The 57,671-nt window shown below is 68.3% G+C and carries 44 protein-coding genes and 2 tRNA genes (2 of these 46 only partly in view); 16 read left to right on the top strand and 30 right to left on the bottom strand.

Features of this window, described 5'->3' with window-relative positions; translation table 11 throughout:
* Together aceF and aceE are read right to left on the bottom strand one after the other, a co-directional pair.
* Nucleotides 1–335, bottom strand: partial view of a dihydrolipoyllysine-residue acetyltransferase gene (aceF, locus tag VXM69_RS31055; RefSeq protein WP_367189736.1) — the start only. Its footprint begins 1,318 nt before the window's first position; 335 of the gene's 1,653 nt are visible here — the first part of the coding sequence; its start codon is at nt 333–335; its stop codon lies off the left edge, out of view.
* Between the two features lie 67 nt (nt 336–402).
* Entirely contained in the window at nt 403–3,099 is a 2,697-nt protein-coding gene (aceE, locus tag VXM69_RS31060) for a pyruvate dehydrogenase (acetyl-transferring), homodimeric type (protein ID WP_034188951.1), read from the bottom strand.
* Between the two features lie 273 nt (nt 3,100–3,372).
* Here aceE and fixL point away from each other — a divergent pair, with 273 nt between their 5' ends.
* The 4 genes from fixL to VXM69_RS31080 all read left to right on the top strand — a co-directional run bounded on the left by fixL (nt 3,373) and on the right by VXM69_RS31080 (nt 9,996).
* Complete coding sequence (fixL, locus tag VXM69_RS31065) at nt 3,373–5,889, top strand: oxygen sensor histidine kinase FixL (RefSeq protein WP_034188952.1); 2,517 nt, start codon at nt 3,373–3,375, stop codon at nt 5,887–5,889.
* Nucleotides 5,886–6,524: an oxygen response regulator transcription factor FixJ gene (fixJ, locus tag VXM69_RS31070; protein WP_006493245.1), complete on the top strand. Its 639-nt coding sequence runs from the start codon at nt 5,886–5,888 to the stop codon at nt 6,522–6,524. The genes fixL and fixJ overlap by 4 nt, the downstream gene beginning before the upstream one ends.
* Nucleotides 6,525–6,766: 242 nt before the next feature.
* Complete coding sequence (gene folD, locus VXM69_RS31075) at nt 6,767–7,627, top strand: bifunctional methylenetetrahydrofolate dehydrogenase/methenyltetrahydrofolate cyclohydrolase FolD (RefSeq protein ID WP_034188953.1); 861 nt, start codon at nt 6,767–6,769, stop codon at nt 7,625–7,627.
* Nucleotides 7,628–7,908: 281 nt separating this feature from the next.
* Nucleotides 7,909–9,996, top strand: a complete 2,088-nt coding sequence (locus VXM69_RS31080) for a M3 family metallopeptidase (RefSeq protein ID WP_069707183.1) — start codon at nt 7,909–7,911, stop codon at nt 9,994–9,996.
* A gap of 58 nt (nt 9,997–10,054) precedes the next feature.
* On the opposite strand, the gene dinB is transcribed toward VXM69_RS31080, so the two are convergent.
* Entirely contained in the window at nt 10,055–11,218 is a 1,164-nt protein-coding gene (dinB, locus tag VXM69_RS31085; RefSeq protein ID WP_034188955.1) for a DNA polymerase IV, read from the bottom strand.
* A gap of 137 nt (nt 11,219–11,355) precedes the next feature.
* Here dinB and VXM69_RS31090 point away from each other — a divergent pair, with 137 nt between their 5' ends.
* Nucleotides 11,356–12,048, top strand: coding sequence for an aspartate/glutamate racemase family protein (locus VXM69_RS31090; RefSeq protein ID WP_034188956.1), 693 nt, complete (start codon nt 11,356–11,358; stop codon nt 12,046–12,048).
* Between the two features lie 116 nt (nt 12,049–12,164).
* On the opposite strand, the gene VXM69_RS31095 is transcribed toward VXM69_RS31090, so the two are convergent.
* Nucleotides 12,165–12,241: transfer RNA gene (locus VXM69_RS31095), tRNA-Met, on the bottom strand.
* 183 nt (nt 12,242–12,424) lie between these two features.
* On the opposite strand from VXM69_RS31095, the gene xth reads away from it, so the two are divergent.
* Entirely contained in the window at nt 12,425–13,201 is a 777-nt protein-coding gene (xth, locus tag VXM69_RS31100; RefSeq protein WP_226252893.1) for an exodeoxyribonuclease III, read from the top strand.
* Nucleotides 13,202–13,222: 21 nt separating this feature from the next.
* Here xth and VXM69_RS31105 read toward each other — a convergent pair whose 3' ends face one another.
* From VXM69_RS31105 to glnA, 4 genes are all read right to left on the bottom strand, one after another.
* The gene (locus VXM69_RS31105) at nt 13,223–15,331 is read right to left on the bottom strand and encodes a prolyl oligopeptidase family protein (RefSeq protein WP_367189737.1); all 2,109 of its coding nucleotides are present in this window, start codon (nt 15,329–15,331) and stop codon (nt 13,223–13,225) included.
* An 89-nt stretch (nt 15,332–15,420) separates the two neighbouring features.
* The gene (gene ntrC, locus VXM69_RS31110; protein WP_034188959.1) at nt 15,421–16,929 is read right to left on the bottom strand and encodes a nitrogen regulation protein NR(I); all 1,509 of its coding nucleotides are present in this window, start codon (nt 16,927–16,929) and stop codon (nt 15,421–15,423) included.
* 46 nt (nt 16,930–16,975) lie between these two features.
* Nucleotides 16,976–18,118: a nitrogen regulation protein NR(II) gene (gene glnL / locus VXM69_RS31115; RefSeq protein WP_034188960.1), complete on the bottom strand. Its 1,143-nt coding sequence runs from the start codon at nt 18,116–18,118 to the stop codon at nt 16,976–16,978.
* Between the two features lie 161 nt (nt 18,119–18,279).
* Entirely contained in the window at nt 18,280–19,695 is a 1,416-nt protein-coding gene (gene glnA / locus VXM69_RS31120; protein WP_017331833.1) for a type I glutamate--ammonia ligase, read from the bottom strand.
* A 404-nt stretch (nt 19,696–20,099) separates the two neighbouring features.
* Here glnA and VXM69_RS31125 point away from each other — a divergent pair, with 404 nt between their 5' ends.
* On the top strand, nt 20,100–20,564 hold the full coding sequence (locus VXM69_RS31125) for a rhodanese-like domain-containing protein (RefSeq protein WP_006478364.1): 465 nt from the start codon (nt 20,100–20,102) through the stop codon (nt 20,562–20,564).
* Nucleotides 20,565–20,675: 111 nt separating this feature from the next.
* Here the strand turns inward: VXM69_RS31125 and VXM69_RS31130 are convergent, their stop codons facing one another.
* From VXM69_RS31130 to hrpA, 5 genes are all read right to left on the bottom strand, one after another.
* Nucleotides 20,676–21,491, bottom strand: a complete 816-nt coding sequence (locus VXM69_RS31130; RefSeq protein WP_049034902.1) for a molybdopterin-binding protein — start codon at nt 21,489–21,491, stop codon at nt 20,676–20,678.
* Complete coding sequence (locus VXM69_RS31135) at nt 21,488–22,315, bottom strand: EI24 domain-containing protein (protein ID WP_034188962.1); 828 nt, start codon at nt 22,313–22,315, stop codon at nt 21,488–21,490. The genes VXM69_RS31130 and VXM69_RS31135 overlap by 4 nt, the downstream gene beginning before the upstream one ends.
* Before the next feature lie 111 nt (nt 22,316–22,426).
* Complete coding sequence (locus tag VXM69_RS31140; protein WP_034188963.1) at nt 22,427–23,401, bottom strand: sterol desaturase family protein; 975 nt, start codon at nt 23,399–23,401, stop codon at nt 22,427–22,429.
* Nucleotides 23,402–23,417: 16 nt separating this feature from the next.
* Complete coding sequence (locus VXM69_RS31145; protein WP_034188964.1) at nt 23,418–24,407, bottom strand: beta-propeller fold lactonase family protein; 990 nt, start codon at nt 24,405–24,407, stop codon at nt 23,418–23,420.
* A 180-nt stretch (nt 24,408–24,587) separates the two neighbouring features.
* A complete protein-coding gene (gene hrpA, locus VXM69_RS31150) occupies nt 24,588–28,793 on the bottom strand; it encodes an ATP-dependent RNA helicase HrpA (protein WP_367189738.1) in 4,206 nt (1,401 codons plus the stop codon).
* A 23-nt stretch (nt 28,794–28,816) separates the two neighbouring features.
* On the opposite strand from hrpA, the gene argA reads away from it, so the two are divergent.
* Together argA and VXM69_RS31160 are read left to right on the top strand one after the other, a co-directional pair.
* Nucleotides 28,817–30,196, top strand: coding sequence for an amino-acid N-acetyltransferase (argA, locus tag VXM69_RS31155; RefSeq protein ID WP_034188966.1), 1,380 nt, complete (start codon nt 28,817–28,819; stop codon nt 30,194–30,196).
* Nucleotides 30,197–30,246: 50 nt separating this feature from the next.
* Nucleotides 30,247–30,522: an oxidative damage protection protein gene (locus VXM69_RS31160; RefSeq protein ID WP_006478357.1), complete on the top strand. Its 276-nt coding sequence runs from the start codon at nt 30,247–30,249 to the stop codon at nt 30,520–30,522.
* A 106-nt stretch (nt 30,523–30,628) separates the two neighbouring features.
* Here VXM69_RS31160 and VXM69_RS31165 read toward each other — a convergent pair whose 3' ends face one another.
* The 3 genes from VXM69_RS31165 to VXM69_RS31175 form a co-directional block, all read right to left on the bottom strand.
* Nucleotides 30,629–32,041, bottom strand: coding sequence for an MFS transporter (locus VXM69_RS31165; RefSeq protein WP_200089546.1), 1,413 nt, complete (start codon nt 32,039–32,041; stop codon nt 30,629–30,631).
* Between the two features lie 88 nt (nt 32,042–32,129).
* Nucleotides 32,130–33,365: a CaiB/BaiF CoA transferase family protein gene (locus tag VXM69_RS31170; RefSeq protein WP_367189740.1), complete on the bottom strand. Its 1,236-nt coding sequence runs from the start codon at nt 33,363–33,365 to the stop codon at nt 32,130–32,132.
* Nucleotides 33,362–35,113, bottom strand: a complete 1,752-nt coding sequence (locus VXM69_RS31175) for an acyl-CoA dehydrogenase family protein (RefSeq protein WP_069706955.1) — start codon at nt 35,111–35,113, stop codon at nt 33,362–33,364. The genes VXM69_RS31170 and VXM69_RS31175 overlap by 4 nt, the downstream gene beginning before the upstream one ends.
* Nucleotides 35,114–35,287: 174 nt before the next feature.
* On the opposite strand from VXM69_RS31175, the gene VXM69_RS31180 reads away from it, so the two are divergent.
* From VXM69_RS31180 to cysC, 3 genes are all read left to right on the top strand, one after another.
* Nucleotides 35,288–36,190 (top strand): LysR family transcriptional regulator, encoded by a 903-nt coding sequence (locus tag VXM69_RS31180; RefSeq protein ID WP_069706954.1) that lies wholly within the window; start codon nt 35,288–35,290, stop codon nt 36,188–36,190.
* A 96-nt stretch (nt 36,191–36,286) separates the two neighbouring features.
* Nucleotides 36,287–36,361 (top strand) — tRNA-Val (locus VXM69_RS31185).
* Nucleotides 36,362–36,640: 279 nt separating this feature from the next.
* A complete protein-coding gene (gene cysC / locus VXM69_RS31190; RefSeq protein WP_367189741.1) occupies nt 36,641–37,180 on the top strand; it encodes an adenylyl-sulfate kinase in 540 nt (179 codons plus the stop codon).
* A 24-nt stretch (nt 37,181–37,204) separates the two neighbouring features.
* On the opposite strand, the gene VXM69_RS31195 is transcribed toward cysC, so the two are convergent.
* The 10 genes from VXM69_RS31195 to hutH form a co-directional block, all read right to left on the bottom strand.
* Nucleotides 37,205–38,593, bottom strand: coding sequence for an aspartate aminotransferase family protein (locus VXM69_RS31195; RefSeq protein ID WP_367189742.1), 1,389 nt, complete (start codon nt 38,591–38,593; stop codon nt 37,205–37,207).
* Nucleotides 38,594–38,621: 28 nt separating this feature from the next.
* On the bottom strand, nt 38,622–39,959 hold the full coding sequence (locus tag VXM69_RS31200) for a glutamine synthetase family protein (protein ID WP_034190391.1): 1,338 nt from the start codon (nt 39,957–39,959) through the stop codon (nt 38,622–38,624).
* Nucleotides 39,960–39,971: 12 nt separating this feature from the next.
* The gene (locus tag VXM69_RS31205; RefSeq protein WP_367189743.1) at nt 39,972–40,778 is read right to left on the bottom strand and encodes a gamma-glutamyl-gamma-aminobutyrate hydrolase family protein; all 807 of its coding nucleotides are present in this window, start codon (nt 40,776–40,778) and stop codon (nt 39,972–39,974) included.
* A gap of 751 nt (nt 40,779–41,529) precedes the next feature.
* A complete protein-coding gene (gene hutG / locus VXM69_RS31210; RefSeq protein WP_034190389.1) occupies nt 41,530–42,327 on the bottom strand; it encodes an N-formylglutamate deformylase in 798 nt (265 codons plus the stop codon).
* A gap of 54 nt (nt 42,328–42,381) precedes the next feature.
* Nucleotides 42,382–43,758 (bottom strand): formimidoylglutamate deiminase, encoded by a 1,377-nt coding sequence (locus VXM69_RS31215; RefSeq protein WP_124610087.1) that lies wholly within the window; start codon nt 43,756–43,758, stop codon nt 42,382–42,384.
* A 63-nt stretch (nt 43,759–43,821) separates the two neighbouring features.
* On the bottom strand, nt 43,822–45,045 hold the full coding sequence (gene hutI / locus VXM69_RS31220; protein WP_367189744.1) for an imidazolonepropionase: 1,224 nt from the start codon (nt 45,043–45,045) through the stop codon (nt 43,822–43,824).
* Nucleotides 45,046–45,049: 4 nt separating this feature from the next.
* Nucleotides 45,050–45,661 carry a HutD family protein gene (locus VXM69_RS31225; RefSeq protein WP_049030528.1) on the bottom strand — a complete coding sequence of 204 codons (612 nt, stop codon included), beginning with the start codon at nt 45,659–45,661 and terminating at the stop codon, nt 45,050–45,052.
* 2 nt (nt 45,662–45,663) lie between these two features.
* Nucleotides 45,664–47,352 (bottom strand): urocanate hydratase, encoded by a 1,689-nt coding sequence (hutU, locus tag VXM69_RS31230; RefSeq protein ID WP_034190385.1) that lies wholly within the window; start codon nt 47,350–47,352, stop codon nt 45,664–45,666.
* 39 nt (nt 47,353–47,391) lie between these two features.
* On the bottom strand, nt 47,392–48,087 hold the full coding sequence (gene hutC, locus VXM69_RS31235) for a histidine utilization repressor (protein WP_034190384.1): 696 nt from the start codon (nt 48,085–48,087) through the stop codon (nt 47,392–47,394).
* Between the two features lie 4 nt (nt 48,088–48,091).
* Nucleotides 48,092–49,615, bottom strand: a complete 1,524-nt coding sequence (gene hutH, locus VXM69_RS31240; protein ID WP_034190383.1) for a histidine ammonia-lyase — start codon at nt 49,613–49,615, stop codon at nt 48,092–48,094.
* A gap of 214 nt (nt 49,616–49,829) precedes the next feature.
* On the opposite strand from hutH, the gene VXM69_RS31245 reads away from it, so the two are divergent.
* The gene (locus VXM69_RS31245) at nt 49,830–50,750 is read left to right on the top strand and encodes a glutamate/aspartate ABC transporter substrate-binding protein (protein WP_367189745.1); all 921 of its coding nucleotides are present in this window, start codon (nt 49,830–49,832) and stop codon (nt 50,748–50,750) included.
* A 21-nt stretch (nt 50,751–50,771) separates the two neighbouring features.
* Here VXM69_RS31245 and VXM69_RS31250 read toward each other — a convergent pair whose 3' ends face one another.
* Together VXM69_RS31250 and VXM69_RS31255 are read right to left on the bottom strand one after the other, a co-directional pair.
* The gene (locus VXM69_RS31250) at nt 50,772–51,527 is read right to left on the bottom strand and encodes a 4'-phosphopantetheinyl transferase superfamily protein (protein WP_367189746.1); all 756 of its coding nucleotides are present in this window, start codon (nt 51,525–51,527) and stop codon (nt 50,772–50,774) included.
* A 122-nt stretch (nt 51,528–51,649) separates the two neighbouring features.
* Nucleotides 51,650–52,690: an alpha/beta fold hydrolase gene (locus VXM69_RS31255; protein ID WP_034190380.1), complete on the bottom strand. Its 1,041-nt coding sequence runs from the start codon at nt 52,688–52,690 to the stop codon at nt 51,650–51,652.
* A 199-nt stretch (nt 52,691–52,889) separates the two neighbouring features.
* Between VXM69_RS31255 and VXM69_RS31260 the strand changes: the two genes are divergently transcribed.
* From VXM69_RS31260 to VXM69_RS31270, 3 genes are all read left to right on the top strand, one after another.
* Nucleotides 52,890–53,834, top strand: coding sequence for a LysR substrate-binding domain-containing protein (locus VXM69_RS31260; protein WP_059560166.1), 945 nt, complete (start codon nt 52,890–52,892; stop codon nt 53,832–53,834).
* A 156-nt stretch (nt 53,835–53,990) separates the two neighbouring features.
* Nucleotides 53,991–55,223: an MFS transporter gene (locus VXM69_RS31265; protein ID WP_367189747.1), complete on the top strand. Its 1,233-nt coding sequence runs from the start codon at nt 53,991–53,993 to the stop codon at nt 55,221–55,223.
* A complete protein-coding gene (locus VXM69_RS31270) occupies nt 55,214–55,336 on the top strand; it encodes a hypothetical protein (RefSeq protein ID WP_034190377.1) in 123 nt (40 codons plus the stop codon). Before VXM69_RS31265 ends, VXM69_RS31270 begins: the two co-directional genes overlap by 10 nt.
* Nucleotides 55,337–55,366: 30 nt before the next feature.
* Here the strand turns inward: VXM69_RS31270 and VXM69_RS31275 are convergent, their stop codons facing one another.
* A complete protein-coding gene (locus tag VXM69_RS31275) occupies nt 55,367–56,845 on the bottom strand; it encodes a deoxyribodipyrimidine photo-lyase (RefSeq protein WP_367189748.1) in 1,479 nt (492 codons plus the stop codon).
* Nucleotides 56,846–57,144: 299 nt separating this feature from the next.
* On the bottom strand, nt 57,145–57,671 hold the 3' portion of the coding sequence (locus VXM69_RS31280; RefSeq protein ID WP_367189749.1) for an acetyltransferase. Its footprint extends 454 nt past the window's final position; the window shows 527 of its 981 coding nt (coding positions 455–981); its start codon lies beyond the right edge, outside the window — the gene reads right to left on this strand; its stop codon occupies nt 57,145–57,147.

The following is a 57,671-nucleotide window of genomic DNA, read 5'->3' on the forward strand; positions in this document are numbered from 1 at the left end:
GGTGCGGCCGCCGGTGCAGCCGCGGCCGGGGCCGGCGCTGCCGCCGGAGCGGGCGCTGCGGCCGGTGCAGTCGCGCCGTTGGCCTGCGCCGCGCCGGCGCCTTCGAGCAGGATGATCAGCGAGCCTTCCGACACGGAATCGCCCACCTTGACCTTGATTTCCTTCACGACGCCGCCCACCGGGCTCGGCACGTCCATCGTCGCCTTGTCGGACTCGAGCGTGACGAGCGACTGCTCGGGCTCGACCGTATCGCCGACCTTCACGCCGATCTCGATCACCGGCACGTCCTTGTAATCGCCGATATCCGGCACCTTCACTTCGATCGCTTGACTCATCTGTTTCTGTCTCCATGGCCGCGCGCGCTCCTCGCGGGAGCGACGCGGGCATTACACGGCGTGTGCGTTAAACGGTCATCGGGTTGGGCTTGGACGGATCGAGGTTGTACTTGGCAATCGCGTCCGCGACCACCTTGCGCTCGATCGTGCCTTCGTCGGCCAGCGCGTTGAGCGCGGCGACGGTGACCCAGTGACGGTCGACTTCGAAGAAGTGACGCAGCTTCTCGCGGGTATCCGAGCGGCCGAAGCCGTCCGTGCCCAGCACGACGAAGCGGCGATCGATCTGGCCGCGGATCTGGTCGACCAGCGCACGGACGTAGTCGGTCGATGCGATGACCGGGCCCTGCGTGTCCTTCAGGCACTTCTGCACGTGCGACAGGCGACGCTCTTCGGTCGGATGGAGCAGGTTCCAGCGTTCGACCTGGTGGCCTTCGCGCGCGAGCTCGGTGAAGCTCGGCACGCTCCACAGGTCGGCGGCGACGCCCCAGTCGTTCTTCAGCAGGTCGGCGGCGGCGATCACTTCGTTGAAGATCGTGCCCGCGCCGAGCAGCTGGACGCGCGGCGCCTTCTTGTCGGCGTCGGCCTTCCTGAACGCGTACATGCCCTTGATGATGTCGGCCGCCACGTGGTCGCCCTGCGGAATCGCCGGGTGCTCGTAGTTCTCGTTCATCACCGTGATGTAGTAGTACACGTCTTCCTGGTCCTGCACCATGCGGCGCAGGCCGTCCTGGACGATCACGGCGAGTTCATAGCCGAACGTCGGGTCGTAGCTCACGCAGTTCGGCACCGATGCCGCCCACAGGAGCGAGTGGCCGTCTTCGTGCTGCAGGCCTTCGCCGTTCAGCGTCGTGCGGCCCGCCGTGCCGCCGAGCAGGAAGCCGCGCGAACGCATGTCGCCCGCGGCCCATGCGAGGTCGCCGATCCGCTGGAAGCCGAACATCGAATAGAAGATGTAGAACGGCACCATGATCTCGCCGTGCGTCGAGTACGACGTCGCCGCCGCGATCCAGTCGCACATGCCGCCCGCTTCGTTGATGCCTTCCTGCAGGATCTGGCCGGTTTCCGATTCCTTGTAGAACATCAGCTGGTCGGAATCTTCCGGCACGTACTTCTGGCCTTCCTGGTTCCAGATGCCGATCTGGCGGAACAGGCCTTCCATGCCGAACGTACGCGATTCGTCCGGGACGATCGGCACCACGCGCTTGCCCAGCGCCTTGTCCTTCAGCAGGATGTTCAGGATCCGCACGAACGCCATCGTCGTCGAGATCTCGCGGCCTTCGCCCGTGCCCTTCAGCAGCGGCTCGAACGCGTCGAGCGCCGGCACCGGCAGCGACGTCGCCTTCTCGCGGCGATGCGGCAGGTAGCCGCCGAGGTCCATGCGCTTCTGGCGCATGTATTCGAGTTCCTTCGAACCTTCCTCGAACTTGAGGTACGGCACGTCGGCGATCTGCTCGTCGGTGATCGGCAGACGGAACTGGTCACGGAACTTCTTCAGTTGCTCGACCGGCAGCTTCTTCTGCTGGTGCGTGATGTTCATCGCCTGGCCCGACTCGCCCATCCCGTAGCCCTTGATGGTCTTCGCGAGGATGACGGTCGGCGCGCCCTTCGTGTTCGACGCTTCGTGGAACGCCGCGTAGATCTTGTGCGGATCGTGGCCGCCGCGGTTCAGCGCCCAGATGTCGTCGTCCGACCAGTCGGCGACGAGCGCCTTCAGTTCAGGCGTGTTGAAGAAGTGCTCGCGAACGAACGCGCCCGACTCCGACTTGTACGTCTGGTATTCGCCGTCGACGACTTCCATCATGCGCCGCATCAGCGCGCCCGACTTGTCGCGCGCGAACAGCGCATCCCAGCGGCTGCCCCAGATGACCTTGATCACGTTCCAGCCGGCGCCGCGGAATTCCGATTCGAGTTCCTGGATGATCTTGCCGTTGCCGCGCACCGGGCCGTCGAGACGCTGCAGGTTGCAGTTGATCACGAACACGAGGTTGTCGAGCTTCTCGCGGCTCGCCATCCCGATCGCGCCGAGCGATTCCGGTTCGTCCGTCTCGCCGTCGCCGAGGAACGCCCACACCTTGCGGCCTTCCGTCTTCGCGATGCCGCGCGCCTGCAGGTACTTCATGAAGCGCGCCTGGTAGATCGCCATGATCGGGCCGAGACCCATCGACACGGTCGGGAATTGCCAGAAGTCCGGCATCAGCCACGGGTGCGGGTACGACGAGATGCCCTGGCCGTCGACTTCCTGGCGGAAGTTGTCGAGCTGCTCCTCCTTCAGGCGGCCGAGCAGGAACGCGCGCGAGTACACGCCCGGCGACGAGTGACCCTGCACGAACACGAGATCGCCGCCGTGCTGGTCGGACGCCGCGTGCCAGAAGTGGTTGTAGCCGACGTCGTAGAGCGTCGCGGCCGATGCGAACGAGGCGATGTGGCCGCCGACGTTCGTGTCCTTGCCGGCACGCAGCACCATCGCCAGCGCGTTCCAGCGCGTGTACGAACGGATGCGGTGCTCGATGTCCTGGTCGCCCGGGATCTTCGCCTGGGCTTCGACCGGGATCGTGTTGATGTACGGGGTGTTGGCGGAGAACGGCAGGTGCTCGCCGTGCATGCGGGCGAACTCGATCTGTTTTTCGATCAGGTAATGCGCGCGGCCGGTGCCCACGGAGGAGATCACGCCATCGAGCGACTCCAGCCACTCGATGGTTTCTTGCGGGTCGTCGTCACGATCGGCGGCGACATATTTCATCACTTCGTTCGGTACAGCGGACATTCTCGTCTCCTGGGTCCTGGAATGTGAGGATCGCTCTCATGCAGACGACGCGACGCGGCCGGCTGCGGGCAAGCTCCAGCGGATTGTAATGAGCGTGCGCGGGCCTGCGCAATAAAATTTTCGAATTGTGAGATCTTTTCTCGCAATGCGAAATATTGCTGCGCCGCACCCATGCTTCGGGGCGCGGCGGCACGCCACGGCGGAACAAATCCGTTTCCGTTCAACATATCCGGTACCGGTTTTCCATGTATTGCGCTGCGCTACAATCCTGCCATGTTGACCGATCGGCTTTTCGCACGCTCGGCGCGACCGTCGGGCCCGCCGGCGGAGTCGCAGCCGTCCCGTTGGCACCACGGACCGTGGTGGTCCAATTCCTATTTGCTGACGCCGCTGCTGTCGATCCTGGTATTTCTCGTGGTGATGAGCCTCATCCTGTGGAGCCTCAATCGCCGCGAACAGCAGCAGCAGGAAGACACACTGTTCCGTAACGTCGCCTGGGCGCAGCAACAGATCCGCCTGTCGATGACGGGCGCGCAGGAACAGCTGCAGGCGCTGTCGCGCGATCTCGCGTCGGGCCGCCTCGACCAGAACGCATTCCAGATGGCCGTCGCGGACGTGATGCAGACGCATCCGGAAATCCTCTACCTGAACTGGTACACCGCGCCCGGCGTGCAGCGCTGGCCGACCGTGCATCCGCCGCTGCTCGGCCAGCGGCTCGCGAAGCCGGGCGACGCGCAGATGCAGGACGCCGTGCGCGGCGCGTACGACGAAGCGCGCAGCACGCGCCGCCAGGCCTATTCGCCGCTGATCTACGACGACTTCGGCAACGGCTTCATCACGCTGCAGACGCCCGTGATGCGCGGCGACCGCGAATATCTCGGCTCGATCGCCGCGGTGTTCTCGGTCGAGGGCATCCTGAAGCACGACATCCCGCAGGAACTGTCGTCGAAGTACAAGATCTCGATCACCGACGCGAACAACCGCGAGCTGTCGTCCACGTCGACGCGCCCGCGCCTGCCGCGCGACTCGCACTACGACCTGCCGCTCGATCCGCCCGGCCAGGGGCTGACGGTGCGCGTGTACGCATTCCCGCAGCTCACGAACCTGACCAACAACACGCTCGTGTGGCTCGTCGCCGGCCTGTCGTGCTTCGTGCTGTGGAGTCTCTGGAGCCTGTGGAAGCACACGCGCCAGCGCTTCGAGGCGCAGCAGGCGCTGTACGCGGAAGCGTTCTTCCGCCGCGCGATGGAAAACTCGGTGCTGATCGGCATGCGCGTGCTCGACATGCACGGCCGCATCACGCACGTGAACCCCGCGTTCTGCCGGATGACGGGCTGGGACGAAACCGACCTCGTCGGCAAGGTCGCGCCGTTCCCGTACTGGCCGCGCGACGCCTACCCGGAAATGCAGCGCCAGCTCGACATGACGCTGCGCGGCAAGGCGCCGAGCTCGGGCTTCGAGCTGCGCGTGCGGCGCAAGAACGGCACGCTGTTCCATGCGCGCCTGTACGTGTCGCCGCTGATCGACAGTTCGGGCCGCCAGACCGGCTGGATGTCGTCGATGACCGACATCACCGAACCGAAGCGCGCGCGCGAGGAACTCGCGGCCGCGCACGAACGCTTCACGACGGTGCTCGAAAGCCTCGACGCCGCGGTGTCGGTGCTCGCCGCCGACGAAGCCGAGCTGCTGTTCGCGAACCGCTACTACCGCCACCTGTTCGGCATCCGCCCGGACGGCCATCTGGAACTGTCGGGCGGCGGCTTCGACCGCGCGCAGGCATCGTCCGACTCGATCGACATGGTCGACGCGTTCGCGGGCCTGCCGGCCGCCGCGCTGACGAGCAGCACCGCCGATGCGCAGGAGGTGTACGTCGAAAGCATCCAGAAATGGTTCGAGGTGCGCCGCCAGTACATCCAGTGGGTCGACGGCCACCTCGCGCAGATGCAGATCGCGACCGACATCACGACCCGCAAGAAGGCGCAGGAACTCGCGCACCAGCAGGAAGAAAAGCTGCAGTTCACGAGCCGATTGATGACGATGGGTGAAATGGCGTCGTCGATTGCTCACGAATTGAACCAGCCGCTCGCCGCGATCAACAACTACTGCTCGGGCACGCTCGCGCTCGTCAAGAGCGGCCGCGGCACGCCCGAGACGCTGCAGCCCGCGCTGGAAAAGACCGCGCAGCAGGCACTGCGTGCCGGGATGATCGTCAAGCGGATCCGCGAATTCGTGAAGCGCAGCGAGCCGAAGCGCCAGCCGGCCCGGGTCGCGGACATCGTCGCCGACGCGGTCGGGCTCGCCGAAATCGAGGCCAGGAAGCGCAGGATCCGGATCGTCACGGAAATCCTCGCAAGAATGCCTATTATTTATGTCGACCCCGTGCTGATCGAGCAGGTGTTGATGAACCTGATGAAGAACGCGGCCGAGGCGATGGCCGACGTGAAGCCGGCCTCGGCGGACGGCGTGATCCGCGTCGTCGCCGACATCGACGCGGGTTTCGTCGACATCCGCGTGATCGACCAGGGTCCGGGCGTCGACGAAGCGACCGCCGAGCGCCTGTTCGAACCGTTTTACAGCACCAAGTCCGATGGCATGGGCATGGGGCTGAACATCTGCCGTTCGATCATCGAATCGCATCGGGGGCGTCTGTGGGTGGTCAACAACGTCGAGCCGGATGGCCGCATTTCCGGCGCGACGTTCCACTGCAGCCTGCCCATTGGGGAACCCGCTGATCTCGGCCAAGGGGGGCGCGAGGCATCGGCATCACATACCGTTACGGGAGAACTATGAATAGCCCTGTCACCACCACTCAGGAAACCGTCTTTGTCGTCGACGACGACGAGGCCGTACGGGACTCGCTGCGCTGGCTGCTGGAGGCGAACGGCTATCGCGTGCAATGCTTCTCGAGCGCCGAGCAGTTCCTCGATGCCTACCAGCCGGCGCAGCAGGCCGGCCAGATCGCGTGCCTGATCCTCGACGTGCGGATGTCGGGCATGAGCGGCCTCGAGCTGCAGGAGCGCCTGATCGCCGACAACGCCGCGCTGCCGATCATCTTCGTCACGGGTCACGGCGACGTGCCGATGGCCGTGTCGACGATGAAAAAGGGTGCGATGGACTTTATCGAGAAACCGTTCGACGAAGCCGAGCTGCGCAAGCTCGTCGAGCGGATGCTCGACAAGGCCCGAAGCGAAAGCAAGAGCGTCCAGGAACAGCGTGCCGCGAGCGAGCGCCTGTCGAAGCTGACCGCGCGCGAGCAGCAGGTGCTCGAACGCATCATCGCGGGCCGCCTGAACAAGCAGATCGCCGACGATCTCGGCATCAGCATCAAGACGGTCGAAGCGCATCGCGCGAACATCATGGAAAAGCTCAACGTCAACACGGTGGCCGACCTGCTGCGCCTCGCGCTGTCGAAGAAGCAGGCCTGAGCGTCTTCAGCGGCCGCGGCGGCGCTGCCCGCCCGGCCCGCCACCGGCGCTTGCCGCCCCGCGCGATGCGGCCCACTCGCGCGGCGGCGGCCTTTCCTCCCGGCACACGCGCGCCGCGACCATGACGCTTCCCGTTGATTCGCTGTCGGACGGCAGCAAGCGAACGGTATAATTGCGTGCTTTGCTGCGGCGCTTCCGGCGCCGTACGCCCGCATTCCAACTTCCCGGCAGGACCCACCACCATGACAGCCCTCCTCATCGACGGCAACGCCCTTTCGAAGACCTTGCGCGCCCAGGCCGCCGAACGCGCCGCCGCCCTGACCGCTCGCGGCCACCAGCCCGGTCTCGCGGTGATCCTCGTCGGCGAAAACCCGGCGAGCGAAGTCTACGTGCGCAACAAGATCAAGGCGTGCGAGGACAATGGTTTCTTCTCGCTGAAGGATGCCTACCCGGCCACGCTGTCGGAAGCCGACCTGCTCGCGCGCATCGACGAGCTGAACCGCGACCCGAAGATCCACGGCATCCTCGTGCAGCTGCCGCTGCCCGCGCATATCGACAGCCACAAGGTGATCGAGGCGATCGCGCCGGAGAAGGATGTCGACGGCTTTCACGTCGCGAACGCCGGCGCGCTGATGACCGGCAAGCCGCTGTTCCGCCCGTGCACGCCGTACGGCGTGATGAAGATGTTCGAGGCGCACGGCATCGCGCTGCAGGGCGCGAATGCGGTCGTGATCGGCCGTTCGAACATCGTCGGCAAGCCGATGGCGATGATGCTGCTCGACGCCGGCGCGACCGTGACGATCTGCCACAGCAAGACGCGCGACCTCGCCGCGCACACGCGGCAGGCCGACATCGTGGTCGCCGCGGTCGGCAAGCGCAACATCCTGACCGCCGACATGGTGAAGCCGGGCGCGACGGTGATCGACGTCGGCATGAACCGCGACGATGCGGGCAAGCTGTGCGGCGACGTCGATTTCGCGGGCGTGAAGGAAGTGGCCGGCTACATCACGCCGGTGCCGGGCGGCGTTGGCCCGATGACCATCACGATGCTGCTGGTCAACACGATCGAATCCGCCGAACGCGCCGCTGCCGCCGCGGCCTGACGCATCCCCGTTCAGCCGGCGCGCCTGCGTGCGCCGGCGTCTCGCCGGCCGCGTCGATACGGCCGCACCGCGCCCGGCCGCAAGCCGCCGGACGCCCGTCCCCGGATGCCCGCCGTCGGATGCGCGCGGCCACGCATCCGACCCTGCGTCAATCGCGCCATTAGAAACTAACGATTGGAAAGCGCACGATGCGCCCCAATAATGTCGGTATCGGGCGCCGTCGCGCCCAGCCGCCGTTACCCTTTTCATCCCGGTTCATCCGGCAACAGACAGGGAGTCTTATGTCCGCCAGCGCCAACACCAATCCGCTCCTCGACTTCTCCGGCCTGCCCCGTTTCGGCGAAATCCGCCCGGAACACGTGACGCCCGCCCTCGATACGCTGCTCGACGCCGCCAGCCGCGCGGTCGAAACCGCGAGCGCGCAGGAGACGCCGTCGACCTGGGCCGCCGTCGTCGAGACGGTCGAGCAGGCCACGGAGCCGCTCGGCCGCGCATGGGGCATCGTCGGCCATCTGAACGCGGTCGCCGACACGCCGGAGCTGCGCGCCGCCTACGGCGAAAACCTGCCGCGCGTGACCGAGTTCTGGTCGAGCGTCGGCCAGAATCTCGCGCTGTACGAAAAGTACAAGGCAATTGCCGCGAGCGCCGAATACGCGACGCTGTCCGCCGAACGCAAGAAGATCCTCGATAACGCGCTGCGCGATTTCCGCCTGTCGGGCGCCGAGCTGCCGGAGGATCAGAAGCCGCGCTTCGCGGAACTGCAGGAGCAGCAGGCCGCGCTGTCGAAGGCCTTCTCCGACCACGTGCTCGACGCGACCAACGCGTACGCGTATGTCGTCGAGGACGAAGCCGAACTGGCCGGCTTGCCCGGCGATGCGATCGAGGCCGCCCGCGAAGCCGCGCAGAAGGACGGCAAGGCAGGCTGGAAATTCACGCTGCACTTCCCGTCGTACTTCCCGGTGCTGCAGTACGCCGAGAACCGCGCGCTGCGCGAGACGCTCTACCGCGCCTATGCGACGCGCGCGTCGGAACTCGGGCCGCAGTACGGCGGCGGCAAGGCCGAATGGGACAACACGGCGATCGTCGCCGACGAGCTGAAGCTGCGCCGCGAAGAGGCGCAGATGCTCGGCTACCGCAATTTCGCCGAAGTGTCGCTCGCGCCGAAGATGGCCGAATCGCCGCAACAGGTCATCGCCTTCCTCGAGGATCTCGCGACGCGCGCGCGTCCGCACGCGGACAAGGACTGGGACGAGCTGCGCACGTTCGCCGCGAAGGAACTCGGCCTCGCCGAACTCGCGCCGTGGGACGTCGCGTACGCGGCCGAGAAGCTGCGCCAGCAGCGCTACGCGTTCTCGGAAAACGAGGTCAAGCAGTACTTCCCGGAACCGGCCGCGCTCAAGGGCCTGTTCACCGTCACCGAAACGCTGTTCGGCGTGCGGATCAAGCCGGATGAAGCGCCGGTGTGGCACAAGGACGTGCGCTTCTTCCGCGTCGAGAACCGCGACGGCTCGCTCGTCGCGCAGTTCTATCTCGACCTGTACGCGCGCGAAGGCAAGCGCGGCGGCGCATGGATGGACGACGCGCGTTCGCGTGCGAAGCGCGGCAGCGACGTGCAGACGCCGGTCGCGTATCTCACCTGCAACTTCTCGGCGCCGATCGGCGGCAAGCCCGCGTGCTTCACGCACGACGAAGTCATCACGCTGTTCCACGAGTTCGGCCACGGGCTGCACCACATGCTCACGCGCGTCGACGAACTCGGCGTGTCGGGCATCAACGGCGTCGAATGGGATGCGGTCGAGCTGCCGTCGCAGTTCATGGAAAACTTCTGCTGGGAATGGGACGTGCTGTCGTCGATGTCGTCGCACGTCGATACGGGCGCCGCGCTGCCGCGCGAGCTGTTCGACAAGATGATCGCCGCGAAGAATTTCCAGAGCGGGCTCGGCACGCTGCGCCAGATCGTGTTCTCGATGTTCGACATGCTGCTGCACGTCGACTTCGACCCGGCCGGCGCCACCGGCGTGACCGCGTTCGCGCGCGAGATCAACGAGCGCTACCACGTGATCCCGCAGGCGGCCTTCTCGCGCTGGCCGAACACGTTCAGCCACATCTTCGCGGGCGGCTACGCGGCCGGCTATTACAGCTACAAGTGGGCCGAGGTGCTGTCGGCCGACGCGTACGCGGCGTTCGAGGAAGCGGCCGCCCAGAGCGGCAGCGTGCTCGACGCGGCCACCGGCACGCGCTATCGCCGCGAGATCCTCGAGGTCGGCGGCAGCCGCCCGGCGATGGATTCGTTCAAGGCGTTCCGCGGCCGCGAGCCGGAAATCGATGCGCTGCTGCGCCACAACGGGATGGCCGCGCCCGCGCACTGAGCGCGCCGCCCGACCCTTCCGGCTGCATCGACAGGCACCGCCACGGCGGTGCCTTTTTTCATGGCGCGGGCGCTTCGTCGTCGAACAGCGAGAACTGCCCGTGACGCTCGGCCGTGTCCTCGTCGATGCGCACGCCGACGCCGAGCAGCCGTACGGCCTGCGCGCGCCGCTGCAGCCCCTTCGCGAGCAGCGTGACGGCCGTCTCCGCATGCGTTGCGTCGGCCACGCATTCGACCGTCGTGCGCTGGAAATCGGCGAAGCGGATCTTCACGTACAGCTTGCGGATCGACCGCGCGGCGCCAGCGCGCGCGATCCGCGCGTCGAGCTGCACGACGAGGCGGCGAATCTCATCCGCGCATTGCTCGAGCGTCGTCAGGTCGGTCACGTAGGTCGTCTCGACGCTGACCGACTTGCGCTCCTGGTCGGCCTGCACGGGCCGCTCGTCGATGCCGCGCGACAGTTCGTACAGCCGCCGCCCGAATGCGCCGAACTCGCGATGCAGGTCGATCAGCGGCCAGTCGCGCAACTGCGCGCAGGTCTGGATGCCGAGCCGGTCGAGCCGCGTGGCCGTCACCTTGCCGACGCCGTGCAGCTTGCGCACCGGCAGCGCCGCGACGAACGCGTCGATCTCGTGCGGCCGCACGACGAACAGGCCGTCCGGCTTGTTCCAGTCCGACGCGATCTTCGCGATGAACTTGTTCGGCGCGACGCCGGCCGACACGGTCACGCCGACCGTGTCGAACACGCGCTGGCGGATCTCGCGCGCGATCAGCGTCGCACTGCCCTGGCACCGCTCGGACCCGCTGACGTCGAGGTACGCCTCGTCGAGCGACAGCGGCTCGACGTCGGGCGTGTAGTCGCGATAGATCGCCATGATCTGCCGCGACGCCGCGCGGTATTTGTCCATCGCGGACGGCAGGATCAGCAGGTCCGGGCACTTGCGCATCGCGAGTGCCGACGACATCGCCGAATGCACGCCATAGCGCCGCGCCTCGTAGTTGCAGGTCGCGATCACGCCGCGCTGGTCGGGTCGGCCGCCGACCGCGAGCGGCCGGTTGCGCAGCGACGGATCGTCGCGCATCTCGACCGACGCGTAGAAACAGTCGCAGTCGCAGTGAATGATCTTGCGCATGCGCGGCAGCGCGTCGCCCGGTGGCGGCACGTGCGGATCGGCAGGCGGGATGGTGGTCGGGTTCACGGTGCCGATACTGTACAAAAACACAGTGCCGGTTTCAACTGTCGCGTGCGGCCGCGCCCGGCTGCGCCGTACCGGCCCGCTTTGCGCGGATCGTACCGGCCGCGCGCCGGCAGCGACGCCTATACTCGTCTGCCGCGACACACCAAACGAGAAGGTGACGGATGAAGACGATCGGATTGATCGGCGGCATGAGCTGGGAATCGTCGGCCGAGTACTACCGGATGATCAACCGGCATTCGAAGGCGCTGCATGGCGGCCACCACAACGCGAAAAGCGTGCTGGTCACGGTCGACTTCGCGGAAATCGAAGCGCTGCAGCGCACGCACGACTGGGCGGCGCTCGGCGAACGGATGGCCGACGCGGCGCGCCAGCTCGAAGCGGCCGGCGCCGATCTCGTCGTGCTGACGACCAATACGATGCATCGCGTGCACGACGCGATCGAAGCCGCGGTGAAGCTGCCGTTCCTGCACATTGCCGATCCGACCGGCAGCGCGCTGCGCGACGCGGGCGTCGAGCGCGTCGCGCTGCTCGGCACGCGCTACACGATGGAGTTGCCGTTCTATGCGGAGCGGCTGCGCGACAAATTCGGGATGGACGTGCTCGTGCCGGACGAACGCGGGCGCGACGACGTGCACCGGATCATCTACGACGAGCTGTGCCACGGTATCGTCGCGGCGGAATCGCGCGCGACCTACGTGTCGATCATCGAGGCACTGGCGCGGCGCGGCGCGCAGGCCGTGATTCTCGGCTGCACGGAAATCACGCTGCTGATCGGCGCGGACGATTCGCCGCTGCCGGTGTTCGACACGACCGCGCTGCATGCGAAGGCGGCCGTGGAGTGGGCGGCGCGGTAACCACGACAACCGCGCCGGCGATATCGCACGCGGAAAACAAAAAACCCGGCACGGGGCCGGGTTCCTGTCGACGAAGCGCGCATCGGTCACTTGCGCTGCACATCGTCTGGTGTGCTTGGTTGCGGGGGTAGGATTTGAACCTACGACCTTCGGGTTATGAGCCCGACGAGCTGCCAGACTGCTCCACCCCGCGTCAGAGAAATAAATTATAGGGTGATGAAGTACTCACGTCAACACTTTTGTCACAAATTCTTCTCTCGTCTTCCAGACGGCGTGGCCTGCGCCCTGCTCCGCGTCGCGTTTCGCGCGCGTTCGCCCCGCATGCTCGCGGTAAGATGGCGGCCTTCGCATTCACGCCGCACACATACTCCCGTTCATGAAAATCGCCACCTGGAACGTCAACTCGCTCAACGTCCGCAAGCAGCATGTGCTCGACTGGCTCGCGCAAAGCGGCACCGACGTACTGTGCCTGCAGGAACTGAAGCTGCCTGACGAGAAATTCCCGCGCGCCGATCTCGAGGCGATCGGCTATCGCAGCTGGTTCACGGGCCAGAAGACCTACAACGGCGTCGCGATCCTCGCGCGCGCGTCGCTCGCCGTCGACGAATCGGACATCGTGCGCAACATCCCCGGCTTCGACGATCCGCAGCAGCGCGTGGTCGCCGCGACGATCGACGGCGTGCGCATCGTGTCCGCCTACTTCCCGAACGGCCAGGCGCCCGACTCCGACAAGTTCGTCTACAAGATGCAATGGCTCGACGCGCTGCAGGCGTGGCTGCGCACCGAGCTGCAGCGCTACCCGAAGCTCGCGCTGCTCGGCGACTACAACATCGCGCCGGAAGACCGCGACGTGCACGATCCCGCGAAATGGGAAGGTCAGAACCTCGTGTCGCCGCAGGAGCGCGCGCACTTCGCGCAACTGATCGAGCTCGGCTTCGTCGATGCGTTCCGCCGCTTCGAGCAGCCCGAGAAAACCTTCACGTGGTGGGACTACCGGATGATGGCGTTCCGCCGCAACGCCGGGCTGCGCATCGACCACATCCTGCTGTCGCCGGCGCTCGCGGAAACCTGCACGTCGTGCGAGGTCGATCGTACGCCGCGCACGTGGGAACAACCGTCCGACCACACGCCCGTCGTCGCGGTCGTCGGCTGATCGTCCCATCCGCCCGCGCGCTCAGTGCCGCGCGGGCGCCGGCCCGAGATGGGCCCACAGGAAGCCGAACTCGGCCGCATCGGCCTCCGCACGCTCCAGATCGTCGGCGCTGCCGTGGCCGCCGTCGGTGTTCTCCCAATACCACACCCGTTCGTGACCGAGCGCCTGCATGCGCGCGGCCATCTTGCGCGCATGCGCGGGATGCACGCGGTCGTCGCGCGTCGACGTCGTCAGCAGCAGCGGCGGATACGTGACGCCTTCGCGCACGCGGTGATACGGCGAATACGCGGCCAGCGCCGCGCCCTCGCGCGGATCGTCGGGGTCGCCGTATTCGTCGAGCCATGCGGCGCCCGCGTGCAGCTTCGGATAGCGCTGCATGTCGAGCAGCGGCACGCGGCACAGCACCGCGCCGAACAGCTCCGGCCGCTGCATCATGCACGCGGCGACCAGCAGTCCGCCGTTGCTGCCGCCCTCGATCCCGAGCTGCGCGGCCGTCGTCACGCCGGTCGCGGCCAGATCCTCGGCCACCGCGATGAAATCGTCGAATGAACGCTGCCGATGTTCGCGCTGCGCGTCGACGTGCCAGCGCGGCCCGAACTCGCCGCCGCCGCGGATATGCGCGAACGCCATCACGCCGCCGCGTTCGAGCCACCCGATGCCGAACGCGTCGCTGTAGCCCGGCAGGTTCGGGATCGCAAAGCCGCCGTAGCCCGACAGCAAACACGGCCGCGCGACGCGCGCGGCGCCGTCGGCCGGATCGAGCGCATCGCGCGGCCCGATCAGCGTGTACGGCACCATCGTGCCGTCCTGCGAGCGCGCGCTCGCGCGGCGCACGACGAGCCCGGCCGCCTCGAACTGCACCGGCGGCCGGTCGAGCAGCACACGGCGCGACGGCGCGTCGTCCGCCCGATCGGCAAGATCGACCAGCCAGCATTCGGGCGGATCGAGATAGGCGTCGACGTCGACGTACACCTCGTCGTTCAGCGTCGCCTCGACGGGTTCGACGTCGGTCTGCGCATCACCCGTCCACTCGAACGGCCGCGCGTCCCATGTCCACGTGCCGTCGTCGGCCTGTCGAGGCTGCCACAGCATCGTCCGGTTGTGCACGTCGTCGAGCCAGCTCGCGATCAGCATCGTGCGCGTGTGCGTCCACGTGCACGCGGATGTGGTCGGCCGCGGCGCGAACAGCGTCGTGAATGCGCGCGACCCGGCCAGGAACGCCTGCTCGCGGATCGTGAGCAGCGAGCCGCCCGCATGGCGCACGCCGTCGCAATCCCAGTCGAGGCGCGGCTCCAGCACGAGCCAGCCTTCCCAGAACCCGACCTCGACGTGCGTCGGCACGTCGTAGCGCGCCCACTCGCCGGCGTCGGTCAGCCAGTACGCATGCGCGTCGAAGAAGTCGACGCTGCGCCACGCGACGTGACGCCGATCGATCGGATCGAACCACGCCCCGGCGCTGATGTCGTCGGGTTCGCCGCTGAACACGACGGGCGCATCGGCGAGCGCCGTGCCGCGCACCCAGCGCCGCGCTTCGTACGGATAGCCGGCCGCGGTCGCATGCGCTTCGCCGCGATCCCAGCTCACGTAGACGGTGTCGCGGTCGATCCAGCCGACCGTGTGATGGCCCGGTTCGTCGATCGTGAAGCCGCCGTCGACGAAACGGCGTTCGACGAGATCGAATTCGCGCACGACGACCGCGTCGGCACCGCCCGGCGACAGCGACAGCAGCGCGCGATCGCCGTCCGGATACAGGATCGCATCCTGCTCGAACACCCACGACTCGCCCTCTTCGGCACCGAGCGCATCGACGTCGAGCAGCGTTTCCCACGCGGGCCGACCGGCACGCCAGTCGTCCCAGCGCGCGCGGCGCCACAGCCCCTTCGGATGGAGATCGTCCTGCCACAGGTCGTACGCCCAGTCGCGCCAGCGGGTCGGAATCACCGGGCGCTCACGCGGCAGATAGGCCTTGGCGAGACGCGCGGCCAGCGCGCGATACGCATCGTCGTCGCGCAGCGCGGCACGCGTGCGCGCATTCTGCTCGTCGACCCACGTGCGGGCGCGCTTGCTGTCGAGCGCTTCGAGAAAACGGAACGGGTCGGCCCCGGCGGGCCAGCGGAAGGAATCGGACATTGAGGATCGGCGGAATGGCAAACGGCGTGCAAACCGCGATTATGTCCGATCGCGGCATGCGCGACGCGCGCGCATGCCGCGATTCGTGCTCAGGGCTCCAGGTGGAGTTCCTGGATCTTGCGCGTGATCGTGTTGCGGCCGATACCGAGGCGCTCCGCGGCCTCGACCTTGCGGCCCCGCGTGAAGTCGAGCGCCTCGCGGATCACGGCCGCCTCGAAACGGCGTGCGAGCTCGTCCATCACGTCGGCCGAATTCTCGCGCAACAGCCGCGCGACTTCGGTGCGCAGGCCATGCTCCCACAGCGGATAGCCGTTCGGCACGCTGCCGTTCGGCGCGGCCGCGACGGGCGCGCTCGCCGCCGGCGCCGCACCGAGCGCGGGCGGCACGGCCGGCGCGCTGCCGGGCGCATCCGCGCCGTCGCCCGTCGCGACGACCGGCGCGCCGGCCGGCACGAGATCGGGCGGCAGGTCCTTGATCTCGACCGTCTGCGCGGGCGCCATCACGGTCAGCCAGTTCGCGAGGTTCTCGAGCTGCCGGACATTGCCGGGAAACGGCAGCGACGTCAGGTACGCGAGCGCGTCGTCGGACACGCGCTTCGGCTCGACGCCGAGATCGCGTGCGCTCTTCTGCAGGAAGTGGCGCGTGAGCAGCGCGATGTCCTCGCTGCGTTCGCGCAGCGGCGGCAGGCGCAGCCGGATCACGTTGAGCCGGTGGTAAAGGTCCTCGCGAAACAACCCCTGCCGCACGCGCGATTCGAGATTCTGGTGGGTCGCGGCGATCACGCGCACGTTCGCGCGCAGCGGGTTGTGCCCGCCGACGCGGTAGAACTGCCCGTCCGACAGCACGCGCAGCAGGCGCGTCTGCAGGTCGAACGGCATGTCGCCGATTTCGTCGAGGAACAGCGTGCCGTTCTCGGCCTGCTCGAAACGGCCCTGCCGTGTCGTCTGCGCGCCGGTGAACGCGCCGCGCTCGTGGCCGAACAGCTCGGATTCGAGCAGGTCCTTCGGAATCGCCGCGGTGTTCAGCGCGATGAACGGGCCGTTCGCGCGCGGGCTGTGGCGATGCAGCGCCCGGGCGACGAGCTCCTTGCCGGTGCCCGATTCGCCGGTGATCAGCACGGTCGCGGCCGAATGCGACAGGCGGCCGATCGCGCGGAACATGTCCTGCATCGCGGGCGCCTGGCCGAGCATCTCGGGCGCCTCGGCGACGCGCTCGTCCTGCGGCGCGCCGCCGCGCAGGCTTTCCTCCACCGCGCGGCGGATCAGCTCGACGGCCTTGTCGACGTCGAACGGTTTCGCGAGATATTCGAACGCGCCGCCCTGGAACGCCGCGACGGCGCTGTCGAGGTCGGAGAACGCCGTCATGATGATGACGGGCAAGCCCGGCAGCCGCTCGTGCATCGCCTGCAGCAGCTCGAGGCCCGAGCCGCCCGGCATCCGGATGTCGGACACGAGCACCTGCGGCGTCTCGTGGTCGAGCGCGGCCAGCGCATCGCGCACGTTCGCGAAGCTCTTCGTCGCGAAGCTGTCCCGGGCGAGTGCCTTTTCAAGCACCCAGCGGATCGATTGGTCGTCGTCTACTATCCAGATCGGCTTCATAGGTCGGTCAGGTATGGGTGAATCCGGTGAATCGCAATGTCGCCGCTCAATGGTCGAGCGGCAGCAGAATCTGAAATTCGGTACGTCCGGGCCGGCTTTCGACCTCGATCATCCCGTCGTGCTGCTGCACGAAAGTCTGCGCGAGCGTCAGGCCGAGACCACTGCCGTCTTCGCGCCCGGACACGAGCGGATAGAAAATGCGGTCGCGGATCTCGTCCGGAATGCCGGGCCCGTTGTCGATCACGTGCAAGTCCAGTGCCAGCCGGTACAGGCGCTTCGCGATCGTGATCTTGCGCGCGATGCGCGTGCGCAGCTCGATCTTCGCGTCGCCCTGCGCGATCCGCTCGCGCAGCGCCTGCGCCGCGTTGCGCACGATGTTGAGCAGCGCCTGGATCAGTTGCTCCTTGTCGCCGCGCAGGTCCGGCACGCTCACGTCGTAGTCGCGCTCGATCGTGAGCCCGCGCGGAAACTCCGCGAGCATCACCGCGCGCACGCGTTCGCACACTTCGTGGATGTTCACGTCGCCGACGATGTGCGGATGCCGATGCGGCTCCAGCAACCGGTCGACGAGCGTCTGCAGGCGATCGGACTCCTTGATGATCACCTGCGTGTATTCGCGCAACTCGCCGCGCTCGCGCTCGCCCAGTTCGAATTCGAGCAGCTGGGCTGCGCCGCGAATGCCGCCGAGCGGGTTCTTGATCTCGTGCGCGAGGTTGCGGATCAGCTGCTTGTTGACCGCGGTCAGGTCGTGGATGCGCTCTTCCCGGTCGGTACGCGACTGCCGTTCGTTCTCGAACAGCTCGACGAGCACGAAATCGGGCGCCGACTCGAGGAAGCCGACGATCGCATGCACATGCAGCGGTTCGCGGCCGGGCCGGTCGAGCACGGTATCGAGGTGCGTCGCGTGAAAGCGTTCCTCGCCGATCGCGGTGATCGTCGATGCCAGCTCGTTCGCGTTCGGAAAAATCTCGCCCCACGGCCGCTGCGCGAGCTGCCGGCGCGAGATGTCGAGCATCGCCTCCGCCGACGGGTTCGCGAACGCGATCCGCAGCGTCTTGCGGTCGAGCACGATCACGACCGTCGGCAGCGCTTCCAGCCCCGCCAGCAGGCCCGAACGCGCGAGCCGCTCGTCGTCCGTCAGTCGCTCGGGCTGCCCCGTTTTCGCCTTGATCAGATTCTTCAGAACCATCTGCGTGCTTGTCGCGCCTCACCGGGCCAGAAAATGAAAATCACCGGAACAAAAAAGGGACGGCTGGACGCCGTCCCCTTTCAGACTCCGCCGTTCCCGCCGCAGGCCGCGCGACGGGAACGAACCGGCAAAATGGCGCTGAATCGTCGCGCCATCGCCGATTAGAGCGAGTAGTACATCTCGAACTCGATCGGGTGCGTCGTCATGCGGAACTTCGCCAGCTCCTGCTCCTTCAGCGCGAGGTACGCGTCGATCATGCCGTCCGTGAACACGCCGCCGCGCGTCAGGAACTCGCGATCCTTGTCGAGCGCTTCGAGTGCCTGGTCGAGGCCCGCGCAGACGGTCGGGATCTTTGCATCCTCTTCCGGCGGCAGGTCGTACAGGTTCTTGTCCGCGGCTTCGCCCGGATGGATCTTGTTCTGGATCCCGTCGAGGCCGGCCATCATCAGCGCCGTGAAGCACAGGTACGGGTTCGCCATCGGATCCGGGAAGCGCGTTTCGATGCGGCGGCCCTTCGGGTTCGACACGTGCGGAATGCGGATCGATGCCGAACGGTTGCGTGCCGAGTAAGCGAGCTTGACCGGTGCTTCGAAGTGCGGGACCAGACGCTTGTACGAGTTCGTCGTCGGGTTCGTGATCGCGTTCAGTGCACGGGCGTGCTTGATGATGCCGCCGATGTAGAACAGCGCCAGTTCCGACAGGCCGGCGTAGCCGTTGCCCGCGAACAGGTTCTGGCCGTCCTTCCAGATCGACTGGTGAACGTGCATGCCCGAACCGTTGTCGCCGACGACCGGCTTCGGCATGAACGTCGCCGTCTTGCCGTACGAGTGCGCGACGTTGTGGATGATGTACTTCGACCATTGCGTCCAGTCGGCGCGCTGCACCAGCGTCGAGAACTTCGTGCCGATTTCGTTCTGGCCCTGGCCCGCCACTTCGTGGTGGTGCACTTCGACCGGGATACCGAGCTGTTCGAGCAGCAGGCACATTTCCGAACGCATGTCCTGGAACGTGTCGACCGGCGCGACCGGGAAGTAACCGCCCTTCGTGCCCGGACGGTGGCCCGTGTTGCCGCCTTCGAATTCCTTGCCGGCCGACCACGGTGCTTCTTCCGAGTTGATCTTCACGAAGCAGCCCGACATGTCCGTGTTCCACTGGACCGAGTCGAAAATGAAGAATTCCGGTTCCGGACCGAAGTAGGCCGTGTCGCCGATGCCCGTGCTCTTCAGGTACGCTTCGCCGCGCTTCGCGAGCGAACGCGGATCGCGCTCGTAGCCCTTGCCGTCTGCCGGCTCGACCACGTCGCAGGTCAGCACGAGGGTCGACTCTTCGTAGAACGGGTCGACGAAGGCCGCGCTCGGGTCCGGCATGAGCAGCATGTCCGACGCCTCGATGCCCTTCCAGCCCGCGATCGACGAACCGTCGAATGCATGGCCGCTTTCGAACTTGTCTTCGTCAAACGCCGAAACCGGCACCGACACGTGCTGTTCCTTGCCGCGCGTATCCGTGAAGCGGAAATCGACAAACTTGACGTCCTCGTCCTTCACGAGCTGCATGACGTCGGCGACGGTTTTACTCATAACCTCTTCTCCTGATTGAACAATTCCGGCGGACTGGGAACCGCCTCGTTTATCGAGCTGACCGGGGTCTTGCTTTAGCGCAGCGCGCCCCGATTCGACCGAATTCTATATAGCAGCATCCGTGCCAGCCATCGCAAAACCGACGTAAATCGCGCCGGAGCGCGTCGCGGCGGGACCCGGCTGCGCAATTCCGGGGCCGGCCACCGCACCGGCGGCCGCGCGAACGCACCGAAACAGTGCAATCACGCCAGCGCGCCGTCGCAGCGGAATCATTCTGGTGCATGCACGCCATTCTGCACCCTTTTGGTGAGTGCGTGGCGGTGCATGTGCCTGTCGGTAGACGGGCGTCCGTACCGCGACGCCGCGCTAGAATGTTCGTTTGACCGATACGGAGACTCCCTGCCATGAGTACGCTCGACCAGCTTTACGCGAAGGCCGACGAACGCCGCGCACAAGGCGCGCTCAACTACGCCGGCGCGCTGCTGCCGGTCGAGGCATTCGAACTGCTGCAGCTCGACCCGTCCGCGCGCCTCGTCGACGTGCGCACGCGCGCCGAACTCGACTGGATCGGCCGCCCGCTCGTCGGTGACGGCCAGTACCTGCACCTCGAATGGACGCGCTACCCGGGCGGCGTGCCGAACGCCGAATTCGTCAACGAACTGAAGGCGGCCCTCCCGGCCGATACGCCGATCCTGTTCCTGTGCCGCAGCGCCGCGCGCTCGAAGCTCGCCGCGGTCGCGTCCGCGCAGGCCGGCTTCACGAAGGCGTTCGACCTGCTCGAAGGCTTCGAGGGCGCGAAGGACGCCGAAGGCCACCGCAAGACGGTCGACGGCTGGTGCTTCCGCAAACTGCCGTGGATCGGCGCCTGACGAAGCACGACGCTCGGCGGCGACAGCCTCATCGTCGAGCCGGGCGATGACATGCCGATGACGGGCCGCGTTGCGCGGCCCGTGCTTTTTTGCGGCCGCGTGGCGGGCCGCTCAGGCGCGCGGCGTATCGGGCTCGACGACGTCGCCGCCGAGCAGGTGCACGCCTTCGCGCAGCTTCACGAACGCGGCCGCGACGGCTTCCGGCTCGCCCTTCACGCCGAGGTCGATGTGACGGCGCGCATAGATGCCGCCGCGCTCCGCATCGCCGACGCTCGGCAGGCTGAACACGCGCACGCCCGGGAAATCGCGCTCGATGCGCTCCATCAGCGGCGTGAGCGTCGATTCCGGCAGCTCGAACACGTACAGCGAGCGCTCCGCGTGCGGCGTCGCGTGATGCAGGTGCGCGTACTTCGTGTCGAGCACCCATTCGATCATCGGCCAGGCCATCACCGGGAAACCCGGCACGAAGTGCAGGTCGCCGGCCGAAAAACCGGGAATGCGGTTATAGCCGTTCGGGATGATGGTCGCGCCCGCCGGGAACACGCCCATGTTGAAGCGGTGCTGGTTCTCCGGCGAATCGAAGTCGACCGGCGTGGCCGGATCGGTATGCGTTTCGCGGATCCGCTCCGAAATCAGCACCTTCGCTTCCGGATGCAGTTCGAGCGGCACGCCGAGCGCGGCGGCCGCGCACTGGCGCGTGTGGTCGTCCGGCGTCGCGCCGATTCCGCCCGTCGAGAACACGATGTCGCCCGACGCGATCGCACGCGCGAGCGTCGCCGTGATGCGCGCCGGATCGTCGCCGACGTATTCGGCCCAGTCGAGCGCGAGGCCGCGCGCGCCGAGCAGTTCGATGACCTTCGCCAGATGCTTGTCCTGCCGCCGGCCCGAAAGGATTTCGTCGCCGATGATGATGATGCCGATGCTCATGCCTGCCCCATGTCGATTGCGGTGGCGCGCGCACTCGCGCGCAGGTCCTCCAGCGCGCGCAGGCAGTAGTGCCCGAACCACAGCGCCGAGAAGACGAGGATGAAAGCGTAAACCCAGATCATGGCCGCCGCGACGAATGGAAACAGCACCATCATCCAGACCGACGACACCCATACGAAGGTCGGTACGGTGCCGAGCAGCCCGGTCGCGACGCCGATGCCGATCAGCGGCCAGCGGTGGCGGCGCACGAGCGCGCGGCGCTCGTCGCGGCTCGCGTGCAGCGCGAGCGCGTCGTAGGTCATCACGCGGTACGTGAGCCAGCCCCAGATCACCGGCGGCAGCAGCGCGAAGAACGGCGGGATCAGCCACAGCGGGATCGTGACGACGAGCAGCACGACGCCGACCAGCGCCGCGCCGAGCGAATTGAACACGCTGCCGAAAAAGGTACCGCCCCGCTTCGGCTCGAGCGCCGCGAACTGCCGGTTCGACAGGTGCTTGATCACGACCGGCATCGAGATCGTCGCGATCAGCAGCAGCACGGTCAGCACGATCAGCGGAATCGCGAGCGACACGACCACGAACGGCGCGACGACCGCGTGCAGCTGCGACATGCCGATCGCATCGAACGCGCGATACAGCGCGGCCGTCAGCACGAAGCCGTCGAGCGCGCCGCGCGCGAGATCCAGCAGCGTCTGCCACGAAAACCACAGCACGGCGCCCCACAGCAGCGCCGAGACGACGAACGGCATCAGGGTGAGCCACAGCATGCGCGGGTGCAGCGCGCTGGCGATCGCCCGGACGAAGGAGCGCAGCAAGTCGTTCATGCGAACCTGTATCGACGGAGAAAAACGGGGAAAGGATAAACCACACGGCCCGCATGCGCCGAAGCGCATGCGGGTCGTGTGGGAATGCCGTTCAACGGGAGCGGGATCGCGTCAGGCCGACGCCGCGCCGCGCTTCGCGGGGAACAGACGCCGGAAGATCCGCACGAACGCGAGGCCGTGCTGCGACCAGAAGCCGTCGCCGTAGGACACGCCCTCGACCTGCTCGCGGATGCCGGTCGGCTCGACCGTGCGACTCCACGACGCGGTACCGAACATCATGTCCCACCACGGGAACAGCACGCCGAAGTTGCAGCCGTACTTGGTGCCTTCGTGACCGTAGCCGACCGCATGGTGGCGCCGATGGAAGATCGGGCTGACGAGCAGGCGCTCGCCGAGCCAGCCGAACGACAGGCGCGCATTCGTATGCTGGATGCTCTGCATGAAGTTCGTGAACGCGGTCAGCACGACGAACTGCGACGGCGTCACGCCGATCACGAGCGCGATCGCCGCGAAAAAGCACGACTGGATCACGTCGTCGAGCAGGTGGTTGCGGTCGTCGCACCACAGCGACATCTGCCGCTGGCTGTGATGGACCGCGTGCAGCTCCCACCAGATGCCGAACTTGTGCTGCCAGCGGTGATACCAGTAGCCGGCGAAGTCGAGCACGACGAGGTAGATCGCGAACGCGACGATCGGCTGCGAGGTCACACCCGGCCACAGGTAGTCGAGATTGACGTTCGCGACGCCGTGCAGGCGCAGCCAGGACTGGAAGCTGTCGAACACCGGCTGCAGCGCGAAGAAGAAGAACAGCGTGTAGATGCCGAGCTTCGAGATCGCCGTGTAGATCACGTCGACCCGCACCGCGCGGCGGTTTTTCCAGCGTTCGACCGGCAGCAGCGCCTCGAGCGGGCGCAGCAACGCGAACATCAGCACCATCTGCAACGCGCCGATGATCACCCAGTACAGCGCGTCGTAGGTGTCCTCGTCATAGTCCATCAGGTTGAACTTGAAGAGGAGCGGCTGCACGACGTCGACGTACAGCCAGGTCTGGATGTCCGACACGAACGCATCGATCAGGTGCAGCATCGCTCGCCTCCGCCCGTCACGCGCCGTTCGCCGCCTTCCACGGCGCGCGGTCGTAGAAGTAGATGCCGTGCGGCGAGCGGCCGACGGCGATCGTCTGCACCAGCTTGCGCGACGCCAGGTCGATGATCCCGACCTTCTTCGCGAAGCGGAACGTCACCCACAGCGTCTTCTTGTCGGCGGACAGTTCCATGTCGTCGGGGCCCGGCAGCAGGCCGGTGATGTCACCGACGTTGGTGAGCGTGTTCTCGTCGATGATGCTGATCGTGTTCGCGACGCGGTTCGTCACCGCGACGTGCGTGCCGTCGGCGAGCGAGCGGAAGTTGTGCGCGCCCTTGCCGGTGTAGATCTGCTTGACGACCTTCTGGTTGCGCCAGTCGACGACCGCGACGTAATCCGCGCCCGTCATCCCGACCAGCAGGAATTTGTCGTCCGGCGTGAGCCACAGGCCGGCCGGCACCTTGCCGACCTTCATCTTCCACTTGACCGTCTGCGTCGGCAGGTCGATCGCCGCGATCTCGCCGGACACCTGCAGCGACACGAGCAGCGTCTTGCTGTCCTTCGTGAATGCGAGGTGGCTCGGCATCACCGCGAGCGGCACGCGCTTCACGAGGTGCAGGTCGCGGCCGTCGTAACCGTAGATGTCGACGCGGTCGAGCCGCAGGCCTGCCGCCGCGAACCATTTGCGGTCCGGCGAGAAGCCGAGCTGGTAAGGATCGTCGATCCCTTCGACGGTGCGCTGCAGCTTGCCCGTCTTCGGATCGAGAAACATCAGGCTGTTCGAGACCGAATTGGCGACGATCAGCGACGCATTGTCGGGCGTCGCCATCAGGTGATGCGGCTCCTTGCCGGTCGGCATCGTGCTGACGACCTCGCGGGTCTGCTGGTCGATCAGGGAAAGCGTCGCTTCGGCCGAGTTGAGGACGATCACGTTATTCGCGTGTGCGGCGGGCGCCAGTACGGCGGCGGCCAGCGCGAGCGTGCGGCCGAGGGAAAGGAAAGTGCGCATGAAGACTCACGTCGAGGAACAACCGTCATTGTAAAACGTTCAACCGGCCGCGCCGGTTGACGGCGGTCGGTATTGCGCCACTTCGACGCACGCCGCGGCGGCCGGACGAGCCGCCGCGGCAGGCACCGTACGGCCGGCCGGGGCCGTCCGCCGCGGCGGGCCCGGGACGCCGATGTTGCGCTAGCGCTGCATCGACTCCCAGACCTTGTGCAGACGCTTGACAGAGACAGGCATCGGCGTGCGCAGTTCCTGCGCGAACAGCGAAATCCGCAGTTCTTCGAGCAGCCAGCGGAATTCCGCGAGCCGCGCATCGGCGACGCCGCCGCGCTGCGACACCGCGCGCTGGTACTGCTGGACAAGCGGCAGCAGGTCGGCCGACTGCTTCGCGTCGCGCGCCGGATCGGCCTTCAGCTTGTCGATGCGCAGCGCGATGCCCTTCAGGTAGCGCGGGAAATGCGCAAGCTGCGCGTAAGGCGTGTCGATCACGAAGCGCTTGCCGACCAGCGCGGCGAGCTGCTGCTGCAGGTCCGCATGGGCCTGCGCGAACGGCTTCGCCTGCGCGAGCTTCTTCACGAGCCCCGCGTATTCGGCGAGGATCTGGCCGACCAGCCGCGCGATTTCCTGCGCGAGCAGGTTCAGGCGGCTCCGGCCCTCGTCGCGGCGCGCGTGGAAGCTTGCGTCGTCGTCGGGCAGCGGGTCCTGCAGGCACGCGCGGTCGAGCGCCGTATCGATCAGCTGGTCGCGCAACTCGTCCTGCGTGCCGAGCGACATGTACTGCATCGCCATCTCGCGCAGGCCCGGCAGGTTCTTCTCGAGGAACTTGATCGGCTCCTTCAGCTGCAGCGCGAACAGCCGCCGCAAGCCGGCCCGGTGGATGCGTGCGGCCTCCTCCGGCGAATCGAACACCTCGACGTCGCAATGCGTGCCGCGGTCGACGAGCGCTGGGTAGCCGTACAGCGTCTGGCCGCGCCGGCGGATTTCCAGCAGTTCGGGCAGCTTGCCGAAATTCCACGTCGTCAGGTTCTCGTACAGCGCCGTCGCGCCGGCTTCCGCCGGCGCGGCCGTCTGCGGCGCCGCGCCCTTGCCTGCCTTCGCGTTACGGCCGGCGGCACCGGCCGTGGCCGCCGCCGGCGCCTGGCCGACCGGCTGGCCCGCATCGGCATCGCCGCCCGTCGCGATCGTCGACGCCGCCGCGATCTTCTGGAACTGCTGCTGCGCCTGCGCGCCGAGCTCCTGGCGAAGCTGCGCGAGATTGCGCCCCATCGCCAGCTGGCGGCCGTGCTCGTCGATCACCTTGAAATTCATGAACAGGTGCGCGGGCAGCGTCTCGAGCTTGAAGTCGGCCGTCTTCATCGCGACCTGCGTCTCGCCGCGCACGTCGGCGATCAGCGCCTCGACGAGCCCGCCCGCGCCGAAGCGCTCGCGCCCCATCCGCTCGACGAAGCCGGCCGCGTATTCGGGCAGCGGCACGCAGTGCCGGCGCAGCTTCTGCGGCAGCGACTTCAGCAGCAGCTGCACCTTTTCCTTCAGCATCCCCGGCACGAGCCACTCGCAGCGGCGCGCATCGACCTGGTTCAGCGCGTACAGCGGCACCGCGAGCGTCACGCCGTCGCGCGGCGTGCCGGGCTCGAAGTGGTACGTGAGGGCCATCTCGACGCCGGCCATCGTCGCGCGCTTCGGGAACAGCTCGGTCGTCACGCCGGCCGCCTCGTGGCGCATCAGGTCGTCGCGCGACAGGTACAGCAGCCGCAGCTTGTCCTCGGGCTGGCCGCCCTTCTTCACTTCGTCGCGATACCAGCGCTCGAACGCCGCGCCCGTGTGGATCCCCTCGGGAATCGCCTGGTCGTAGAACGCGTAGATCAGCTCGTCGTCGACCAGCACGTCCTGACGGCGCGACTTGTGCTCGAGCTGCTCGATGTCGGCGAGCAGCTTGCGGTTGTGCGCGAAGAACGCGAGCTTCGTGTCGAACTCGCCTTCGACCAGCGCACCACGGATGAACAGCTCGCGGGCACGCGCCGGATCCTGCTTGCCGAACGCGACGCGCCGGCGATGGTAGATCGGCAGCCCGTACAGCGTCGCGCGCTCGTACGCGCTGACCTGCGCCGGACGCTTTTCCCAGTGCGGCTCCGACAGCGATTTCTTCAGCAGGTGCGCGCCGATTTTCTCGACCCATTCGGGCTCGATCTTCGCGAGGCAGCGCGCGTACAGCCGGCTCGTCTCGACGAGCTCGGCCGCCATCACCCAACGGCCGGCCTTCTTCGCGAGCGCGGAGCCCGGCCACAGGTAGAACTTGATGCCGCGCGCGCCGAGATAGTGCGGATCGTCGTCGGCCTTCAGGCCGAGGTTGCCGAGCAGCCCCGTCAACAGGGCCAGATGGACCTGTTCGTAGGTCGCCTCGACTTCGTTCAGGCGCCAGCCGTGCTCACGCACGACGGTCAGCAACTGCGAATGGACGTCGCGCCATTCGCGCAGCCGCAGGTGCGACAGGAAATTCTGGCGGCACGCGTCGACGAGCTGGCGGTTCGACTTCTTGTGCGCGACGGCCTCTTCGAACCATGCCCAGATCTTCAGCCACTGCAGGAATTCGGAACGCTCGTCGGCAAACCGGCGGTGCGCCTGGTCAGCCTGCTCCTGCGCGTCGATCGGCCGGTCGCGCGGGTCCTGCACGGACAGCGCGCTCGCGATGATCAGCACCTCGCGCAGCGACTGCTGGTCGCGCGCGGCGAGAATCATCCGGCCGACGCGCGGATCGAGCGGCAGCCGCGCGAGTTCGCGGCCAAGCGGCGTCAGCGCGTTGTCGTCGTCGACCGCGCCGAGCTCGTTGAGCAACTGGTAGCCGTCCGCGATCGCGCGGCCGGGCGGCGGTTCGAGGAACGGGAACGATTCGATCGCCGTCAGGTGCAGCGACTTCATCCGCAGGATCACCGACGCGAGCGACGAGCGCAGGATTTCCGGATCGGTGAAGCGCGCGCGCGCCTGGTAGTCGCTTTCCTCGTACAAGCGGATGCAGACGCCGTCGGCCACGCGGCCGCAGCGGCCCGCGCGCTGGTTCGCGGCCGCCTGCGAGATCGACTCGACCTGCAGCTGCTCGACCTTGTTCCGGTACGAATAGCGCTTCACGCGCGCAAGGCCGGTGTCGACCACGTAGCGGATGCCCGGCACCGTCAGCGAGGTTTCGGCGACGTTGGTCGCGAGCACGATCCTGCGCGCGTTCGACGCCTTGAACACCTTGTCCTGGTCGGCCGCCGACAGCCGCGCGAACAGCGGCAGGATCTCGGTGTGCGGCGGATGGTGCTTGCGCAGCGCCTCGGCCGCCTCGCGGATCTCGCGCTCGCCGGGCAGGAACACCAGCACGTCGCCGGGGCCCTCGCGGCACAGCTCGTCGACCGCGTCGACGATCGCGTCCATCAGGTCGCGCTCGGCTTCGCGCGCGGTCTTCACCCGGTCGCGGCCGCCCGTGCCTTCGGCATGCTTCACCGCCGGGCGATCCTCGGCCACCGGGCGGTAACGCATCTCGACCGGATACAGCCGCCCGCTCACCTCGATCACGGGCGCCGGGTGCTCGTCGGTGCCGAAATGGCGCGCGAAGCGATCGGCGTCGATCGTCGCGGACGTGACGATCAGCTTCAGGTCCGGCCGCCTCGGCAGGATTTCCTTCAGGTAGCCGAGCAGGAAATCGATATTCAGGCTGCGCTCGTGCGCCTCGTCGATGATCAGCGTGTCGTACGCCTTCAGCAGCGGGTCGGTCTGCGTCTCGGCGAGCAGGATGCCGTCGGTCATCAGCTTCACGGACGCGCCCGGCGCGAGATTGTCGGTAAAGCGCACCTTGTAGCCGACCACCTCGCCGAACGGCGTGCCGAGCTCCTCGGCGATCCGGCGACCGGTCGACGACGCGGCGAGCCGGCGCGGCTGGGTATGGCCGATCAGGCCCGTGCCGCCGGCGCCGAGGCCGCGGCCGAGATCGAGACAGATCTTCGGCAACTGCGTGGTCTTGCCCGAACCCGTTTCGCCGCAGACGATGACGACCTGATGACCGGCGATCGCGCGCGCGATTTCGTCGCGCTTGCCCGACACGGGCAGGCTTTCGGGGTACGTGATCGGCGGGACGGGATTCGGCGCGACGACCGCTCGCGGCGGACGCTCGCGGCGCGGGGCGCGCTCGCCCGATGCCTGCGGTACGCCCTTCGCGGCCGGCTGGCGCGCGTCGCCGCGCCGTTCGTCGCCGCGCGGCCCGCGCGGTGCGTGTGCCGGCGGGGCCGCCGGCTGGTTCTGCTGCTGGCGCGGCGGCTGGCCCTGCTGCCCGCGTGCGTCGGCCGCACCATCCGGGTGCCTGGCCGACGGCGTATTGGCCCGCGTCGGCGCGGGACTTTTAGAAACATTCGACATGGGGGCGCATTATAATCCCGCCCATGAATTCCCAAACCGACCTCCCCCCCGCCCAGACCAGCGCCGCGACGCCGCCGGCCGCCGACGATTCGGCCGCCAGCCACGCGCAATTCGTCGACTGGATGCGCTCCGTCGCGCCCTATATCCACAAGTTCCGCAACAGCACGTTCGTCGTGGGGTTCGGCGGCGAGGTGGTGCAGCAGGGGCTGCTGAACGCGCTCGTGTCCGACATCGCGCTGCTGCAGGCGATGGGCATCCAGATCGTGCTCGTGCACGGCTCGCGCCCGCAGGTCGAGGAGCAGTTGAGCCTGCACGGTGTCGAATCCGAGTTTTCGCACGGCCTGCGCATCACCGATGCGCGCGCGCTCGAATCCGCGAAGGAAGCGGCCGGCGAAGTGCGTCTCGACATCGAGGCCGCGATCAGCCAGGGTCTGCCGAACTCGCCGATGGCGCACGCGCACATCAGCGTCGTGTCGGGCAACTTCGTCACGGCACGGCCGGTGGGGATTCTCGACGGGGTCGATTTCGCGCATACGGGCATCGTGCGCAAGATCGACGCCGAATCGATCCGTCATTCGCTCGCGAGCCGCAAGCTCGTGCTGCTGTCGCCGCTCGGTTTCTCGCCGACCGGCGAGGCGTTCAACCTGTCGATGGAAGACGTCGCGTCGGCGGCCGCGATCGCGCTGCGCGCCGACAAGATCATCTTCCTGACCGAAGCGCCGGGCATCGTCGACGACGAAGGCGGGCTGATCCGCGAAATGTCGCTCGACGCGGCGGCCGAGCTGCTCGATTCCGGCAACATCCAGGGCGACGACGCGTTCTTCCTGAAGCACTCGATCCGCGCGTGCCGCGGCGGCGTGACGCGGGCGCACCTGATTCCGCAATCACTCGACGGCAGCATGCTGCTCGAACTGTTCCTGCACGACGGCGTCGGCACGATGATCTCGTACGAGAACCTCGAAAGCCTGCGCGAGGCGACGCCGGACGACGTCGGCGGCATCCTGTCGCTGATCGAGCCGCTCGAGACCGACGGCACGCTGGTGCGACGCGGCCGCCACCAGATCGAACGCGACATCGACCACTTCTCGGTGATCGAGCACGATGGCGTGCTGTTCGGCTGCGCGGCGCTGTACCCGTACCAGCAGGAGAAGATCGGCGAGATGGCGTGCCTGACGGTCGCGCCGGAAGCGCAGGGCTCGGGCGACGGCGAACGCCTGCTCAAGCGCATCGAGCAGCGCGCCCGCGCGCGCGGCCTCACGCACATCTTCGTGCTCACGACGCGCACCGAGCACTGGTTCCTCAAGCGCGGCTTCGTCAAGGTCAGTGTCGACGACCTGCCGGAAGACCGTCGCAAACTCTATAACTGGCAGCGCAAGTCGCTCGTGCTGATGAAGCAGCTCTGAGCGCAGGCACGACTGCCCTCCCCCCAGTTCGATTACAGGAGAAGTACACGATGGCTCGAATGATCCAATGCGCGAAGCTCGGCAAGGAAGCCGAAGGCCTCGATTTCCCGCCGCTGCCGGGCGAACTCGGCAAGCGCATTTACGAGAGCGTCTCGAAGGAAGCATGGCAGGGCTGGCTCAAGCAGCAGACGATGCTGATCAACGAAAACCGCCTGAACATGGCCGACCCGCGTGCGCGCCAGTACCTGATGAAGCAGACCGAAAAATACTTCTTCGGCGACGGCGCGGACCAGGCGTCCGGCTACGTGCCGCCGACGGAAGGCTGATGACGTGACGCGCGGCGCCGGCAGCGCGGCCGCATGATCCGACGAACAACGGCACCGTGTCCCGCACGGTGCCGTTTTTCTTTCGGGCGCATGCGCCCGGCGTGCGTCAACCCGCCGGTTTCAGCGTGCCGCCGTCGCCCGGCTGTTGCGCGCCGCCGCTCGCGCTGTCGGCGCTGCCGCCTTCGGTGCCCCATTCCGCCGCATCGCTGCGTTCGGCCGTCGACAGTTCGTCGGCGCGATAGCCGGTGCGGTTCAGCAACGCCAGCATGCAGACGAGCGACACGAGCGCGTAGAGCCCCGATGCGACCGCGACGCCGACGATGCTGCCCGTCGCGTTGAGGATCGCCTGCGCGAGCACCGGCGTGCCGCCGCCGACGACCAGCGCGCTCAACTGGTACGCGAGCGACAGGCCCGTATAGCGGATGTTCGCCGGAAACACGCGCGCGAGCACGCCGCCGACCGCGCCGTAGAACATCGCCGACGGAATCGTCGAGATGCACATGCCCGCGACGGCGACCCCGTACGAACGCGTCGCGAGCGCATGGAACATCACCGGCATCAGCACGATTTCCGGAATCAGGATCCAGCACATCGCGCGCCGCATGTCGACCTTCGACACGAACCATGCACCGACCGGCTGCATCAGGAATTGCACGACGAGCGAGATCGACAGGATGCCGAGGAACGTGCCCTGCGCGTAGCCGAGTTCCTTCGTCGCCCACGACAGCGCGAACGTGCTGCGGAAATACGTGACGTTGATCACGGGCAAGGTGCCGGCCGCGAGCAGCACGACCACCCAGTGATCGCGCACGACGTCGCGCAGCGGCAGCTTCACCGTGCGCTTGCGCGCGAGCACGCGCTGCATGTCGGCCGATTCCTCGAGCTTCAGACGGATCACCATGCCGATGATCACGAGCACGGCCGACAGCAGGAACGGAATGCGCCAGCCCCACGTCAGGAACGACGGCGTCGGCAGCGCGCTCAGCGCGAAGAACGCGGCGGTGGCGAGCAGGTTGCCGGTGGGCGAGCCCTGCTGCGCGAACGCCGCATACAGGATGCTGCGGTGCTTCGGCGCGTTTTCGCTCGCGATCAGCACCGCGCCGCCCCACTCGCCGCCGACCGCGATGCCCTGCAGCACCCGCAGCACGACGAGGCCGGCCGGCGCCCAGACGCCGATCTGCGCATAGCCGGGCAGCAGGCCGATGCCGGTCGTCGCCAGGCCCATCATCATCAGCGTGATCACGAGTGCGGTCTTGCGGCCGACGCGATCGCCGAGATGCCCGAACACGATGCCGCCGAGCGGCCGCGCGGCGAAACCGGCCCAGAACGTGACGAACGCGAGCAGCGTCGCGACGCCCGGGTCCATCGTGCTCGCGAAGAACACCTTGCCGAACACGAGCGCCGCGGCCGTGCCGTAGATGTAGAAGTCGTACCACTCGATCGTGGTGCCGACGAACGCCGCGAAGGCGGCGCGGCCAGGCCGCGGCAGCGCGGCGCTCGGGGATTGCGGACGGCTCATCGATGTCTCCTGTTGGGTGATCGGGGGCGCGACTCGCGCGCGCCTTTCCCGGGTGGCCGGCATCGCGCCGCCGGCCGGCGGCGTGATGTCAGCCGGGCGCCGGGTCCGGCGCCGTTTTCAGCACGCCGGCGTCGAGCAGTTGCTGCTGAAGCGCACGATCGACGCCGAGCCGGTCGAGCACCGCGCGCGTGTCGCGGCCAAGCGCGGGCGGTGCCGACCGATAGGTGGCCGGCGTGCGCGACAGCTTCACCGGCGACGCCGTGCCGCGATACGCGCCGATTTCGACGAACAGGTTACGGTGCAGCGCATGCGGATCGTGCGCGACCTCGGCCACCGTCCGCACCGGCCCGCACGGCACGCCGGCCGCCATCAGGTCGCGCGCGAGCGGCTCGCACGCGTGCGCGGCGAGCCGCGCTTCCAGTTCGGCCTTCAGCGCGGGCCGGTGCGCGCAGCGGCTGCGGTTATCGACGAAGCGCGCGTCGCCCGCGAGCGCCGGCGCACCGAGATGCGCGACGAGCCGCGCGAACTGCCGGTCGTTGCCGACCGCGAGGAAGATCGGCACGGTCGCCGTGCGGTAGCTGTCGTAGGGCGCGATGTTCGGATGCGCGTTGCCGCTGCGCTCCGGCACGCGCCCGGAGCCGAAGAAGTTCGGCAGGTGCGGATGCAGCAGCGATACACCGCAGTCGTACAGCGCGATGTCGATCGACTGCCCCTGCCCGCTTTTCTCGCGCTCCGCGAGTGCGAGCAGGATGCCGGCGAGCGCGTTGAGCCCCGTGACCATGTCGACGATCGGCAGGCCGATGCGCGTCGCGTCGCCGTCGCGCTCGCCGTTGACGCTCATCAGCCCGGCCATCGCCTGGATCACCGCGTCGTAGCCGGGCAGCCCGCCGAGCGGGCCGTCGTCGCCGAAGCCCGTCACCGCGCAATGGATCAGGCGCGGAAAGCGCGGCTGCAGGTCGCGCGCATAGTCCATCCCCCAGCGCGCGAGCGTGCCGGGCTTGAAGTTCTCGACCAGCACGTCGGCCTCTTCCAGCAGGCGCCACAGGATCGCGCGCCCTTCGTCGCGCGACAGGTCGAGCGCCAGCCCTTCCTTGTTGCGGTTGACGCCCATGAAGTACCAGGCCGTGTCGCCGAGGAACGGCGGCCCCCAGCCGCGTGTTTCGTCGCCGGCGGGCGGCTCGATCTTGACCACCGTCGCACCGTGGTCGGCGAGCGCCTGCGTGCAGTACGGGCCGCCGAGCACACGACTCAGGTCGACGACTTTCAGGCCGTCCAGCGCACCGCGTGACGCGCGCGTTACGTTCGTTACGTTCGTTGCGCTCATCGTTCGACCTCCGGCAGCAGGTCGAGCGCCGTGTCGAGCGCAACCGGCGTGCCGCGCAGCAACGCATCGAACGCGGCCGACTCGTCGTCGCGCAACGCCGGCGCGAGCGGATCGACCGGCAGCAGCTTGTGGCGCACGAGCAGGTGCGCGAGCGCGAGACGCCGGAAATCCGGCGCGAGCCGCACGCCCTCGCAGGCCATCAGCACGGCCGCGCTCGCGTAGTACAACGCGGACGCGGCCTGCCGCACGTGCGCGTCGTCGCCGTCCGCCGCGACTCGCGCCAGTGCATCGCATGCGCGCGCGAGGATGCGCCGCAGCGCCGCGCGGCTCGCGTCGGGCAGCGGTGCCGCGCCGAGCCGGTCGCCGAGGAACGCGCGCAGCGCGTCGAGTGCGTGCTCGCGCTGCGCGGCCCGCGCAACGTCCAGCGCGACGATGTTGCTCGTGCCTTCCCAGATCGAGCCGAGATGCGCATCGCGCACGAGCCGTGCATCGCTCCATTCCTCGATGTAGCCGGTGCCGCCGCGCACTTCCATCGCGTCGCCCGTCACGCGGCGCGCATCGCGGCACGCGCGGAACTTGATCAGCGGCGTCAGGATCCGCACGCAGCGCGCGGCCTGCTCGTCACCGGCGTCGGCCTGCGGCAGCAGCAACGCGATCTGCATGAACATCGCGCGGGCAGCCTCGGCCGGCAGCAGCATTTTCATCAGCTGGCGCTGCATCAGCGGCATCTCGATCAGCTTGCGGCCGAACGCCTCGCGATGCGCGGCGACGTGCAGCGCCTCGTTCAGCGCGCGCCGCATCAGCCCCGCCGCGCGCACGCCGTTCGACAGCCGCGACATGTTGATCATGTCGGCCATCTGGTGAAAGCCGCGGCCGATCTCGCCGATCAGCCAGGCCTGCGCACCGTCGAGCACGATCTCGCCGCTCGCCATCGAACGGCTGCCGAGCTTGTCCTTCAGGCGCACGATCCGGTAGCGGTTGCGCGTGCCGTCGGGCAGCGTCTTCGGCAGCAGGAACAGCGCGAGGCCCTTGATGCCGTCCGGCGCGCCGTCGGGCCGCGCGAGCACCATCGCGAGGTCGGCATCCGCGTTCGAGCAGAACCACTTGTCGCCGGTCAGGCGCCAGACGGTCCCGCCGTGCGCGTCCGTCTCGCGCGCGGCGCGCGTCGCGATCCGCGCGACGTCGGAGCCGGCCGCCTGCTCGGTCATGAACATCGCCCCCTGGTACAGCGTGTCGAAGTCGCGCGACGCGAGCATCGGCAGATAACGCGCGACGAGCGCCGGATCGCCGAAGCGGCGCAGCGTGCGCGTCAGCGAGTCGGTCATGCTGACCGGGCAGCACAGCCCGAACTCCGCCTGCACGAACAGGAACGTCAGCGCGTACTTGACGAGCGGCGGCACGGATTGCGCCCCGTGGCTCATCGACGCGAGCCCGAGCTCCGCATACGCAACGCGTTCGAGCGCGACATACGCGGGATCCTTGTCGATCCGCTGCACGGCCTCGCCGCGCCGGTTGCGATGCTCGAGCACGGGCGGATGTTTGTCCGCGCGCGATGCCCATTCGTCCAGTTCGCCGGACACGCGTGCGCCGAGCGCGCGCAGTTGCGGCTCGAGTTCGGCATAGTGCGCATCACCGAGGTGCAGCTTCAGCAACGCGCCGAGGTCGGTGTCGGCGGTGAAGAAATTGATGCCCCGGCTGTCGGGGATGTTGGATGTGCCGGGGTCCGGCGCGCCAGCGGTGTCGTTCATGCGAGTTGTCTCCTGAGTTGCCTGCGCGTTGATCCGGCCGGGCGCCGCCGCCCGCTGCCGGCTCCGCGCGAAACCTTCCGCAGAGCGTAGGCGCGCGATCGATAAGCGTCCAATACAGGATTCATCCGGTACGATAGATGTCGCTTATCGATGGCGACGCCAGGAGGAGACACCGTGGAACTGAGGCAATTGCGCTATTTCGTGGCGGTCGCGGAGGAGCTGCATTTCGGGCGCGCGGCGAAGCGCCTGTTCATCTCGCAGCCGGCGCTGAGTTTCGACATCCGCAAGTTCGAGGACACGCTCGGCGTGCAGCTCTTCTCGCGCACCAACAAGACCGTCGCGCTGACCAACGCGGGCGAGGTGCTGCTCGGCGAGGCACGCCGGCTGCTGCTGCAGGCGGCCGAGGCCGAGCGCCTGACGGTGCGCTCCGCGTCGGGCCTCGCGGGCCGGCTGCGGATCGGCTTCGTCCATTCGATGCTGTATCGCGGGCTGCCCGACGCGGTACGGCGCTTCGAAACCGACTACCCGGGCGTCGAGGTCGTGCTGAGCGAGATGAACACGCATGCGCAGGTACAGGCGATCCAGCGTGGCCAGATCGATCTCGGCTATGCGCACTGGGGCCACTTCCCGCCCGAAGTCGAATCGGTGCCCGTCTATGCGGAGCCATTCGTGTGCTGCCTGCCGGCCGCGCATCCGCTCACGCGGCGCAGACAAGTCGCGCTCGCCGCGCTTGCGACGGAACCGTTCATCCTGTTTCCGCGCGAAGCGGCGCCGCACTATCACGACCTGATCATCGCGCAGTGCGTGAACGCGGGATTCAGTCCGTTGATCCGCCACGAAGCGCGGCTGTGGCAGACGATCCTGTCAATGATCGAGTTCGGGATGGGGGTGGCGCTGGTGCCGCGCGTGCTGCAGCAGGCGAAGAGCGACCGGCTCGCGTTCCGGCCGCTGAAGGATGCGTCGCTTGAATCGCGCACGCTTGCGCTCAAGCGCAGCGGCACCGCCGAGCCGGTCGCGCTACGCTTCGCCGACTACGTGCGCGCATCGATCGACGGGCTGCCCGCGCTCGCGGGCTGAACGGGCGGTCGGCGGCGGGTGCCGACGGACATTCGAAAAAATTTGCAGAAAGGGCTTTACAGACCCTCAAAGCCCTGACATAATTTCAGCTTCTTTGGGCGGTTAGCTCAGCGGTAGAGCACTGCCTTCACACGGCAGGGGTCACTGGTTCGATCCCAGTACCGCCCACCAAAGAATTCAAGGCCCTGCGTCTCACGACGCAGGGCCTTTTCGTTTTGCGCGTCGCGATCGTGAGACTCACTACCCGGCATCAATCACTCGACGCGGGCGCGCACTCGCATCCACGACGTAATAGTCGGTAACCAATCAGTCATAGCGCACGGATCACGGCTGACTAGAATCTGCCGACATGACCGGCCCGTCGCGCGGCACCGATGGTCGAATCCCATCAAGACGAACGGCTCCGGAACGCGGCTTGCACGGCCGCTCGATACCGTCGCGACCTATCCCATGACATCGCCGAATTCACACACCCTGTGGTTGACCGGCCTGAGCGGCGCCGGCAAGTCCACGCTGTCGCGCGAGATCGCTGCGCACTTGCGCGCGCACGGCATCCCGGTTTGCATTCTCGACGGCGACGAGCTGCGCTCGGGCGTCTCGCGTGATCTCGGCTTCCGGCGCGACGATCGCGCGGAGAACTGCCGGCGCACCGCCGAAATCGCGAAGCTGTTGAACGACCAGGGGATCGTCGTGATCGTCGCGCTGATTTCCCCGTATTCAGCCGACCGGAAACTGGCCCGCGACATCGTCGGCGACGCACGCTTCAGCGAGATCTATCTGAATTCCGATATCGCGACCTGCTCCGCACGCGATCCGAAACGCCTGTACGCGAAGGCCATCACCGGTCAGACACGCCGGTTCACCGGCATCTCGGATCCTTACGAGGCGCCCGAGGCGCCCGATCTCGTCGTCGAGACCGGGACGATATCCATCGCCGAGTGTGTCGCGCGCATCATCGAATTCGATCACCAGCGCTTCGACTCCGCGTGATCGACGCCCCGCGTTCGATTCGCTTCACCGCCCCACCCGCTCCGCCGTCGCATCGAACGCATGCTTCGCCTTGTCGACGATCTCGTCGACTTCCGCCTCGCGAATCACGAGCGGCGGCGACAGCAGCATCCGGTCGCCGGTCGCGCGCATGATCAGGTGGCCGTTGAAGCAGAAGTCGCGGCAGATCGTGCCGATATCGACGTCCGCACCGAACCGCTCGCGCCGGCCGCGATCGCGCGCAAGCTGAACGCCTGCGACGAGCCCCGCGCCCGCGATCTCCCCGACGATCGGATGGTCACCCAGCGCATCGCGCAGCCGACGCTGGAAATACGGCCCGATATCGGTCTTCACACGCTCGACGATGCCTTCGTCGCGCAGCAGCTTCAGGTTCGCGACCGCGACGGCCGCAGCCACCGGGTGGCCCGAGTACGTGAGGCCGTGATTGAATTCGCCGTTGTCGATGATCGGCCGCGCCACGCGCTCGTGAATGCCGACCGCCCCCATCGGCACATAACCCGACGTGAGGCCCTTGGCCATCGTGATCAGGTCCGGCTCGAAGCCGAAGTGCTGATGCGCGAACCATTCGCCGGTGCGCCCGAAGCCGCCGATCACCTCGTCGGCGACGAGCAGGATGTCGTACTTGCGACAGATCCGCTGGATTTCCGGCCAGTACGTCGACGGCGGGAAGATCACGCCGCCCGCGCCCTGGAACGGCTCGCCGATGAACGCGGCAACGTTCTCCGCGCCGAGTTCGAGGATCTTCGCCTCGAGCTGCTGCGCGCGCGCGAGGCCGAACGCTTCCGGCGTCTCGCCCGGCTGCGCTTCGCCGAAGAAATACGGCTGGTCGATATGCACGATGTGCTCGACCTTCGACGGCATCTGCTCGTGCATGTAGCCCATCCCGCCGAGCGTGCCGCCCGCGATGGTCGAGCCGTGGTAGCCGTTCTTGCGCGAGATCACGAACTTCTTCTGCGGCTTGCCCTGCACGCGCCAGTACTGGTGCACGAGGCGCAGCACGGTGTCGTTGCCTTCCGAGCCGCTGTTGCAGTAGAAGAAGTGGTTGAAGCCGGCCGGCGTCAGTTCCGCGAGCAGCGCGGACAGCTCGATCACCGGCGGGTGCGTGGTCTTGAAGAAGGTGTTGTAGAACGGCAGTTCCTGCAACTGGCGATACGCGGCGTCGGCGAGTTCCTTGCGGCCGTAGCCGACGTTCACGCACCACAGGCCGGCCATCCCGTCGATCACCTTGTTGCCGTCCGAATCCCACAGGTAGACGCCGTCGGCCTTCACGATCACGCGGCTGCCGGCGCGGTTCAGCGCGCCCATGTCCGAGAACGGGTGGATGTGGTGCGCGGCGTCGAGCGCGCGGTATTCGGCGGTCGAGTGCGGCGAGCGGGCTTCGTGTCGATCGGTCATGTTTCCTCCATGAAACGGCGCCGCACGTTCAGACGTGCAGCAGCAGATGGCGGCGTTCCCACGAGCTGATCACGCGGAAGAACGCTTCGTATTCGGTTTCCTTCAGCGCCAGATAGGCCTTCACGAACTTGTCGCCGAGAATGCCGGCGAGCGGCTCGCACGCGGCCATCAGCGAGATGCCCTCTTCCAGATTGCGCGGCAGCTGGTAAGGCAGGTCGTAACCGTCTGAGGCAATCGGCTCGGTCGGCGCGAGCTGCTGCGTCATGCCGAGATAGCCGGCCGCGAGCGTCGCGGCGAACGCGAGGTACGGGTTGCAGTCGACGCCCGGAATGCGGTTCTCGATGCGGCGCGCGACGGGGCTCGACTGCGGGATGCGAAAGCCGACCGTCCGGTTGTCGTAGCCCCACTGCACGTTGATCGGCGCGGCCATGAAGCGCGACAGCCGGCGGTACGAGTTGATGTACGGCGCGAAGATCGGCATCAGCGCCGGCGTGTATTTCTGCAGCCCCGCGAGATAGCTGCGGAACAGCGGCGACACGGAACCGTCCTCGTCGGCGAACAGGTTGCGCCCGGTGCGCATGTCCGCCAGGCTCTGATGAATGTGCATCGCGGATCCCGGCTCGCCTTCCATCGGCTTGGCCATGAAGGTCGCGTACATGTTGTGGCGCAGCGCGGCCTCGCGCACCGTGCGCTTGAACAGGAATACCTGGTCGGCCAGCGGCAGCGCATCGCCGTGCACGAAGTTGATCTCCATCTGCGCGGCGCCGACTTCGTGGATCAGCGTCTCGATATCGAGGCCCTGCATTTCGCAGTACTCGTAGATGTCCTCGAATAGCGGATCGAACTCGTTGACGGCCTCGATCGAATACGACTGGCGGCCGGTTTCCGCGCGTCCCGTGCGGCCGATCGGCGGGCGCAGCGGCAGGTCGGGATCGGCATTCATGTCGACGAGATAGAACTCGAGTTCCGGCGCGACGACGGGCTTCCAGCCTTTCGCCTCGTACAGGTCGAGCACGCGGCGCAGCACGTAGCGCGGCGAGATCTCGACCGGCGAACCGTCGAAATGCACGCAGTCGTGAATCACCTGCGCGGTCGGATCGACGGCCCACGGAATCAGGCAGATCGTCGACGGATCGGGCACGCACACCATGTCGGGATCGGTCACGCCGGTCAGCGTGCCGTCCTCCGGATAATCGCCGGTCACGGTCTGCACCATCACGGCCTGCGGCAGGCGCATCGATTCGCCTGATTCGAACTTGTTGCGCGGAATGATCTTGCCGCGCGCGATGCCGGCCATGTCGGGGATGATCGCCTCGACCTCGGTGATGCGGTGCTGCCGCAGGAATTCGCTCAGTTCGGGTTGCATGATCGGCCTCGTTCAGTCGACGTCGGATGCGCTCGGCGACGCGATCGCGCCGCCGGCTGCATGAATGCGGCGCGTCATGCGCGCGCGGCACGCCGCGCCGAATGCCGCGAAGATGTCGCGCGACAGCGGCTGTTCCGCGTAGCGCCATTCGGGATGCCACTGCACGCCGAGCGCGAACGCGCGCGCGCCGCGCACGCTGACGGCCTCGACGAGCCCGTCGGGCGCGCTCGCTTCGACGACGAGCCCCGCGCCAAGCCGGGCGATGCCCTGGTCGTGCAGCGAATTGACGGTCGCCTCGTGCACGCCGCGCGCGACCCGCTGCAGCAGGCCGCCCGGCGCGAGTTGCACGACGTGCGCGGGACCATACTGCCGCTCGAGCGGATCGGCCGCCCGTTCGCGATGATCGTCGAAGCCGTTCGTCGCGTGCAGCCGCTGATGCAGCGTGCCGCCGTACGCGACGTTCAGCTCCTGCATGCCGCGGCAGATCGCGAGCACGGGTACGCCCGCCTCGATCGCCGCGCGGATCAGCGGCAACGCGGTCGCATCGCACGCGGCATCGTGCAATGTGTCGGGTGCGCTCGCGGCGCCACCGTAATGATGCGGCTCGACGTTCGAATAGCTGCCCGTAAACAGCAGCCCGTCGACCGCCGCGATGATCGCGTCGGGCGGCTGGCGCGCGCCGAGCGCGGGCAGCACCAACGCCAGCGCGCCGGCGCCGTCGACGAGCGCGGCGAGGTACTTCTCGCCGGCCGTGTGATTCGGATGCGCACCGCGCAGGATGCGGTCGGCGGTGACGGCTACGATCGGGCGCGCACGCATGAGCCTCCCTCCCTCTCCGGTAATCGCGCGCCGCATGCGTGCGCACGGGACGACGAAGGCCGGCGGCTGCGCCGCACGCGCGTGCCGTCGCGCAGCGCGAGCGCATGCGCGATCCGGCCGCGCGAACGATGCGGCAAGCCGCGGTGCGGCCCGCAACGGAAGCGGAACAAGACGCTAGGGCAACAACGATGCGCTGCCGTCGCACTGCACCGCGCTGAACACCTGCGCGGTCACGAGGTTGAAGCGGCGCGGGCCGCGATGGGAAATGGCGAAGAAACGAGGTTCGCGTAAAGGGGCGGCACGCGTGCCGCATTCAGCATGCCGGTTCGGCCCGGCCTGAGGCGGCGCGCCCGCCGACGGACTTCGCGTCCGGCGTATCGAAGGGCTGGCGGCTTTCACGATCGTACTCGACTGACTGAAGGAGGCAGGACACGCGTCGCGATCAAGCGCATGCGGCAAAGCCGCGCGGCGACACGTCGGCAAGGTGTCTCGCAGCGCATTCCGGCACGGTACGGCCATCGTCGATGCCCTCGCCGCCGGTGCGCGCGTGACGACTTCCTGACATTCAGCTTATATCACCTAAAAATTGCGTCAAATTTTCAGGCACCGACGACGACATCGATCAGATGAAAAAAACGGCATCGATCCCCGCGATCGATGCCGTGTTGTGCATTGCGTCGGCGCGCCTGCTGCATGCCGGCGGGCCGCGACGCCCTGCTCCGCCGCGCTGCCGCATGCGAGCGGCCCGCGCTCAGCGATGCGCGAGCGCGGTTTCGACGAGCGTCTGCAACAGCGGTGCAATCCGCGCGGCGCGCGCTTCGTCGTACGCGTACGGACGCGTCTCTTCCATGTAGGTGATCTGCGACAGCTCGAGCTGCACGGCTTCGACACCGGTGTCGGGCACGCCGTAGTGACGGGTAATGTAGCCGCCCTTGAAGCGGCCGTTCGCGACGGCCGTATAACCGCCGTGTGCGAGCACGCGCGCGGCCAGCGCCTCCGCGAGACCGGGCTTGGCGCTCGCGCCGCTCGACGTGCCGAAATTGAAGTCCGGCAGGCGGCCGTCGAAGAAGCGCGGCACATGCGAGCGGATCGAATGCGCTTCCCACACGAGCACGCGGCCGTGCTCGCGCTTCAGGCGTGCAATCTCGCGCTGCAGCGCGTCGTGATACGGCAGCCAGTAGCGGTCGCGGCGACGCATGATCTCGTCGTTGCCGGGCAGCGCATTCGCCGGATAGAGCGGCGCCTTGTCGAACGTATCGACCGGCACGAGCCCCGTCGTGTCCTGCCCCGGGTACAGGTTCTCGTTGTCGGGCGGACGGTTCAGGTCGACGACGTAACGCGCGTGCGACGGCACCAGGATCGATGCGCCGAGATCGGCCGCGAAGCCGTACAGCCGCTCGAGATGCCAGTCGCAATCGTCGACGAAGCGCGCGTCGGGCGTCATCGTCGCCGCGATGTCCTCGGGGATGTGCGTGCCTGCGTGCGGAATCGAGATCAGCAGCGGCAGCGTGCCCTGCTTCAGCGTGAATACAGCCGGTTGTTCAGTCATGTCGCCTCACCGTAAGAGTCGGCCGGCGCACGCACGCGCGCCGGTTGCCGCGTGTCAGCGCAGCAGTTGCGCCAGCGCGGCGCGGTAGTCCGCGTATGCAGCGTCTTCGTCGCGATGGCGGCGGCCGCTCACGACGCGTTCGCCGCCCGTGTAGACGTCGAGCACGGGCGTCTCGCCGTGTTCGGCGAACACGATGCCCGACAGCCACGACGGGCTGCCATGTTCGGCGATCGCCGGATGATCGGGATCGAGCACCAGCCAGTCGGCGCGGCAGCCTTCGCGCAGCGCGCCGACACGCCGCCCGCTCGCCTGTGCGCCGCCCGCGAGCGATGCGTCGAACAGGCGATCGGCGACGTGTGCCTGCGACTCGCTCGCCAGCACGTTGCGCGCGCGGTGCACGAGCCGCTGCCCGTATTCGAGCAGGCGCAGCTCCGAGCGCCAATCGACCGAGGCGTGGCTGTCCGAGCCGACGCCGATCACGCCGCCCTGCGCGAGATAGTCGACGGCCGGGAACACGCCGTCGCCCAAGTTCGCTTCGGTCGTCAGGCACAGGCCGGCGACCGCGCGACGCCTCGCGAGCGCGGCCGTCTCGGTCGCATCGACGTGCGTGGCGTGCACGAGGCACCAGCGCGCATCGACGTCGAAGCGATCGAGCAGCCATTGGACGGGACGCGCGCCGTACGCGCGCACGCAGTCGTCGACTTCGGCCGTCTGCTCGGCGATATGGATGTGAACGGGCGCGTCGTCGGGCAGCCCGTCGATCAGCGTGCGCAGCCCGTTCTCCGACACCGCGCGCAGCGAGTGCGGCGCGACGCCGTAGCGCAGGCCGCCGTGCTCGGGCGCCGCGCGACGCATCGCGTCGAGCAGTTCGAGCAGCCCGTCGGGCGTGTTGATGAAGCGGCGCTGGTCGTCGCGCGGCGGCTTGTTGCCGAAGCCGGCGAACTGGTACGACACGGGCAGCATCGTGATGCCGATGCCGGCGGCGCGTGCGGCATCGACGACGCGCGTGCCGAGCTCCGCGAGCTGCGGATAGCGCGAGCCGTCCTGTGCGTGATGCACGTAGTGGAATTCGCACACCGACGTGTAACCGCACTTGAGCATCTCGACGTACAGCCAGCGTGCGATCGCCGCGAGCGCGTCGGGCGTGATCTTCAGCGCGAAGCGGTACATCAGGTCGCGCCAGCTCCAGAAGCTGTCGGCGGGATTCGCGCGGTATTCGGTGAGCCCCGCCATCGCGCGCTGGAATGCGTGCGAATGCAGGTTCGGCATGCCGGGCAGCACCGGGCCGGCCGCACGCGCGACGTCTGCCGGCGCATCGGTATCGGGCGTCACGCCGGTCAGCGTGCCGGCCGCGTCCCAGCGCAGCAGCACGTTGCGGCGCCAGCCGTCGGGCAGGTAGGCGTGGTCCGCGAACAACATGGTGTCGGTCATTCTGATTCCTTGTCGAGCGGCCGGGTCGAGCGCGGTCGCACCCGGCCCGGCTCCCTGCAAAAACTATCCGTTCATCCGGCGAAACACGGTCGTGCCGCCGCGCACGACCTGCTCGCACAGCGGCCGGCCGATCCAGTACGCGAGCTCCGACAGCGAACCGACCGACCACGCGGCGAAGTCGGCCTGGCGGCCGACCTCGAGCGCGCCGTGGCGATCCGCGCGGCCAAGCGCCGCGGCTGCATGGCGCGTGACGCCCTGCAGCACTTCCGGCACCGTCATGCGGAACAGCGTGCAGCCCATGTTCAGCGTCAGCAGCAGCGATTCGAGCGGCGACGTGCCGGGGTTGTGATCGGTCGCGAGCGCGATCGGCACGCCGTGCTTGCGCAGCAGCTCGATCGGCGGCAGTTGCGTTTCGCGGATGAAGTAGTACGCGCCGGGCAGCAGCACGGCGACCGTGCCGGCCGCCTTCATCGCCTCGATGCCGGCTTCGTCGAGAAACTCGAGGTGGTCGGCGGACACCGCGCGGTAGCGCGCGGCGAGCGCCGTGCCGCCGGCGTTCGACAGTTGCTCCGCATGCAGCTTCACGGGCAGGCCGCGGCGCGTCGCGGCCTCGAACACGCGCTCGGTCTGCGCGAGCGAGAAGCCGATGCGTTCGCAGAACACGTCGACCGCGTCGACGAGACCCTCGTCGGCGAGCGCCGGCAGCATGCGGTCGCACACTTCGTCGATGTACGCGTCCGCCCGGCCCGCGTATTCGGGCGGCAGCGCATGCGCGCCGAGGAAGGTCGTGTAGACCGTGACCGGGAAGCGCTCGCCGAGCTGGCGCGCGACGCGCAGCATCTTGCGCTCGCTCGCGAGGTCGAGCCCGTAGCCCGACTTGATCTCGATCGCGGTCACGCCTTCGGCGAGCAGCGGCTGCAGGCGCGCGGCGGCCTGCACGAACAGCGTCGTTTCGTCGGCCGCGCGCGTCGCGCGCACCGTCGACACGATCCCGCCGCCCTGCCGCGCGATTTCCTCGTAGCTGGCGCCCGCGAGACGCTGCGCGAATTCGTCCGCACGCGTGCCGCCGTACACGAGGTGCGTATGGCAATCGACGAGGCCCGGCGTCACCCACGCGCCGTGCAGGTCTTCGCGCGGCCAGTGCGCGTAACCGTGCGGCAGCGCGGACCACGCGCCGAGCCACACGATCGTGCCGGTTTCGTCGACCGCGATCGCCGCGTCGTCGATCGTTTCGTCGGGATGGCCGTGCGGACACAGCCTCAGGTGATGCCAGACAGTCGGTTTCATGCGTTCAGTCTCGTTCGCCGACGGCGAGCGAGACGGCGAGCAACGCACCGCCCCCGCTCACGACGACGTCAAACGCACGCCGCGGCCCGTCGAGCCGCAGCGTGTCCATGTCTTCCAGTGCGTGGTGCGTGCCGTCGATTGCGACACCGACGGCGCCGGTCGCGCAGAACAGCAGCACGGTATCGGCCGGCGCGACATGGTGCGCGCCCGCGCGCCACACGTCGAGCGTGCCGCGCGCGGCCGAGCGGCGCGTCATCAGGTTGAAGTCGCGCGTCGCGCCGTCGTGCAGCGTCGCGTCGATCGCCGCTTCCCCTGCGAAATCCGCGCGGGCCAGCGGCACGTCGAGCACATGGTGCGCACCGCCCGCTTCGGCGAGCGTCATGCCCGCGCCGGACAGCAGCACGAGCGTGCGGTCGATCCCGTCGAAACGCGAGAACGGGCCGGCCGTGCCGACGTCCGCGACGCTCACGCGCCACGCGAACGCGTCGAGCGCGGCGCCGGGCGGGAACGCGCCGATCTCGCGCGTCACGCCGCCGCCGTTCTTCCACGGCGACGCGACGAGATCCGCCGCGCGGATCAGCGTCGCGTTCACCGGCGCCTGGTCGAGCGCCGTCATGCTCAGCGGCCGAGCATCGGCAGCTTCAGGCCGGCTTCGCGAGCCGTCTGCTGCGCGAGTTCGTAGCCGGCATCCGCATGGCGCATCACGCCCGTCGCCGGGTCGTTCAGCAGCACGCGACCGAGACGCTCGTGCGCTTCAGCCGTGCCGTCGGCGACGATCACGACGCCCGAGTGCTGCGAGAAGCCCATGCCGACGCCGCCGCCATGATGCAGCGACACCCACGATGCGCCGCCTGCCGTGTTCAGCAGTGCGTTCAGCAGCGGCCAGTCGCTGACCGCGTCCGACCCGTCCTTCATCGATTCCGTCTCGCGGTTCGGGCTGGCGACCGAGCCGGTGTCGAGGTGGTCGCGGCCGATCACGATCGGGGCCTTCAGTTCGCCGTTCTTGACCATCTCGTTGAATGCCTGGCCGAGACGATAGCGATCCTTCACGCCCACCCAGCAGATCCGTGCCGGCAGGCCCTGGAACGCGATGCGCTCGCGCGCCATGTCGAGCCAGTTGTGCAGGTGCGGATCGTCGGGGATCAGCTCCTTCACCTTCTGGTCGGTCTTGTAGATGTCTTCCGGATCGCCCGACAGCGCGACCCAGCGGAACGGGCCCTTGCCTTCGCAGAACAGCGGACGGATGTACGCCGGCACGAAACCCGGGAAGTCGAACGCGTTCTCGACGCCCATTTCCAGCGCCATCTGGCGGATGTTGTTGCCGTAGTCGAGCGTCGCCGCGCCGCGTTCCTGCAGCGCCAGCATCGCGCGCACCTGGACGGCCATCGACTGCTTCGCGACCTTCACGATGCTCTGCGGATCGACCTTCTGCGCTTCGCGCCATTGCGCGACGGTCCAGCCTTGCGGCAGGTAGCCGTTGATCGGATCGTGCGCGCTCGTCTGGTCGGTCACGCAGTCCGGCGTGATGCCGCGCGTGACGAGTTCCGCGAACACGTCGGCGGCGTTGCCGAGCAGGCCGACCGACACGGGCTTGCCCGTGCGCTTCGCTTCCTCGATCATGCCAAGCGCTTCGTCGAGCGTCGTTGCCTTCTTGTCGACGTAGCGCGTCTTCAGGCGGAAGTCGATGCGCGTCTCGTCGCATTCGACCGCGATCATCGAGAAGCCGGCCATCGTCGCGGCCAGCGGCTGCGCGCCGCCCATGCCGCCGAGGCCGCCCGTCAGGATCCAGCGGCCCGACGGATCGCCGTTGAAGTGCTGGTTCGCGACCGAGAAGAACGTTTCATACGTGCCCTGAACGATGCCCTGGCTGCCGATGTAGATCCAGCTGCCGGCCGTCATCTGGCCGTACATCATCAGGCCCTTGCGGTCGAGCTCGTGGAAGTGATCCCAGTTCGCCCAGTGCGGCACGAGGTTCGAGTTCGCGAGCAGCACGCGCGGCGCATCCTTGTGCGTGCGGAACACGCCGACCGGCTTGCCCGACTGGATCAGCAGCGTTTCGTTTTCCTCGAGATCCTTCAGCGACGCGAGGATCTGGTCGTAGCATTCCCAGTTGCGCGCCGCGCGGCCGATGCCGCCGTACACGACGAGCGCATGCGGATGCTCGGCGACTTCCGGGTCCAGGTTGTTCTGGATCATCCGGTAGGCCGCCTCGGCCAGCCAGGTCTTGCAGGTCTTCTCGCTGCCGCGCGGCGCGCGGATCGTGCGCGTCGGATCGAGACGGGGATCGATGTGTTTCGGATGGTTCATGACGACTGCTCCCGAGGGAAAATGACTATCAAATAGGAATCAGAAATGCCCGGTGAAGCGATAACGGCTGCCGGGATGCCACAGATTCGCCACCGAGGCGACGACGCCCTGCGACCAGGTGCGCCGATGTAAAACCAGACACGGTTCGACGTCGTCCATCCGCAGCTGCTCGCGCCGCTCCGGCGCCGGGGCCGCCGCTTCGATCCGGTACTCGACGCGCTGCAGCGGGGCCGCGCGCATCAGGTACAGGTTCGGCGTCGTGTTCGTGAAATCCTGCTCGGCGTAATCCGGCGCGACCGCCGGATTCACCCACCGTTCTTCGAGCTGCACGGGCTCGTCGTTCTCGAAGTGCAGCACCTGCGAATGAAACAGCTTCGTGCGCACGGCCACCTGCATCTCGTCGGCGAGCGCGTCGTCCGCGCGGACCGTGTCGAGGCCGAGCACGCTCGCCCGATACGCATGCCCGCGCGCGCCGACCTCCTCCGAGATGCTGCGGATCGCCACCAGCGTCGACTCGTACTTCGGCCGCGCGACGTAGGTGCCCGCGCCCTTCATGCGCGTGAGCACCTGCTCGGCCGTCAACTCGCGCAGCGCGCGGTTGACGGTCATGCGCGCCACCTTGAATTCGCGCGCCAGCTCGTTCTCGGACGGCACCTGGTCGCCCTCCTCCCACTCGCCGGCGTGGATGCGGGCCAGGATGAAATCCTTGATCTCCTGGTAGACCGGCGCGCTCATCGGCTTACTGTTCCGATGCGAACGAGAACGGTGCGACCTTCGCGAACGCGCGCTCGCCGACGAGCTTCGCGACCGCCGCGATGTCCGGTGCGAAGTAGTGGTCGAGTTCGTAATGCGCGACCTTGCCGCGGATCGTCTCCATCACCGGCGCCAGCTTCGGGCTCGTGTGGTACGGCGCGCGCAGGTCGACGCCCTGGGCCGCGGCCAGCAGTTCGATCGCGAGGATGTGCTTCGTGTTGTCCGCGATGTCGGCGAGCTTGCGCGCGGCGAACGTCGCCATCGACACGTGGTCTTCCTGGTTCGCGGAAGTCGGCAGCGAGTCGACCGACGCCGGGTGGGCGAGCGTCTTGTTTTCCGATGCGAGTGCGGCCGCCGTCACGTGCGCGATCATGAAGCCCGAGTTCACGCCGCCGTCCCTCACGAGGAACGGGGGCAGGCCCGACAGCGTCGCGTCAATCAGCAGCGCGATGCGGCGTTCGGCCAGCGCGCCGATTTCCGATGCGGCCAGCGCGAGGTTGTCGGCCGCGAACGCGACCGGCTCGGCGTGGAAGTTGCCGCCCGACAGCACTTCACCGGTGTCCGGGAAGATCAGCGGGTTGTCCGACACGGCGTTCGCTTCGACCAGCAGCACGTCGGCCGCATGGCGCATCTGGTCCAGACACGCGCCCATCACCTGCGGCTGGCAGCGCAGGCTGTACGGATCCTGCACCTTGTCGCAGTCGCGGTGCGACTGGTTGATCGGCGAGCCTTCGAGCAGCTCGCGATACGACGCCGCCGCGTCGATCTGGCCCTGGTGGCCGCGCAGTTCATGGATGCGGGCGTCGAACGGTTTCACCGAACCGGCTGCCGCGTCGACCGACAACGCGCCGGCGACGAGCGCCGTGCGGTACAGGTCTTCGATCGCGAACATGTTGTCGAGCGCCAGCGCGGTCGATGCCTGCGTGCCGTTCAGCAGCGCGAGGCCCTCCTTCGCCTGCAGCGTCAGCGGCGCGAGGCCCGCGACGCGCAGCCCGTCGAGCGCGCTCGCACGCTCGCCGCGAATGAACACTTCACCGACGCCGAGCAGCACCGCCGACATGTGCGCGAGCGGCGCGAGGTCGCCCGATGCGCCGACCGAGCCCTTCACCGGGATCAGCGGCAGCACGTCGGCGTTGAACAGCGTGATCAGCGCGTCCATCACTTCGCGGCGGATGCCCGAGTGGCCGCGGCCGAGGCTCGACAGCTTCAGCGCCATCAGGAGGCGCACCGACGAACGGGCCATCGGCTCGCCGACACCGACCGCATGCGACAGCACCAGGTTCTTCTGCAGCAACTCGAGCTGGTCGTGCGGGATGTGCGTGCTGGCCAGGCGGCCGAAACCCGTGTTGATGCCGTAGGCCGGCTCGCCCTTCGCGGCGATGTCGGCGACGGCCTTCGCGCCCGCGTCGATCTTCGCGAAGCTGGCCGGGTCGAGCGCGAGCTGCACGGATTCGCGCGCGATCTGGCGCAGTTGCGGGAGGGTCAGATGGCCGGGGGTCAACGTAATCATGTGAGCAATCCTGTCTAGACAAGTTCGGAATGGATTGAAGTGTAGCCACGACAACTTGTCTAGACAACCCGTTTTTCATCGATTTCGACTCGGGAGTTTCCCTGATGTCCGGCGTGGCCCGCCGGACCGGCCGGCGGGATCCGGTTATTAACATATGTTGCAATTATTTTGTTTTTGGAAACATACGAATCACCATTCGCCACGGAGACCCTCCATGCCCTTCCCGTCACGATTCGCCGCCCGGTTCGGCCGCCCGCTGCTCGCCGCGGCGTGCCTGCTGGCATGCGGCGCCGCGCTCGCCGCGGAACCGCTGTCCGGCACGCTCGAGAAAATCCGGCGGAACAACCTGATCTCGATCGGCCATCGCGAGACGTCGGTGCCGTTCTCCTACGTCGATACGGGCGGCAAGGTGATCGGCTTCTCGCAGGACCTGTGCGACCGCGTGATCGCGGCCGTGAAGGCGCGCACCGGCAAGCCCGACCTGCAGGTGCGCTTCATCCCCGTCACGTCGCAGAACCGCATTCCGCTCGTGCAGAACGGCACCGTCGACCTCGAATGCGGCGTGACGACCAACCTCGCCGCGCGCCATGCGCAGGTCGCGTTCTCGACCACCTTCTTCGTCGCGACGACGCGGTTGCTCACGCGCACGACGTCGGGCATCCGCGACTTCCCCGACCTCGCCGGCAAGACGGTCGTGACGAACCAGGGCACGACGTCCGAACGCCTGCTGCGCAAGATGAACGAGGACAAGAAGATGAACATGCAGATCATCAGCGCGAAGGACTACGGCGAGGGACGCCTCACGCTCGAATCGGGCCGCGCGGCCGCGTACATGATGGACGACGTGCTGCTCGCGGGCGTGCGCCAGCTCGCCGCGAAGCCGGTCGACTGGCAGATCGTCGGCACGCCGCAGTCGTCGGAAGCCTACGGGTTCATGCTGCGCAAGGACGATCCGCAGTTCAAGGCGCTCGTCGACGGCGTGCTCGCGCAGCTGATGAAAAGCGGCGAGATCAACGCGCCGTACGACAAATGGTTCATGAAGCCGGTGCCGCCGAAGGGGCTGTCGTTCGACTTCCCGATGAGCGACGTGATCAAGGCGCGCTATGCGGCGCCCAACGATGCGCCGCTCGAATGAGCGCCGGGCGCCAACGCCCGCTTACACGCGCGTCCACGCGACGCACGCCGCATAGCCGGGCGCCGCGTCGAGCCACGCCGCGTCGAACGCCGCGACGCCGGCCGCAGGCGCGGCCGGCTCGACGATCGTCGTCGCGGGCGTCGCCGCGTCGCGCGGCGGCACCACCGCGAACGCGCGCAGCCCGCCGACGATGCCCGTGCCGAGCGCCTTCAGCAGCGCTTCCTTCGCGGACCACACGCGCATGAATTCGCTCGCGCGCACCGCGGGCGGCATGCTGTCGAGATGCGCGACCTCGGCGGGTGCGCAGACTTCACGCATCAGCGCGCGCCAGTCGGCGACGCGGTCACAGCCCTCGATATCGACGCCGACGCGGCCCGCGGGCACCCATGCGATCAACGCGTGATCGCCTGCGTGCGACACGTTGAAGTCGAGCGACGCGCGATGCGCGCGATCCAGCGACGGCCGCCCCGATGCATCGACGACGATCGAGACCGCATGCGGCGCGACCTCGAGCGCCGCGCCGAGCACGTCGCGCAACGCGGCGCGCGTCGCGGCGCTGCGCACCGCATCCTCGTGGCGCATGTAGCGCGCGGCGCGCGCCCGCTCGGCGTCGCCGAGCGCCGCATACGCGGGCGACGACAGCGGCACGCGCCAATCGAAATCGATACGCGCGACCCGCACGCCGGCACGGGATGCGGCCTCCGGCAGGTCGAGCGCGTGCACGCGCCACGCGCGGGGCGTGTCGAGCGGGGAAGCGGATTCGGACGGAGTGGACATCGGCACGCGCAGCCTGTGCTGTGAATGGAAACGTCCGATGTTAATCGATCGCGCCGGCCGGCAACCGGCGCGGGAGGACCGGGAAGCGGATCGCGACGGGGCGATGCGTGGCGGGCGCCACGTCAACCGTTCGCGGCCACACCCGGCACGCCGCCGGCCGCTATCGGCCCGCGCGACGCCGGGTGAAGCGCATGCACGGCGCCCGGCGCATCGGCCGGCAGCACGCCGTGTTGCAGCCAGTACAGTGCGACGGGCCACAGCGAGTCGGTGAAGCGGCTGTGGAAAAACGCGAAATGACCGATCGCGTCGACGCCGATGTCGGCCGGCGCGATCCTCAGATGCGTGACGTTGCTGCCCGTGTAGTAGCCGACCAGCCGCTCGATCGCCTCGACCGTGCCGAACGCGTCGTCGTCGATGCCGATCGCGAGCATCGGCGCCGACAGCCCCGCGAAGCGCGCGGGCACCGCGGCGCGGCCGACGGTCCCGGTATCGAGCACGCCGCCGATGTAGCCATCCTCGAAACGCGGCTGCGCGCGCGCCCACGACAGCGCGACCCCGCGCGGCGTGTCCTCCATCCAGCCGAGCCGCTTCGCGGGCACATAGCCGAACACGGCCGCGAGCGCGGGCATCGCGACATGCCACTTCCACCACATGCGGCGCCGCTCGGCCGGCAGGTAGTCGCGCCAGTACGCATACTGCGCGCCGACGGTCACCGCATGCCGCACGTGTACGTTCGATGCCGCGAGCCCGAGCAGGCAGCCGCCGATGCTGTGCGCGACGACATCGAGCGGCTGGCCGGGAAACGCGTCGCGCGCATACTGCAGCGCGGCTTCGCAATCGAGCCGCCCCCAGTCGAGCCAAGTCGCGTGCAGCTTCGCGAGCTGCGCGGGGCGTGAAGCGCCGATCCCGCGATAGTCGTAGACGAGCACGTCGCGCCCCTGCGCGAACAGCCAGGCCGCGAAACGGAAGTAGTAGTCGCAGCGTACCGACGTCGCGCAATTGACGACCGTGACGGGCCGCACGGCGCCGCCGCCGCGATGGCGCCACACATGGCCACGCAATTCGTAACCGTCGGCCGCGCGCAGCGTCACGGGCTCCGGCGGCCATGCGCCCGCCGCGCGACTGCGCTGCGCCGCCCCGCTTCCTTCGTTCGAAATCGTCATCCTGTCTCCTGTCGGCCCAAGTTGGCGCTTCAGCGCTGACTCGAACCCCATGCCTCGCGGTCGGCCCGAGTCAGCGCTTCAGCGCCTACCCATCCCCCTGCCTCGCGGCCGCCCCGCGCCCGTCGTCAAGCCTCCATTGAACTTGACGCGTGGCGCGTTCTCAACCAATCTTGCTGCTCCGTTCGCATGAGTCACGCGCATGTCAACGCCGCTCGTCCGTCTTCCGTCGCTCGATCTCGTCCGCGGTTTCGTCGCGGTCGGCCGCCGCATGAGCATCACGCTCGCCGCGCAGGACCTGTGCGTCACGCAGTCGGCGGTCAGCCGCCAGATCCACGCGCTCGAGGCGCATCTCGGCGTCGCGTTGCTGCAGCGCGGCTACCGGAAGATCGCGTTCACGCCGGAAGGCGAGCGACTGTTCCGCGTCGCGGATGCGGCGCTGCACGGCCTGCAGGACACCGTCGCGTCGCTCGCCGCCGCGCGCGAACGCCAGCCCGTCACGATCACCGCCAGCATCGGCGTCACCGCGCTGTGGCTGTTGCCGCGGCTCGGGCGGCTGCAGGCGCGCCTGCCCGCGGTCGACCTGCGCGTCGCCGCGAACGACAAGGTACTCGATTTGCGCACCGAAGGCATCGACCTCGGCATCCGCTATTGTTCGCGCGACCGCGCGCCGGCCGGCGCGCTGCGCCTGTTCGACGAGATCGTCGTCCCGGTCGCGCATCCCGCGCTCGCCGCGCGGCCGGTCACGCGCGCGGCCGCGATCGCCGACCACGTGCTGCTCGAATTCGACGGACCGCCGCAACCGCAGCTGCAGTGGCACGCGCACCTGCATGCGGCCGGGCTGGGCGACGCGCGCCCGAAAGGCGTGCTGCGCTTCAACCAGTACGACCAGGTGATCCAGGCCGCGATCGCGGGCCAGGGCGTCGCGCTCGGCCGGCTCGCGCTCGTCGCGCCGATGCTCGCGGACGGGCGGCTCGCGGTGCTCGGCCCGCACACGCAGGCGCTGACGGATACGTACGGCTACTGGCTGTTCCAGCACGATCCGGCCCCGCGCCGCGAAGTCGTCGAGGTGCGCGACTGGATGCTCGCCGAGGCCGCCGAATGCGATGCGGCGATGCGCGCGTACGACACGACGTCACCGGCGTAAGCCGCCGCCCGCGACTGCAGGCAGCGCCGCCGCACCCTCGCATTCCCGATGCGCATGCCAACCTGACCGAATGATCGCTTGAGCGATCGCGGGCCCGATCGTCTAATCGGATCGAGCGCGGCCGTTTCGACCGCGCACCTTCATCCGGAGACACGCATGACCCCGATCGAGCAGGAAGTCCGACGCCGCTGGCTGCCCGTGCTCGCCGGCGGCCTGATCATGGGCACCGCGCTCGGCATCCGCCACGTGCAAGGCCTGTTCCTCGCGCCCGTCTCGCTCGACCACGGCTGGTCGCGCGAAGCGTTCGGCCTCGCGCTGGCGCTGCAGAACCTGGTCTGGGGCGTCGCGCAGCCGTTCACGGGAATGATCGCCGACCGCTTCGGCTCGGTGCGCGTGATCGTCGCCGGCATGCTGCTGTATGCGGCCGGGCTCGTCACGATGGCGCATGCGGCCACGACCGGCCTATTTACGGTCGGCGCCGGGCTCGTGATCGGCATCGCGCTGTCGGGCTCGGCCTTCGCGTCGATCTACGGTGCGCTGAGCCGCCTGTTTCCGCCCGAGCGGCGCGGCTGGGCGCTCGGTGTCGCGGGCGCGATCGGCGGGCTCGGCCAGTTCTGCATGGTGCCCGTCGCGCAGGCGCTGATCGGCGGCATCGGCTGGCGGCACGCGTTCATCGCGCTGGCGCTCGTCGCGGCGCTGCTCGCGCCGCTCGCCGTGCTGCTGCGCGACCGCCCCGTGCAGACGGCCGATGCCGCCGCCGGCCCCGGCCAGTCGATCGGCGAGGCCGTGCGCGAGGCATTCGCGCATCGCGGCTTCTGGCTGCTGAACGCGGGGTTCTTCGCGTGCGGTTTCCAGCTCGCGTTCATCGCGACGCACCTGCCCGCGTACCTGCTCGACCACGGGCTGCCCGCGCGCCATGCAAGCGTCGCGCTTGCGCTGATCGCACTGACCAACGTCGCGGGCACCTACGCGTGCGGCCATCTCGGCGGGCTGCTGCGGCGCAAATACGTGCTGTCGGTGCTGTACCTCGTGCGCGCGCTCGCGATGGCGGTGTTCGTCGCCGCGCCGCTGTCGCCCGCGAGCGTCTACGTCTTCGCGGCGGTGATGGGGTTCACGTGGCTCGGCACGGTGCCGCTGACGAACGGCGTGATCTCTCAGGTGTTCGGTGTGCGCTACATCGCGACGCTGTTCGGCTTCGTGTTCTTCGGGCACCAGCTCGGCAGCTTCTTCGGCGTCTGGCTCGGGGCCGTCGTATACGACGCGACGCACTCGTACATGCCGCTGTGGATCGGCTCGATCGCGCTCGGCGTGCTCGCGGCGCTGCTGCACCTGCCGATCAACGACGCGCGCGTCGCGCGGCCCGCGTCGGGCAACGCGGCATGGGCCTGATCCGTGCGGCGCTGGCCGCCGGCACGCTCGCGTTCGTCACGTGGTGCGGCGCGGCCTACTTCGGTCCGGACGTCGCGTATGCGCTGCTCGAACACGTCGCGTTCTGCAACTGACGTGTCAAACCGCGCCGCGCGAACGCGCGGTCAACGCCGCTTCGGCAATGCGGCCAGCGCATCGAGCGCACGGGCGCGTGCGGCCGCATGCTCGACGAGCGGTTCCGGATAGTCGACGCCGAGCCGCACGCCGGCCGCCTCGCGCTCCAGCGGAGACGCATCCCACGGCGCATGGATCGACGCGTTGTCGAGACCCGCGAGTTCGGGCACCCAGCGCCGCACGTAGGCGCCGTCCGGATCGAACTTCTGCCCCTGCGCGACCGGATTGAAGATGCGGAAATACGGTGCGGCATCGGCGCCGCAGCCGGCCACCCACTGCCAGCTCGCCGCGTTGTTCGCCGGGTCCGCGTCGACCAGCGTGTCCCAGAACCACGCTTCGCCCGCGCGCCAGTCGAGCAGCAGATGCTTGATCAGGAACGAGGCGACGCCCATCCGCACACGGTTGTGCATCCAGCCGGTCGCCCACAGTTCGCGCAGGCCCGCATCGACGAGCGGATAACCGGTCAGCCCGCGCTGCCACGCGTGCAGCGCGGCGGGATCGTCGCGCCACGGCATCGCATCGAACTGCGCGCGGAAGTTGTCGGTCGCGAGCGCCGGGAAGTGATACAGCAGCGTGTAGCTGAATTCGCGCCAGCCGAGTTCGCTCAGGAATTTATCGGCGTCCGCGGCATAGGCCGCGCCGCCGGCATGCGCGGCGCCCTGCACCGCATGCCATACCTGTCGCGGCGACACGTTGCCGAAGCGCAGGAACGGCGACAGCCGGCTCGTCGCGGGGCGATCGGGACGGTCGCGCGCGTCCGCGTAGCCGGCGAGCGAGGTCGTCACGAATGCGTCGAGCCGCGCGTGCGCGCCGGCCTCGTCGGGTGCCGGCCATGCATCGCGCAAGCCGCCGGCCCAGTCCGGCGCATCCGGCAGCAGCGCGAGCGCGTCGAGCGACAGCGCGCGGTCGCGCACGGCTTCGGGCCACGGATGAAACGCGATCCGCCCGGGCTCCGGCAGCGGCGCGGCGACCGTGCGATCGCGGCGCGCCGCCCGCCAGTACGCCGTGAACACCTGGTACGGGCCGCCGCTGCCCGTCAGCACCTCCCACGGCTCGTTCAGCAAGCTGCCGTTGCTGCTCTCGACCGTGACGCCGCGCGCCTTGAGCGACGTCTTCAGCGCCGCGTCGGCGTCGCGCTGCGGCTGCGCATAACGCCGGTTCCAGTACACGGCTGCCGCGCCCGTATCGTGCACGACACGTTCGATCTCGCGCGGCGCGTCGCCGCGCAGCAGCAGCAGGCGTCCGCCATGACGCGCGAGCGCGGCATCGAGCCCGGCGAGCGACCCGTGCAGCCACCAGCGTGCCGCGCCGCCGAGCGGACGCCCGGCGCCAGCGCCGGTGTCGTCGACGAACACGCACACGAGCGGCCGGCCCGACTCGACCGCGCGCGTCAGCGCGGGCTGGTCGGTCACGCGCAGATCGTCGCGGAACCAGACGATCGCGGGAGCAACGGAGAACTGGGCGGGCACGGGCACCTCGATGACGAAAGCGGAAGGAGGTGCGTATTGTCGCGGCTGTGCCGCGCGGTGTCGACGCTCGCCGCCGCCGATGGCGGTCGCTGCCAGCGCAACGCGTTGCCCGGTGAAACGCGTTGCTCCATTCCGACGATGCTTCGCCGCGCACACCGGCCCACGCTCGATGTCGGATACGCCGCGCTGGGCGGGTCTACCTGCAAACAGGGTTTCGATCAGTGCGCACGCGACGGAAAGCGGCGCGCCGAAGCGTGGCATGCTGCCCGCCGCGTGACCGGGAGCGGCCGGCTGCTGCGTCAATCGAGCCGGAACGCGGCCTCGAAACGCTCGGCGAACGCGTCGAACTCCGCTTCCGGCAGATGGTTGATGCCGCCCGCGCGCTTGCGCCCGCCACCGGTCGCGAAACCGCGACAGAACTCGTCGGCGCCGAGCGGCCGGCCGTCGGGCACGCGCACGCTGACGACCAGCCCGCCGTCCGCACGCGGCGACAGCACCGCGAGCGCCGCATGCGGCGCATTGCGCATCCGTTCGTTCGCAAGCATCCCCGTCGCGCGCCGCGCCCACGGGTGGTCCGGCATCCGGACCAGCGTCGCGCCCGGCACCTCGCGCAGCGGCGCGAGCGCGCAGGCACGCGCCATGTCGTCGCGGTAGCCGTCGCGTAACGCGGCGAACACGTCGGTCCCGCGCACGAAATCGAGCGGCTCGGCGCAGGGCAACATCGCGTCGGCGAGCACCGCCGGATCGAAGTGCAGATCGCCGACGCACTCGCCGTACGCGTTGTAGTTCAGGTAGAGGCCGAGTTCGGCGAGCGTGCCGCGCTCGG

Source organism: Burkholderia sp. Ed8, from assembly GCF_040761425.1.
Taxonomy (GTDB): Bacteria; Pseudomonadota; Gammaproteobacteria; order Burkholderiales; family Burkholderiaceae; genus Burkholderia; species Burkholderia seminalis.

Coding starts and splice junctions, on each gene's coding strand:
- aceE (WP_034188951.1), bottom strand. CDS start 3,099: ATGTCCGCTGTACCGAACGAAGTGATGAAATATGTCGCCGCCGATCGT.
- fixL (WP_034188952.1), top strand. CDS start 3,373: ATGTTGACCGATCGGCTTTTCGCACGCTCGGCGCGACCGTCGGGCCCG.
- fixJ (WP_006493245.1), top strand. CDS start 5,886: ATGAATAGCCCTGTCACCACCACTCAGGAAACCGTCTTTGTCGTCGAC.
- folD (WP_034188953.1), top strand. CDS start 6,767: ATGACAGCCCTCCTCATCGACGGCAACGCCCTTTCGAAGACCTTGCGC.
- VXM69_RS31080 (WP_069707183.1), top strand. CDS start 7,909: ATGTCCGCCAGCGCCAACACCAATCCGCTCCTCGACTTCTCCGGCCTG.
- VXM69_RS31090 (WP_034188956.1), top strand. CDS start 11,356: ATGAAGACGATCGGATTGATCGGCGGCATGAGCTGGGAATCGTCGGCC.
- xth (WP_226252893.1), top strand. CDS start 12,425: ATGAAAATCGCCACCTGGAACGTCAACTCGCTCAACGTCCGCAAGCAG.
- VXM69_RS31105 (WP_367189737.1), bottom strand. CDS start 15,331: ATGTCCGATTCCTTCCGCTGGCCCGCCGGGGCCGACCCGTTCCGTTTT.
- ntrC (WP_034188959.1), bottom strand. CDS start 16,929: ATGAAGCCGATCTGGATAGTAGACGACGACCAATCGATCCGCTGGGTG.
- glnL (WP_034188960.1), bottom strand. CDS start 18,118: ATGGTTCTGAAGAATCTGATCAAGGCGAAAACGGGGCAGCCCGAGCGA.
- glnA (WP_017331833.1), bottom strand. CDS start 19,695: ATGAGTAAAACCGTCGCCGACGTCATGCAGCTCGTGAAGGACGAGGAC.
- VXM69_RS31125 (WP_006478364.1), top strand. CDS start 20,100: ATGAGTACGCTCGACCAGCTTTACGCGAAGGCCGACGAACGCCGCGCA.
- VXM69_RS31130 (WP_049034902.1), bottom strand. CDS start 21,491: ATGAGCATCGGCATCATCATCATCGGCGACGAAATCCTTTCGGGCCGG.
- VXM69_RS31135 (WP_034188962.1), bottom strand. CDS start 22,315: ATGAACGACTTGCTGCGCTCCTTCGTCCGGGCGATCGCCAGCGCGCTG.
- VXM69_RS31140 (WP_034188963.1), bottom strand. CDS start 23,401: ATGCTGCACCTGATCGATGCGTTCGTGTCGGACATCCAGACCTGGCTG.
- VXM69_RS31145 (WP_034188964.1), bottom strand. CDS start 24,407: ATGCGCACTTTCCTTTCCCTCGGCCGCACGCTCGCGCTGGCCGCCGCC.
- hrpA (WP_367189738.1), bottom strand. CDS start 28,793: ATGTCGAATGTTTCTAAAAGTCCCGCGCCGACGCGGGCCAATACGCCG.
- argA (WP_034188966.1), top strand. CDS start 28,817: ATGAATTCCCAAACCGACCTCCCCCCCGCCCAGACCAGCGCCGCGACG.
- VXM69_RS31160 (WP_006478357.1), top strand. CDS start 30,247: ATGGCTCGAATGATCCAATGCGCGAAGCTCGGCAAGGAAGCCGAAGGC.
- VXM69_RS31165 (WP_200089546.1), bottom strand. CDS start 32,041: ATGAGCCGTCCGCAATCCCCGAGCGCCGCGCTGCCGCGGCCTGGCCGC.
- VXM69_RS31170 (WP_367189740.1), bottom strand. CDS start 33,365: ATGAGCGCAACGAACGTAACGAACGTAACGCGCGCGTCACGCGGTGCG.
- VXM69_RS31175 (WP_069706955.1), bottom strand. CDS start 35,113: ATGAACGACACCGCTGGCGCGCCGGACCCCGGCACATCCAACATCCCC.
- cysC (WP_367189741.1), top strand. CDS start 36,641: ATGACATCGCCGAATTCACACACCCTGTGGTTGACCGGCCTGAGCGGC.
- VXM69_RS31195 (WP_367189742.1), bottom strand. CDS start 38,593: ATGACCGATCGACACGAAGCCCGCTCGCCGCACTCGACCGCCGAATAC.
- VXM69_RS31200 (WP_034190391.1), bottom strand. CDS start 39,959: ATGCAACCCGAACTGAGCGAATTCCTGCGGCAGCACCGCATCACCGAG.
- VXM69_RS31205 (WP_367189743.1), bottom strand. CDS start 40,778: ATGCGTGCGCGCCCGATCGTAGCCGTCACCGCCGACCGCATCCTGCGC.
- hutG (WP_034190389.1), bottom strand. CDS start 42,327: ATGACTGAACAACCGGCTGTATTCACGCTGAAGCAGGGCACGCTGCCG.
- VXM69_RS31215 (WP_124610087.1), bottom strand. CDS start 43,758: ATGACCGACACCATGTTGTTCGCGGACCACGCCTACCTGCCCGACGGC.
- hutI (WP_367189744.1), bottom strand. CDS start 45,045: ATGAAACCGACTGTCTGGCATCACCTGAGGCTGTGTCCGCACGGCCAT.
- VXM69_RS31225 (WP_049030528.1), bottom strand. CDS start 45,661: ATGACGGCGCTCGACCAGGCGCCGGTGAACGCGACGCTGATCCGCGCG.
- hutU (WP_034190385.1), bottom strand. CDS start 47,352: ATGAACCATCCGAAACACATCGATCCCCGTCTCGATCCGACGCGCACG.
- hutC (WP_034190384.1), bottom strand. CDS start 48,087: ATGAGCGCGCCGGTCTACCAGGAGATCAAGGATTTCATCCTGGCCCGC.
- hutH (WP_034190383.1), bottom strand. CDS start 49,615: ATGATTACGTTGACCCCCGGCCATCTGACCCTCCCGCAACTGCGCCAG.
- VXM69_RS31245 (WP_367189745.1), top strand. CDS start 49,830: ATGCCCTTCCCGTCACGATTCGCCGCCCGGTTCGGCCGCCCGCTGCTC.
- VXM69_RS31250 (WP_367189746.1), bottom strand. CDS start 51,527: ATGTCCACTCCGTCCGAATCCGCTTCCCCGCTCGACACGCCCCGCGCG.
- VXM69_RS31255 (WP_034190380.1), bottom strand. CDS start 52,690: ATGACGATTTCGAACGAAGGAAGCGGGGCGGCGCAGCGCAGTCGCGCG.
- VXM69_RS31260 (WP_059560166.1), top strand. CDS start 52,890: ATGTCAACGCCGCTCGTCCGTCTTCCGTCGCTCGATCTCGTCCGCGGT.
- VXM69_RS31265 (WP_367189747.1), top strand. CDS start 53,991: ATGACCCCGATCGAGCAGGAAGTCCGACGCCGCTGGCTGCCCGTGCTC.
- VXM69_RS31270 (WP_034190377.1), top strand. CDS start 55,214: ATGGGCCTGATCCGTGCGGCGCTGGCCGCCGGCACGCTCGCGTTCGTC.